The sequence below is a fragment of the Clostridium sp. X genome (genome assembly GCF_055755365.1).
Window position 1 is genome coordinate 1552230 of the sequence record NZ_CM146912.1, and the last position, 57671, is coordinate 1609900.

The following is a 57671-nucleotide window of genomic DNA, read 5'->3' on the forward strand; positions in this document are numbered from 1 at the left end:
GGCGAAAATAAAACCTATATATGAAGATGGAAAGATTACTATGAATATATATATTATAGCAGATGTTTTTATTGCAGAAGTTATGAATTATAAATTGAATTTTATGGATGAAGATATTAGAAAATGTATAAAAGAGAGCTTAGAGGAAAATATAAAAGGTAAATCCAGAGAACTTTTATCAAAAATTCAAGGAGACCTAAACAGTGACTTATTAGGATTTGGACAATTGACAAAAATAAAGTACCCAAGTGTATGGAAAAAAGAGGAGTATAATTGGGATAAGGTATTTCCTAATATAAATGTAAATATAAATGTAGAGGTTAATTTTAAAGGAAGTGCGCTATATACTAATATTATAGAGTAGGAGGATATAATTTGATATTTCCTATTGTAATATTTTATTTTATATTTGGAATAATTGAAATAATAATTTGGTATAAGAAGGGAATAGGAAATAAAGAAATATATATCTATATATTTCTTTATTTCCTACTAATAATAGTTAGTAATTTGATCTATTTTAATATTATACCTAGAAACTTTTTTAAAGTATTAGAAAATTCAATTAAGCTATTAAAGTGAAGATAGGTGAATTATATGAAAAACAAGATTACAAGTAAGCAAGGAACTGTAATAGTATTAATATTTATCTTAGGAACTTCAGTTGTATTTAATCCAGGGCGTAGCGCTAGAGCAGATGTGTGGATAGCTATGATAGTATCGTATATACTATTTATTCCAATAGCGTTAATTTATTCTACAATATTAGAAAAATTTCCAGGAAAGAATATTTTTAAAATATGTGAAATAGTATTAGGGAAATTTATAGGAAAAGTTTTTATCATATTATTTACATTTCATGCCTTTATATCAATGGCGGTAATGATTAGAACTTTGGGAGAATTTATATATCTTGTTGGACCTCAAGAAACTCCTATGGTCGTTAATATGATCTGTTTAGGATTACTTAGTGTATTTTCCGTATATTTTGGAATGAATGTGCTTGGGAGATGGTGTATTATTGTATTGCCGATGATAGTAGTTATATTACTAATTCCTATACCATTTTTTATACCTGAAATGAAAAGAAATTATATATTTCCTATTATGTATGAAGGAATAAGACCTGTTATTAGCGGTGTAAAGGAAACTCTATCTTTTCCTATAACTCAAAGTTTTATTTTTATTATGGTATTTGATGGTTTAGAAGATATATATAAATTTAAATGGGTTCTGTTGAAGGGAGTATTTTGGGGAGTAAGTATCCTATTTATTATTGTACTTACAACAATTCTTGTAATAGGAGAAAAGAATTATTATAATGCATATTTACCTACTTATCTAGCATTAAGAAGACTAAAAGTAGGTGAATTTTTTGAAAGAGTAGAAATGGTTACATTGCTAACTTTTGTATACACTATATTTGTAAAAATTTCTATATTTTTAATAGCTACAGTTAGGGGGATAGGATATATATTTAATATAAAAGACTATAGAATAATGAACTGCACCCTGTCAAGTAGACAGTGGAAATAATAAAAATCAATTTAAGCGGCTAAAGCCCTAAACTCCATTGGGCTAAGGCCGTTTAATTTTTCTTGTAATCTTTTGGTATTGTAGAAACTGATATATTCATCAACTGCATTAGATAGATCCTCATATGTATAATATTTGTGCAAGTAGTATTTTTCACACTTGAGGATACCCCAAAATGCTTCCATAGGACCATTGTCGATACATCTACCTACTCGTGACATGCTTTGTGTCATTCCTGCTGTATTCAATCTTTGTTTGAATCCAATGGAGGTATATTGAAAACCACGATCGCTATGAATCATTGGACTTGCACCTTGTGAAGCCTCCAAAGCTAAATCAAGGGTCTTGAATACAAGATTATTGTTGTTGGAATGTCCAAGTACATAGGCAACAATACTCTTATCATAAAGATCCAATATAGCACTTAAGTATGCCTTTTTAGAATTTCCATACTTAAATTCAGTAACATCAGTAACCCACTTCTCGTTTGGTCTATCTGCTATAAACTCTCGATTAAGTATGTTTTCTGCTACATGTTGAGGTGTAGATTTTATATAACGTTTCCTTTTCCTTCGAATCACAGACTGTAGACCTGAAAGTCTCATAAGTCGATAGATGCGTTTATGATTATACAGCTTCCCCAACCTTCGGTTCAAATTCATAGTTATTCTTCGATAACCATAAATGCCATTGACTTCCTCGTAAAGTTCTATAATCTTTGATATCAACATTTCATTCTCGGATTCTGCAACAGATTCTTGGCGATTTAGCCATTTGTAATATGAGGATCGTGGAATCATTGCTATTTCACACAATAAGGATATCGAAAATTTATCTTTTTTATGAAGTTGTAAAATCGCATTATAGCTATTTTCTTGTCGTAGACGGCTTAAAATCGCCCCCTTTCTAGCTCCTCTAATTTTTTTAAGAATGCATTTTCTGCTCTTAAGCGCTCATTTTCTGCTTTTAGTCTCTTCATTTCAAAATTTACTCTATCTTCAGGTGTTAGTTCCTCTTCAGTTCTTTTACGACCTCGTCGGTCTTTTAATGCATCCTCTCTACCTAGTTCATATTTTTTTACCCACTGGTATATTTGTTGGTAGGAAACATTGTAGGTTTCAGCTGTGTGTTGATAGTCGTTATTGTGAGCAATACAGTATAATACAATTTCAATTCTTTCCTTCCAAGAAGTAGACCTTCCTTTTATCATAGATTGACTCATTCCTTTCGTGGTTGCCGTTATTTCTCTATGACTATTATACTTGTCTACCCATTTTAACAATACACTTTTATTTGATATTTCATACTTCTTTGCCACTTCTCTTTGTGAGTATTTACCTGAAAGGTAATCTTTTACAGCCTGTTCCTTTAGCTCCTTTGAATACCTCTTCCAAGTTATCATTTCTCTCAATCCATCTATACCATATTTTTCGAAGTTATATCTCCAATCTTCTAAAGTACTTCTATTAATTTTATATATAGAAGTAATTTCTAATATCGTTCTAACTCCATCCTCATACTCTTTCAGGATTTCATACTTTTCTTCGGCTGAGTATTTAGTTCTTTTGGACATAAAAATGCTCCCCTTTCTGGTAACAGATTTTTATTTTTTAATCTGTCTACTTTAAGGGGAGCATATCATAATATCTACAATGGTGGTTTTTTTATTTGTGAATTTAGGATATGTATTCTATCTAAATTCTATGGAGGTTAAATATTTCCTTAGTAATATATGGCCAGTATATGCTCCAATTTTTCAAGTGGTATTGCCTTTTGTATTGTTTGTATTAATAAAACTAAAAGTAAGAAAAAAAGTGGGTACTACAGGAAGATGAAGCACTATTGAGAAGCTTAGTTTTTAATAAAGATTAGAAACAAAAGTAGGAATAATATATTCACTAATATTTTATTGAATAATATTCAATATATAAGTATAATTATACTATTATTTTATATACTTAGAGGAGATATGATTATGGACATATTTGAAAATGTATCGGTAGTTAAGAAAGCGAATATTTACTTTGATGGAAAAGTAACTAGTAGAACAGTTATATTTAAAGATGGTGAAAAGAAAACACTAGGAATTATGCTTCAAGGGGAGTATGAGTTTGGTACAGGAAGTAAGGAGCTAATGGAGATTATTGCAGGTGATGTAGATGTAAAGTTAGAAGGTAGTGAAGAATGGAAAACATATAAATCAGGAGATGCCTTTGAAGTACCATCTAATTCTAGCTTCAAATTAATTGTAAAAGAAATTGTGGATTATTGTTGTTCATATATAGAAAATTAAATTGACTTAAATTATTCAATTAGGATAAAATTAAAGCATTTGAAGAAGCCTATTTAGAGGCTTCTTCAAATGCTTTAAAAATAATTTCTTTAGTAGTAGCGCCTTCATAGATTTTATTGTTACCGACAAAGTAAGTAGGGACATAATAGTAGTCATATTGTTTTGCAATGTCAGGTTTTTTCTCCTCGTCTATTATATCTACCTTAACATCCCTGTACTCTGGATGTTCTTTTTTTATCTCATCTATCCAGTTGATTGCTTTTTTACAATGAGGGCACCAGTTGGTTATAAGCATAGTTATATCTTTCATTAATACCACCGCCTAAGTATAGAATTATTAAAGAAACTTACTATATTAATAGTATACATCTTCATTAAGTATTTTAAATATGATATGAAGATATTTTTAGTTATTATATTATATATTAATCACCTACATATATAATACTCTTATATTTATAAGTATATTTTCTTTATTAATGATAAATTATAAAATAATAATAAAGAAAATAAGGAGATATATTATGTTCATTCCCCAAAGAGTTATATTTGAAAAAGTATCATTAAACTATGAGTTAGGAAGAGAACTTTATGATAAGTTTAAAGCTGATAGTAGTATAGAAATCATAGAGTTATCATCAAATAAGATTAATTCATGTATACCAGGAGAAAATATATATGAAAAGTATAGATCTGGCAAAAATACTTTAGTTGTTGGTATTAAAAAAAGCTTGAAATTTCAAAGCTGTAAACCATCAGCTCATTATCAATTACCCTTAGTAAGTGGATGTATGGGACAATGTGAATATTGCTATCTAAACACTCAATTAGGGGATAAACCTTTTGTAAAAGTTCATGTGAATGTAGATGAAATATTAAATCAAGCTGAAAAACATATAACAGAAAGAAGTCCAGATATAACTATATTTGAGGGAGCTGCCACTTCTGATCCAGTTCCAGTAGAACCCTATACTAATGTACTGAAAAAGTGCATAGAATACTTTGGGAATCAGAAGCTTGCTAGATTTAGGTTTGTTACTAAATATAATGATGTTGATAGCTTATTAAATATTAAACATAATGGAAATACAGAAATTAGATTTAGTTTAAATACAGATAGAATAATAAAAGAATATGAGCATTCTACTGCATCAGCAAAGTTGCGTATAGATGCTGCTGCAAAGCTTGCAAAAGATGGATATCCAATAGGATTCATAATTGCACCGGTATTCATGTATGAAAATTGGAGGGAAGAATATAAAGACCTTTTAGATATGTTATATAATACTCTTCCGAAAGAGATAGAAGAGTCAATCGGATTTGAAATAATCTCTCATAGATATACAACTAAAGCTAAAAATACTATAGTACAAATATTCCCTCAAACTACATTACCTATGAAGGATGAAGAGAGGAAATTTAAATATGGCCAGTTTGGATATGGTAAATATGTATACACAAAAGAACAATTACAAGAGATGAAGGATTTCTTTACTGAAGAATTAAATAATAAATTTAAAAATAAAGATATAAAATATATAATATAATTAATTTAAAATACCCATGGATTTTAATCCCATGGGTATTTTTTATAAAGTTACACAATATTTTTCTTCAAGTTTTATAGGTTGATAGGAGCGCTTCGCTTTTCTTAGTCCTTCAATACCTAAGTCCTGTTCTCTATTAATGTATGGTACCTCACTTAGATATCTTTCAACAAAGGTCCTATTTGTGAAGGCATATATTCCATTAATGTCTTTTCTTCCTTTTTCAAAATAAACTATAGCCATCTCATCATTTACACGCTCACCAATTGTAAATGATGAGATTATATCATCTACATAAACTGCCATACCTTTTAAATTTAATTCATCGGAATGATTTATAGTTTCAATAATGCCTTCTAATTCATAGGATAAATAAATATCGTTAGTATAGTTTTCATTATACCATATTTCAGCTAGAGCAATACAATCTTCAACTACTCCAGGTTCAGAAAAATCCTTTACAGTATAGTTATAATTTTTTATGAAATAGTTATAATGATTTTTTTTTCCATGAAGTTTTTTACCAGATAAACTTATTAGTTTATCTTTTGAATAGATATAATCGAAGTTATCTATATCTTTTTCAATATAAGGTGTATCTCCATAAATATCTTTAAGATCTTCTAGAAATAAACTTTCAACATCTTTAAAAAGATATTCCATATTATTTTGTTCTTTATACTCCTCTAATTTTTCAATTAGTTCTCTTAGGTTTTCTTTAGTGTATCCAATAGGTTGCATGAAGTGATAGTTTTTCTTAAAATCTCTCTTTTTAATTATAAGTACACCTTCATATATAGCATATTGGATATCGCAGGCCTTTCTCCAGATAAGTAAATTAGTAAAAGAATATTCGCTAGTATTAAACTTATAATCTTGTAAGTACTTATCCAGGATATGTTTATCTTTAATAGTTAATGGATTAAATGTCAGCATAAACACTCTCCTTGTAGATATAATTCTCATAGTTTAGTACTAGAATTGAAAAAGCTTTTTTATAAATTATTACACCATTCATGGCGTAAAATTCCATAAAGGTACATATCATATCTCTTACCATCCCTATGAATAAATTGTCTATAGACGCCTTCTTTTTTGAAACCTAACTTCTCATAAAGTGCTATAGCAGGTTTATTATATGATAGAACAGTAAGTTGAATTCTGTGAAGATTTAATTCTTGAAAGCCAAATTCCAAAGTAAGAGCTAAAGCTTCTTTACCGATACCTTGACCTTTAAAAGTATTATCTCCTATACCTATGTATACGACTGCTGTACCATTGTTCCATAATATATTTTCAAAACCAGTAACTCCTATAAATTTATTCTCTTCTATAGTTTTCACAGCGAATATATATTTATCGCTTGAGTTTTGTGTATCCAATAACATTTCCTGTAATTGCAGTTGGGATTTAGGGAATGCGGTTATAACATCGTATAATCTAAGAAAGCCTGTATCATTATACCAGGCTTCAAAGGTAGGTAGATATTCTTCCTTAAAAGAAGATAACCGGATTTTTTCTCCAACAAGCAATCTATTTATTAACATAATATTTCTTGTCCTCTGTCATTAATAACTACTATCTTAGTATTACTATCTTTTAGTTTTTCAGCAAAGCTTTGTGTAATTTGAGATAAATCCCAAAAGTGCATCGGAATAAATAGACTAGGCGACAAATTTTTTATAAAGTATTCTCCACCTAAATAATAATGCTCTTTAAGTCTAGGATCTACTGGAAAGAAAGCTATATCTATATTTTTCTCCTTAAGTTTATCTATTTGAGATTTAAAAGCTTTTGCCATAGCGAGATTGTCTTCATCACTTTCATCATACCAATGCCACCAATTTAAGTCACCAGCATGAAATAGAGTTATTCCATCTACATTTACAAGGAAAGAGACTCCTGCATCTGTAGAACCATAAGCATCAATAGATAGACTTTCGAACTTTAAAGTATCTCCTTCAGAAATTATACTGTGCTTAGGATAATTAGGTTTAATTTTTATATCGCTACTTAAAATATATTCAATTTTAGAATTTATGTTTTTCCATTCAAATATAATTGGGTTAAAATGATCTTCGTGAGTGTGAGATACAAATACATATATAGATTTCTCAGTTTTAAATATATCCTCAGAAATTATCCCTGCTTTAACACCACTAACATTAGTATTATCATTAGTATTATTATAGTGGTCAAATATAAGAATGTGCGAAGCTGTTTCTACAATAAATCCATCATGGTATAAATAATGAATTTTTACTTTATCCATATAAAGACTCCTTTCTTAATAAAAAAATATTATTTATGATTTGGGAGAATCTCAATCCAATATCCATCAGGGTCAGCTATAAAATAAATTCCCATTTCTTTATTTTCATAACATATACATCCCATGCTCTTATGGTGTTCATAAGCTGCATCAAAGTCATCAACAGTCAAAGCTAAGTGAATTTCATTATCGCCTAAATTATAAGGTTCATGTCTATCTCTTAACCATGTAAGTTCAAGATTATAATATGTAACACCATCTTTTAAGTATACTAAAATAAAATCTCCATTTGGATGATTATATCTCTTAGCTTCCTGAAAATCTAGGGCCTCTTTATAAAATTCAATACTTTTCTCAAGGTCTAAAACATTAATATTATTGTGATTAAAAGTAAATCTCACTTATTAACACACTCCTTAAATTTAAAGATAATTAAATACGTTCAAAATAATTTTATTAAAATAGTAATAACTACTTAATAACTATTATATAACTTTAAAATAAATAATAGTAGTAGTAATTTTTTTCCTGTATAATATAAGAAGGATATTAAATTTATAATAACTATATGAAAAATACATAAAATAAAATAAATAATATGAATAAAGAGTTAAATTATAGTTTCAAAAGTTAATATTATGCAAATCTTTTAGTCATATTGACATGAGTATTTGTATATGATACTATCATTTATAGTTTATAAAGAGTTTAAAGTTGATTGACAATATAATATATAATTTAAAAATTATGACGAAAACAAAGCTACCATCAAGTTAATTACAGAGAACCGGGCAAGCTGAGAACCGGATTAACTTGGTAGTAATGATCACTTCTGAATTGTATAGTCGAAATAAAGTAGGCTATACCGCGAGGCTGCGTTAAAAAGCCATGGTTTAATAGAAGAACCTAAAAAGGCTATGCCTGCAAGGGAGTAGTGAAGTAGAGTGGTACAGCGTAAATAGCGCCTCTACATGTGTTCTAACACATGTAGAGGCTTTTTTTATTAATCTACAAGGTTTCTAATTAAAAGGGGGAAATTTTATGAAAAAGAAAGTAGCATTATTAATGGCGGCATTATTTACTACAGGTACACTTGCTGGATGTGGTAAAAGTGCACAAACATCAGCTTCAGCTCAAAACATAAAGGTAGGTCTAAACTATGAACTATCTGGTGGAGTGGCTACTTATGGCCAAGGTTTAGTACAAGGTATTGAACTTGCATTTGAAGAGATAAACAAAGAAGGTGGAGTTTTAGGAAAGCAAATTGAAGCTGTAAAAGCAGATAATAAGTCAGAAGCAGCTGAATTAGCTAATGTTACATCTAGATTAGCAACTAGAGATAAAGTTGTTGCAATACTCGGACCTGCAACTTCAGGTAACACAAAGGCAGCAGCACCAATTGCAGTTCAAAATAAAGTGCCTCTAATATCAGCTTCTGCTACAGCAGATGATGTTACTGTAGATAGCAATGGAAAGGTTAGAGAATTTATATTTAAAACTTGTTTTAGTGACTCTTTCCAAGGTGTTATAATGGCTAACTTCGCATATGAAGACTTAGGTAAAAAGAACGCAGTATTACTTGTAGATAACACAAGTGATTATAGTAAAGGTCTTGCAAAAAGCTTTAAAGAAACCTTTGAAAAGTTTGGTGGAAAAGTTGTAAATGAAGAAGCTTACCAAGCAAAAGAAACGAACTTTAAAGCAGTACTTACAAAAATAAAAGGTTTAAATCCAGAAGTAATATACCTTCCAGGTTATTATGAAGAAGTAGGTTTAATTGTAAAACAAGCTAGAGAACTTGGAATTACTGCTCCTATACTTGGAGGAGATGGTTATGAATCACCAAAACTTGCTGAACTTGCAGGAAAAACAGCATTAAATGAAGTTTACTTCACAAACCACTATTCTTCTAAAGACGATGCAGCAGAAGTTGTAAAATTCCAACAAGCATTTAAAGCTAAATACAACAAAGAACCAGATGCATTTAACGCTCTTGGATATGATTTAGCATATTTCCTTGCAGATGCAATAAAGAGAACTGGAGAAGTAGATTCTGTTAAGCTTAAAGATGCTCTTGCAGCTACTAAAGATTTTAAAGGAATAACAGGTAAAATATCTATAGATGAAAACCACAACCCAGTAAAATCAATAACAATTCTTCAAATGAAAGATGGAGAACAAACATTCTTAAAGAAATTAGATCCAAAATAATAATTTAATTATATATTTGTTATTTAGAGAGTACATTATGAATTAAAAACTTTTGTGCTCTCTAATATATTTTGATAAGGAAGTGAGAAGAATGGAACAACTTTTACAACAATTAATTAATGGGCTTTCCCTTGGAAGTATTTATGCACTAATCGCGTTAGGCTATACTATGGTTTATGGTATCATAAATCTTATAAATTTTGCTCATGGTGATATATATATGCTAGGAGCGTACATAGGCTTTGCAGCTACTACATTTCTTGATCTTGGTTTTATCCCAGCACTTCTTGTAGCTATGGTATCCTGTGCACTTATTGGTATTGGAATAGAGAAAATAGCGTATAAACCAATTAGAAACTCAACTAGAATTGCTGCATTAATTACGGCTATAGCAGTTTCATTATTTATAGAATATGGAACTATGTATTTTGTTAAAGCAGAAACTAGAACTTTTCCCCCAGTACTTGCAAATGAAACGATAAAACTTTTTAGTGGTAGTGTAATGCTAAACACTATAGATATATACATAATAGCTATTACAGCTGTATTAATGGTACTACTTCAATACATTATACATAAAACAAAAACAGGTAAAGCTATGAGAGCTGTTGCTATGGATAAAGAAGCAGCACAATATATGGGAGTAAGTATTGATAAGACAATATCATTTACTTTTGCTATCGGTTCAGCTTTAGCAGGAGTTGCTGGAGTGCTTATTGGGGTATATTACAATTCAATAAATCCTTTAATGGGAGTGCTTCCAGGGCTTAAAGCCTTCGTAGCTGCCGTAATAGGAGGAATAGGTATTATACCAGGAGCAGTTTTAGGTGGATACTTCCTTGGAATGACAGAAACTATGGTTAGTGCTTATGGTGGTTCTCTGTATAAGGATGGAGTGGCTTTTGCAGTGTTAATTATAATACTTTTAGTAAAACCTAATGGTCTTTTAGGTAAAAACGTAAAAGAGAAAGTGTAGGAGGGACAGTATGAAGATATTTAATAAGAGCAATATATTAACGACAGTTTTTGTCCTTTCCTTATATGTATTAGGAATGGTATTATCAAGTGTTGGTATAATAGATTCTTATATTATGCTTAATCTTGTTATAGTAGGTATTAACGTTATCCTTGCTGTAAGCTTAAATCTTATAACAGGATTTACAGGGCAACTTTCTTTAGGTCATGCAGCATTTATGTCTGTTGGTGCATATGCATCAGCTGTAGTTACAGCAAAGCTTGGAATGCCTTTCCCAATAGGATTGATTATAGGAGCAGTAACAGCAACAGTTGCAGGAATAATAATAGGAATTCCAACTTTAAGATTAAAAGGGGATTACCTTGCTATAGCAACTTTAGGTTTTGGAGAAATCGTTAGAATAGTGATCCTTAACAATGATTATTTAGGTGGAGCTAGTGGACTAATGGATATACCACAGTATACAAACTGGACATGGATATATTTTATGGTTGCACTTACTATTATTTTAATAAAGAATTTTATAGACTCAAAAAATGGAAGAGCTTGTATAGCTATTAGAGAAGATGAAATAGCAGCTGAGTCTATGGGAGTTAATACTTCTTTTTATAAAGTACTTGCTTTTGGAGTTGGAGCTTTCTTTGCAGGAATTGCAGGAGCATTATATTCAGGATTCTTTTACTTTATTAAACCAGATGCTTTTGGATTTATGAAATCGATAGATATATTGGTAATAGTAGTATTTGGAGGCATGGGTAGTATTACGGGATCAGTTGTAGGTGCTATAGCACTTTCAGTAATATCTCTTTTACTTCAAGGATTTCCTGAACTTAGAATGGTAATATATTCAGTTATACTTTTCTTAATAATGGTTTATAGGCCTCAAGGACTTATGGGTAACTATAAATTTAAGTTCTTTAAAAAGGGAGGTACTCAATAATGCCGGCGATTGAAGTAAATAATATTTCAATGACTTTTGGTGGAGTAAAAGCAGTAAGTAATGTAAATATGAAAATAGAGCATGGAGAAATAATTGGTCTTATAGGTCCAAATGGAGCAGGTAAAACTACATTTTTCAATATGCTTACAGGTATATATACACCAACAGAAGGTGAAATAATTTATAGTTTTGATAAAAAAGTTTATCCAAATAAAATAAAGGCTTATGAAATAGCATCTTCAGGTATAGCTAGAACCTTTCAAAATATTAGACTTTTTAGTGATATGACAGTAGAAGAAAATGTAAGAGTAGGTTTTCATAATAATATCAAATACAACTTAATTCCTTCTCTTTTTAGAGGATCTTCTTATTATAAAGAAGAAGAAAATGCCACTAAAAAAGTTATGGAGCTTTTAGAGATATTTAATCTTCATGAAAAAAGAGAAGAGCTTGCAAAAAATCTACCTTATGGAGATCAAAGAAGATTAGAAATCGCAAGAGCACTTGCATCGAATCCTAAAGTTTTATTACTTGACGAACCAGCAGCAGGTATGAATCCAAATGAAACAAATGAACTTATGGAGCTTATCAGATGGATTAGAGATAGATTTGATATTACTGTAATTCTTATAGAACATGATATGTCTCTTGTAATGTCTGTATGTAATAGAATTTATGTATTAGACTATGGAAAGCTTATTGCAAATGGAACACCAGTAGAAATACAAAATAATCCTGCGGTTATTAAGGCTTATCTTGGAGGTGACGACGAAGCATGTTAGAAATGATAGATGTTAACGTATATTATGGAGCTGTTCATGCATTAAAGGGTATAAGCGTAAAGGTAAACAAAGGAGAAATTGTTACTTTAATAGGGGCAAATGGAGCGGGAAAAACTACAACCCTTAAGACAATTTCAGGAGTATTAAAACCAAAGACAGGAAAAGTTATATTCGAAGGAAATGACTTATCTAAAATTAATGCTAGTGACATGGTTAAGCTTGGAATGTCTCATGTACCTGAAGGAAGAAGAATTTTTTATAACATGTCAATCATGGAAAATCTAGAAATGGGTGCTTATTCTAGAAATGATAAAGCAGAAATAAAAAAGGATTACGAAAAGATATTTGAAACTTTCCCAAGATTATTAGAGCGTAAAGCTCAAATGGCAGGAACCCTTTCAGGAGGAGAGCAACAAATGCTTGCTATAGGGCGTGCATTAATGTCAAGACCTAAGTTACTTCTTCTAGATGAGCCATCTATGGGACTTGCACCTCTAGTTGTTAAGCAAATCTTTTCAATAATAGAGGACATAAATAAAACTGGTACTACAGTTTTACTTGTAGAACAAAATGCTTCTATGGCACTTAAGATTGCCCATAGAGCTTATGTAATACAAAATGGTCATGTTGAGATGGAAGGAAAAGCTTCAGATCTTTTAAATGACGAAAATGTAAAAAATGCATATCTTGGTGCTTAATTTTAAGTAGACCCTTGAGGATAAAGTTTTATCCTCAAGGGTCTACTATATTGTTTAAATAATTATTTTATGATTGAAGATAATAACCATTAGAGGTGATACTAATGGCAAATAAGTTAAAAGTTAAAGGTAAGGACTATGCTAAACTAGGGATAAGAAAAAACTCGGAGGGTAACTTTGAATATATTGACCCATCAGAAAAAAATAAATCTAAATATGAACCTATAAGAGAATACAATAAGTAATATAAAATATTGTATATATGCCTATGATATTATATAATGTATTAAATAAGAAATACATATATAATAGAGGTGAGATTATGGCTAAAAATAAGCCTGTTTTTAAATCAAACAGTAGTAAGTATGAGAATGGACAAGGTCAAGGACAGGGAGCTAAAAGCAATAATAAGGCTGCTGTACCATCACCTAAAAGACCTATGAGAAGTACTAATCGAGGACAATAAGTACTAATAAAATAGTTTATTGATAGGTAAGAATTTATTAAAGATTAAAAGTTATCCCCAATTTTTTATACAACATATTTATGTTGTATAAAAAATTGGGGATTTTTATTTTAAATATGTGAATAAAATTTTGTTAAAACACTGTGGGTATAATATTTTAATATTGATACTAAGAATTACTACAAGGAAGTTCTATAATAAATGTAGTGTTATCATTAAGAACACTTTTAACAGAAATTTCCCCATCATGCTGTTCTATAATGGCCTTGGCTATAGAAAGACCAAGACCATAACCACCGCTATTACTAGACCGAGATTTATCAATGCGATAAAGTCTGTCAAATATCTTATTTATATACTCTTCCGGAATTCCTTCCCCTGTATTAGTTACAGATAAATTAGCATTGTTGTGAATGTTTTTTAATCTTACATCTATTGAACCTTTAGTATTTGTATATTTTAGTGCATTATCTAAAAGTATCATAACTACTTGTTTTATTTGTTCACTATTGCCTTTAACAAATAAATTTGAGTCAATATTATAACTTAAGGAGATATTATTCTCAAAAATAAGGGCTTCCATAGTTAAGATTACATCTTCAACTGCGTTACTTAAATCAAAATTAGAATAGATCATTTTTGTATTTGAATAATCTATTTGAGTTAGATAAAGAAGGTCATTTGTAAGTTTAGTCATTCTTTCTACTTCAGATTTAATGTAATTAAGCCATTTTAATTGATTCTTTATAGTATCTTCTTTGTTAGATAATAATACATCTACATTTGTATTAATTACAGCTAGCGGCGTTTTTAATTCATGAGATGCATCACCAATAAATTGCCTTTGTTTATCAAAAGCTTCTTTAATTGGTTGTATAGATTTATTTGCAAAAAATCTACTTATAAAGAAAATCACAATAAGCATCACAACAGCAACGATTAAAAAGGTGTAAATAAGATTTGTTAGAATTCCTTGTCTTGATGTTATATCTAAGAATACAATTTTATAGCCTTCTACAGAAGGTTTTATTATAAAAGCCCAGTAGTCACCATCTAATTTAAATTTACCCTTATCATTTGTTTTAGATAATGCTATATTTTTAGCAGTTTCATAGAATTCAAGATCCATGTCAAATATAGAAAAAGAGCTAACTATAGAGCCGTTATCATCAGTTATTAAAGTAAAAGAAAGTGAACGATCATGATGGGGATCTAAATTATTAGGATTAGACCTAATCTCTTTAGGAACTTCATTTGATCTACCATCTGGTTTACCATCAAAGTCTGATATTTTATGTAATTCTAAATCAATATTTCTACGAACATCACTGTAGGTTATTATATAGATAGTAGAAAAGGCAATAATCATCATAATTGATATTATTATTAAATTAAGCATGAGAAACCTATTTCTAAGCTGTTTAAACATTTAATTACCCTCCTTAACTGAATTATATCATAAGTACCTTTAATGAACCTTAAATATGAATAGATTATGAACTGTTAAAGTCATGTAAATTATTTAAGGTTTGTTTAAGGTTTAGACTGTAAAATTAAAGTCATAGAGAAAAAGATTGCAATTAGGAAAGGGGAACTATGATGGCTATTGAGGTATTTAAACGTCATGAGAATAAATATTTAATTGATGAATCTGTATGTAAGGATATTGAAGCTAGGTGTTTGGAATACATGGAACTAGATGAATATAATAAAAGTAATGAATTTTATAGCATAACTAATATCTATTATGATACAAAGGATAACTATTTAATTAGAAATTCATTAGCTAAACCTAAATATAAAGAGAAACTTAGAATTAGAGCTTATGGAGTTCCAACAAGTGAAGATGAAAAGGTGTACTTTGAAATTAAGAAAAAAATTTGTGGAGTGGGAAGTAAAAGGAGAACAAAGTTAACGTTAAATGAAGCCTATAAATTTGCTGATACTGCTAAGAAACCTGAGATAAAGAACTACATGAATAAACAGGTCCTAAATGAAATTGAATACGTTTTTAAAATATATAATCTTGAACCTAAGGTTTATTTATCTTATGACAGGAAAGCTATGTTTAGCAGAGATAATAGAGACTTAAGGATAACTTTTGATAGAAATATTATAACAAGAAGGTATGATTTAAGGCTTGAGGCAGGAAGTTATGGAGAAGAATTATTAGAAGATGGAAAGGTACTAATAGAGGTAAAGGCAGAGACGAATATACCATTATGGCTTTCAAGATTGCTTTCAGAATATAAGATATATAAATCAAACTTTTCAAAGTATGGAAATGAATATAAAAAAATGTTATCAAAGAATAAAAAAGCGAAAGGAGAAATCAGCGAATGTATGAAACAATATCCAGCACAATATTTAGCACAACCTCAAATGGTGCATCAATATCTTTAGAAAATTCGATATTAACAATAGTTATTTCATTTATATTAGGAGGAATTATAAGTTTTACTTATATGAAGACATGCAATAAAAAAGGTTATTCACAGAATTTTTCTCTAACACTTATTATTATAACTACAGTTATAGCAATAATTGTACTCTTAATAGGAAGCAATATTGCAAGAGCCTTTAGTTTAGCAGGTGCCTTCTCAATTATTAGATTCAGAAGTGCTCCAGGAGACCCAAAGGATATATCATATGTACTATTTTCTATGGCAGCAGGACTTTCGTGTGGGGTGGGACTTTTTGGATATGCAGCATTTTTTACAATATTTCTTTGCCTACTCATGTTTATCCTTAGTTTATTTAATATTGGTGCAAAAAAAGTTTCACAGAAGCTACTTAAGATAACTATTCCAGAGGATTTAGATTATGAAGGTGCCTTTGATGATTTATTTACACAATATACAAAAGGACATGAACTTATAAAGGTAAAGACTACTGATTTAGGTAGTTTGTTTGAACTTGTTTATACAATAACCATGGATGATAAAATAAGTCAAAAAGAATTTTTGGATTCATTGAGATGCAGAAATGGTAACTTAAATATTATTTTATCAATGCGGGCAGAGTCATCAGAGTATTAGGAAATGTAGAATTATAGTGAAATAAATAAACGTAAAAAAATACCCTGAGGGTAAAATTTTCTCCCAGGGTATTTTTATAATTTAATTATCTAGTCATAGAAACTGTTTGGCTTTTAACACCAGCAGGCAATCCATCAGCACCACCATATACTTGAACAAATTTGATAGAATAAAGATCAGATATTTGTAGGTCATTTGAATTGAAAGGAACTAATGATATATGATCTATTCCAACTTCTACTAAGGTTCCTACACGGTCTGTAAGTATATTTGTTCCTATTAAGAATTCAACTCTAACTGGCTTTCCAATTAATGTTCTTAAATATCCTTGAAGATAATTTCTATCTCGTTGAACTGGTGTTCCAACTTGCATTTGGAAATCAGGTGCAGCAGTACCAGTACCTGTACCAGGCATAGGCATAGGCATAGGAATAGGTGAAGGCGGAGCCTCTAGTGGAGATACTACAGGTGGTTGTTGATAAGGCATCATTGGCATTTGTTGACAAGGCATCATTGGCATTTGTTGATAAGGCATCATTGGACCAAACATAGGGTTTGGAACCTCCGGCATTTGTCTATAGTCGAAATCTAACCAATCTTCCATTAAAATGTCCTCCTTGATAATATTAATATATATTTAAATAAAATTTATAGCTTAAGTTTGAGAATAAAGCTCAGTAGGGTTATAGAAACAATGTTCTTTTACTCTAATCTGGAATGAACCTGAACGATTACGAGGAAAGTAGTATTGGCAAGTAGGTATAAAAGGATTAAAGTACCATAAAGAATAACCAATATTAAAAGTACGATTTCCAGCTAAAGCCCAATCTGCAATATCCCAATGTATCTGGTCAGGTGGACTAGCCCAAATGGTCTGAGGATTAGGTACATTATTAAGAACAGAACGCATACAATCAAATTGACCTGCTTGATACAATACTTTTCTTACACTTCCTTGACCAATTCTTTGATATTCCCCAAAGGGAACTCTTACCCTATTCATTATAACAGTCGCAACGGCTTTCATTCCGGTTTCACCTTCACCACCGGCTTCGCATTTTATCATTCTTGCTAATAACTCTCTATCAGAGTAAGCCATTTTTTCACCTCAATAATTTTGCTCACAATATAATCTATTCATTAGCTCATAAAAGGTACTAACTTTTTATAAAATAAAACTGGTATCTTATAATATTTATGGTAAAATTGTTTTATGTATTACATATTGAAGGAGAGATTGACATATGAAATTTGAAGCATTTTTTAAGGAATGGATAGTTCCCATAGGAGCTGCTATTATACTTGCAGTTTTAATAAATAAATTTTTGTTTTTCCAAGTCTCAGTTCCTACAAAGTCTATGTATCCAACAATAGCCCCTGGAGATAGAATTATTGTAACTAGACTTTATGATAAAAAGAAATTAAAAACTGGAGATACAGTTGTTTTTTATTCAGAGGAATTACAGGAGACATTAATTAAAAGACTTATAGGACTTCCAGGAGACGAAATAAAAATAGATGAAAATAGAGACGTATATGTTAATGGAGAAAAAACAGAGCAACCTTATGTTGTTTATAATGGAGGAAAAGGTGGCGAGTTTAAGGTTCCAGAAGGACATTACTTTTTTATGGGGGATAATAGAGCAAACTCATGGGATAGCAGATATTGGCAACAGAGCTATATACCAGAGAAAAATATAAAAGGCAAAGCTAGAGTTGTGGTATTTCCTTTTGATAGATTTGGAAACTTTAAAATTGGAGAAGAGGCATTACAGTCAGTAAATAACTAAGATACCATGAAATTGGTATCTTTTCATTTGAATAAAAAAAACACTATACATAGATGTGGGAGGGAAATGCAAGATTTCTCATTCTATGTATAGCTTATTGTTTATAAAAGTAAATTTCTACAATTATATTGTATTATCAGTTTATTTTAATGTCAATAAAAGTATTTGTGTATTTTAAATTATTATAAAGGCTTAATTTAGATGTATAATTAATAAAAATTTAAATGTAATATAATTTATTATAATGTATAATTATTTTCTGTATAAAGTGTGACTTGAAGTTAATAAATTAATAATTTCTATAAAAATCACTGAAATTTTATGAAAATAATGTCAATAATAATATAGATATATATGTATTCATTAAAATAGACATTATTGATATTATATTAAAAATTTTGATTTTCTGCTGGGAGGATGTGAAATGTTTAAAAATAAAAAACTTAACTATTTAATATATTATGTTACGGGAGTAATGTCACTACTTCTGATATTAAATTATGTTATAAGAAGTGCAAGAATGGAACATATAAAATATAGCGTTTTTGAAAAAATGATAGAAGAGAAAACAATTAAAGAAGTTCAGATAACTGATAATCAAATAGTTATTGTGCCTAAAGAAGGAACAGGGTTCAATAAAAAAATAAAGTATACAACGAATATTGAAAAGGAAAATATAAGACCTCTTATTGAGAGATTAAAAGAAGGTAATGTTGAGTATGATGGGGAAGATAATAGTAATGACCCTATGAAAAAGCTTCTTATAGAATGGATACTTCCTATTATATTATTTATATTTATTGGAAGAATTATATTTGGAACCATGGAAAAAAGAATGGGCGGAAGCGTAATGTCTTTTGGAAAAAACAATGCTAAGATTTATGCTGAAGATGAAACTGGATTAAGCTTTGATGATGTTGCGGGACAAGATGAGGCAAAGGAATCTTTAGTAGAGATTGTAGATTTTCTACATAATCCTGATAAATATACAGAAATAGGAGCTAAATTACCAAAGGGAGCGTTACTTGTTGGTCCACCAGGTACGGGGAAGACCTTACTTGCAAAGGCAGTAGCAGGAGAAGCCAAGGTAGCATTTTTCTCTCTTTCAGGTTCAAGCTTTGTAGAAATGTTTGTTGGAATGGGTGCATCAAGGGTGAGAGACTTATTTAAGCAGGCAGAAGAAAAAGCACCTTGCATAGTATTTATTGATGAAATAGATGCTATAGGAAAAAGTAGAGATAATGGTATAGGTGGAGCAAATGATGAGAGGGAACAAACGTTAAATCAGCTTTTGGCTGAAATGGATGGGTTTGATTCTTCAAAGGGAGTTGTGATTCTTGCAGCAACCAATAGACCAGAAGTTTTAGATAAGGCTTTATTAAGACCAGGAAGATTTGATAGAAGAGTTATTGTGGACACGCCGGACTTAAAAGGAAGAGATGCTATATTAAGAGTACATTCAAAGGGTGTTAAAATGGCAGAGGATGTGAATCTTGAGGAAATTGCAAAAGCTACTCCAGGAGCAGTAGGAGCAGATCTTGCTAATATAATAAATGAAGCTGCACTTTTTGCGGTTAAAAGGAAAAGAAAATTAGTTATTCAAGAGGATCTACAAGAGGCTGTTGAGATTATAATAGCTGGTAAAGAGAAAAAGGATAGAATAATGTCACATAAAGAAAAAAGAATTGTGGCATTTCACGAGGTGGGGCATGCTCTAGTAGCAGCACTACTTAAAAATACTGATCCTGTCCATAAAATTACTATTATTCCAAGAACCATGGGAGCGCTTGGATACACTATGCAGCTTCCAGAGGAGGAAAAATATCTAGTTAGCAAAGAAGAAATGCTAGATAAGATAACAGTAATGTTAGGAGGAAGAGCTGCAGAAGAAGTAGAGTTTAACTCAATTTCTACAGGAGCATCAAATGATATTGAAAAGGCAACTCAGACAGCGAGAAATATGGTGACTATTTATGGTATGACAGAGCGGTTTGATATGATGGCATTAGAGTCTGTATCTAATAGATACCTCGATGGTAAACTCATTAGAAATTGTAGTGATGAAACAGCATCAGTTATAGATGAAGAAACTTTAAAAATTATAAAAGCAGCTCACAGTAAAGCTATAAGAATGTTAGAAGAAAATAAAGAGCTTTTAACTAATATATCAGAAAGACTTATTGAAAAAGAAACCCTTATGGGAGAAGAATTTATGGATATGGTAAGAAATGAGAAGAGGGATGATTTAAATGTCTAATATGGAATTAGAAAAAGAAATTAAAAAAGAATTAGAATTAGAGGCTGAGAAGCAAAAACTTGAAGATACTGTTGAAACAATAAAGAGTGAAATCAGAAATTATATTGATAAAAGAACTACCTTAACAGAGAATTTAATTGATTTCAGAAAGAAAAATTTAGAAGATTACAGGGATGATGAAGATAAGCTGATAGAATACTTTGATCATGAGAGGTATGTAAGTGAAGAGAGCTATAGGGCTATAGATAGAAAGCTAAAAGAGCTTACTATTCTTCAACCTTCACCTTATTTTGGTAAAGTCCATTTTAAGGAAGTTGCCTATAATGATGAAGAAAAAGTTTATATTGGTAGATTTGGAATTACACCAGATGATGCATATGAACCTATAGTTGTAGACTGGAGAGCGCCGGTAGCATCTTTATTTTATGCAGGTAAGCTAGGAGATGCACACTATGAGGCTCCTATGGGTAAAGTACCTACAGAGATATTAGGCAAAAGACAATTTATAATAAAAAAAGAGCAACTTAAAGGTATGTTTGATTCAGAAGTAGATGTAAAAGATGAAATACTGCAAATGGTTTTAAGTGAAAGTGCTGGAGAGAAACTTAAAGATATAATTATGACTATTCAGGCAGAACAGGACAGTATTATTAGACAACCAAGAGAAAAGACAATTGTAGTCAATGGAATAGCGGGTAGTGGAAAGACTACAATTGCTCTTCATAGAGTTGCATATCTTTTATATAATTATAGGAAAATTCTTCAAGATAAAGTTTTGATATTAGGACCTAATAAAATATTTATGGAATATATATCAACAGTTCTTCCGAGCTTAGGTGAAATAGGTGTGAGACAGCAGACCTTTACAGAATTTGCTTTAGATATTTTAGAGTTAAGAAATATCATGGAATTCAAAGATTATATGGAAAAAGTGATAAGCAAAGATAAAGAATTTATTGATGAAATTTTGTTTAAAACTTCTACAGAATATATTAAGGAATTAGATAAATTTATAGCTACTTTAAATGCTAAATATTTCAACGCAAAAGATCTTTTTGTTGGAGATTTAAAAATAGTTCCAAAAGAAGCAATAATGGAATTATTTGACTACTATAAAGATATGCCTTTGTTTAGAAGAAGCGCAAAGGTAAAGAGAATTTTATTTGCAAAGATTAAAGATAAAAGAGATGAAGAAGTTCGAGAAATAGAAAAATGGTACAAAGATACTATAGCTAGTCTAAATGAGGAACAAAAAAACATTCAAGAAAGTGACTTAAACTTTAGAAGAAGAATTAAGATTAGAGAAGTTATTGAGAAGGTTATAGAAGCAAAGAACTCTTTAGAATGGATGAATAATGAAAGCTGTGTTGAAATTTACAATAGTTTAAATCAAAATAAAAAACTTACCATAGATGATTTAGCTCCTATTTTATATTTAAAAATAAAGCTAGAAGGACTAAAGGTAGATGAAGATATTAAACATGTAGTTATTGATGAAGCACAGGATTATAGCTTACTTCAATTTATGGTAATTAAAGAGCTTACTAAGTGTAGAGGATATACTATTGTTGGAGATAAAAATCAAAGAATGATACCAATAGAAGGTAACTCTCCAATAATGGAACTTGAAAAAGTATTTGCTGATGTAGAACATTTTGATTTGAATAAAAGTTATAGATCTACTAAAGAAATTATGGAATATGCTAATAAATTTTTAAAAGAAGACAAAATAGTTCCTATTGTTAGAAATGGAAAAGATGTTATAGAAAAAAAATTCTCAAGTCATGAAGCATTATTAGAGGAGATTTATAATAATCTTCAAACCTTAACTAAAGAAGGGTTTGAAAGTATAGCAATAGTATGTAAAAATCTTCAGGAAACAGAAAAGATAGCAGCATCAATTAAATCGAGAACAAAATTAAAGGTCATAGATAGAGAAGATATTATCTATAATAAAGGGGAAGTAGCCCTACCTTCTTATTTTGCAAAAGGATTAGAATTTGATGCTGTAATAGTGGTAAAATCACAGGAAGATGCTGAAGAAGACAAGATGGCCTATGTAATGGCTACGAGGGCATTACATGAGCTATATGTGTATAATGTATAGAAGATGGTAAAAAAAAGATATTGACAAACTAAACATCTTAGTATAAATTATTAGTAATAGAATTTTATATATTAAAATCACTGATTGGAAAGAGTAGTTTTTTGATTTTGTTTAAGCGAGTCGGGGTTTGGTGCGATGCCCGATAACAAGACTTAAAATGAATGGGTCCATGAGATGCTAGGCGAAAATTATGTTAATTATGATTAGTAGCTGATGCCGTGTTCTCACGTTACAGAGGTAGGATATACAGTAAAGTAATTTACTCGTATCTGAAAAGAGAGCATGTGTTTTATTTTTAGTAGACTACAGGCATTTTATCTTATTCAGATAGAATGCCTTTTATTTTTAGGATAAAAGCACATCTAAAATTGGGTGGCACCACGACTATACCACTTCGTCCCATATTGGGATTGAAGTGGTATTTTTTTATTCAAAAAAGGGGGCAGCAATATGAAAGTTAAAAGTTTAGTGCCATATACAAAGGTAATATCTGGGGATACCGAAACACCAATAACTCTGTTTAAGAAGTATGTAGAAAAGGATAAAGGATTTTTATTAGAAAGTTACGATGCTGAAAATAATAAATTTTCTTTTATTTCTAAAAATCCTAGTGCAATTTTGCAAGGAAAAAACAATGAGATGACAATAATAGAAAAAGATACTATACAAGTTAAAAATGGAAGATTACTTGATATAGTTAAGGATTACTTAGATAAATATAAAATTAATAATGACACTGAGTACCCTTTTGTAGGTGGTGCTGTAGGTAGTATCAGTTATGATATCATTCGTCAATATGAAAAGCTACCTAATGAAAACAAGGACGTGTTAGATTTACCTGATGTAAATTTGATGATAGCAACAGAACTTGTTATATACAATCACCACCATAGTAAGATTATACTTTTAGTCTTAGAGGAAGAGGGAGATCTTGGTAGAGAAAAGGCTGAACAAAAGCTTAGTTTTATTGAAAATGAGATAAAAAATTCAATGTTAAATATAAAAGATTTTATTTTAGAGGATTATTGCAAGAAAAGTATAGTGAAAAGTAATGTCTCTAAAGAAGAGTATATAAAATCTGTGGAAAGAGCTAAAAGATACATCTACGAGGGGGATATATTTCAAGTAGTTTTATCTCAAAGATGGGAAATAGAAAGTGAAGAAAATCCTTTTGAAATATATAGAAGACTAAGAGAACTTAATCCTTCACAGTACTTGTTCTATATAAATTATGGAGAATATCAGGTTTTAGGAAGCTCACCAGAAATGCTTGTGAAAATGCAAAAAGATAGAGTCTATACTTGTCCTATTGCGGGCACTAGAAAGCGGGGTAAAGATTTTAAGGAAGATAAATTATTAGCAGAAGATTTACTTAGTGATGAGAAGGAGAAGGCAGAGCACGTAATGTTAGTGGATCTTGCGAGAAATGATATGGGCAAGGTTTGCAAGATTGGTTCTATAAAGTTAAGTGAGTTTATGGAGGTAAAAAATTATTCTCATGTAATGCATCTAGTCTCTACAGTAGAAGGAGAAAGAGATGAAAAAAAGAATGCCTTTGACATTTTATCCTCTATTTTACCAGCTGGTACCTTATCAGGAGCACCTAAGATTAGAGCAATGGAAATTATTGAAGAGTTAGAAAGAGAAAAAAGAGGACTATATGGGGGAGCAGTTGGGTATTTTGGCTTTGATGGAAATATGGATATGTGTATAGCAATACGCATGATGGTTGTGAAAAATAGAAAAGCTTATATACAATCAGGAGCTGGAATCGTAGCTGACTCTGTACCAGAAAATGAATATGAAGAAACTCAAAATAAAGCAAAGGCACTAATTAAAATATTAGGAGGAGATATAGGATGATTTTACTAGTAGATAATTATGATTCATTTACCTACAATCTTTATCAATATCTTGGAGAATATGATCAGGTTATGGTTTTTAGAAATGATGAGATTACTATAAATGAAATTGAAAGGTTAAAACCAAATAGAATAGTAATATCACCAGGACCTAAGACTCCTAAAGAAGCTGGTAACTCTATGGAAATTATAAAGGCTTTCTATAAAAGGATTCCAATACTAGGAATATGTCTTGGACATCAATGTATTGGAGAAGCCTTTGGGGGAGAAGTAAGCTATGCAAAAAAACTATGTCATGGCAAACAGTCACAAATAGAACATAAAGGGAAAGGCGTTTTCAAGGGTTTGCCAAAAGAGATAGAGGTTGCAAGATATCATTCACTAGCTATAAAAGAAAATACACTTTCTGATGAATTTGAAGTTACAGCTATTGCAGAAGATGGAGAAATAATGGGTATACAGCATAAGTATCACCCACTTATAGGACTTCAATTTCATCCAGAATCAATATATACCCCTTGTGGAAGAGAGCTAATTAAAAATTTTGTTGGAGAGGAGATGGAGATATGTTAAAGGATGCTATAAATAAGCTTATAAAAAGTGAAAATTTAAGAGAAGAGGAAATGATAATTGCTTTAGAGGAAATCATGAATGGAGAAGCCTCAGAGACTCTAATTGGAAGCTTTTTAACTGCATTATCTATTAAAGGTGAAACTATTGAAGAGATAACAGGTGGAGCAAAAGTAATGAGACAAAAGTCTGAAAAAGTAAACTTAGAATCTTTATATACCTTAGATACTTGTGGAACAGGGGGAGATATGGCAGGAACTTTTAATATATCAACGGCATCTGCTTTCATCTGTGCAGCAGCAGGAATACCTGTGGTTAAGCATGGCAATAGGTCAGTTTCTAGTAGAAGTGGAAGTGCAGATGTTCTCGAAGCTTTAGGTGCAAATATTATGTTAGTAGCAGAACAGGTGGAGAGATGCGTAAAGGAACAAGGAATTGGATTTATGTTTGCACCTAGTTTCCACAAGGCTATGAAGAATGTAGTTAATTCAAGAAGAGAGCTGGGATTTAGAACCATATTTAATCTTTTAGGTCCTCTAACAAATCCAGCAAAGGCAAAAACTCAGATAGTTGGAGTATATGATAAAGCTCTAACAGAGCCTATAGCAAGAGTACTTCAGAATTTAGAAGTGGAGCATGCATTAGTAGTTCATGGGATGGATGGTCTAGATGAGATAACTATAACAAGAGAAACAAAAATAACTGAATTAAAGGATAATAGAGTAAATACCTACACTATAAGTCCAGAAGATTTTAATCTTTATAGAGGAAGTAAAGAGGATATTATAGGGGGAAATGCTATAGAAAATGCAAATACAATTAAGAATCTATTTAAAGGAGAAATAGGACCAAGAAGAGATATTCTTCTTTTAAATAGTGGGGCAGCCCTTTATCTTGGCAAGAAAGCAGAGTCAATTAAGGAAGGCATAAATCTTGCAAAGGACATAATTGATAAGGGACTAGCCAGAAAAAAAATGGAGGAGTATATCGATTATACTAGGAGGTTAGCATGATACTAAAAGAAATTGTTCATAGAAAAGAAAAGGTAGTTGAGGAACAAAAGCTATATTCTAGCATAAGTGAATTTCAAAAAGAGATAAAGAGTATGTTAAAGCCATCAAGTTTTTATGAGGCTATATCCAAAGAAGGGTTATCTATAATAGGAGAAATTAAAAAGGCTTCTCCATCAAAAGGGTTAATTAAAGAAGATTTAGACCCTGAAAAGGTGGCTTTAGAATATGAAAAGGCTGTAGATGCAATATCTATTTTGACAGAGGAAGATTTTTTTAAGGGTAGTCCAGAATATTTAAGAAGAGTTAGTAAAGTGGTAAGTAATCCTCTACTAAGGAAAGACTTTATAATTAGTAAATTTCAGATATATGAGGCTAGAGTACTTGGAGCAAGTTGTGTACTTTTAATAACTTCAATATTAAAAGATGAACAGTTAAAGGAATATATAAAGCTAGCTAAAGAGCTTCAGATGGATTCTCTAGTTGAGGTTCATACAGAGGAAGAAGTAGAAAGAGCTCTTCAGGCTGGTGCTCAGATAATTGGAATTAATAATAGAAATCTGAATGATTTCTCTATAGATTTAAATAATACCTTAAAGCTTAGAAAACTTATACCTAAGAAAGTTTTAGTGGTCAGTGAGAGTGGAATTCACAGTGAAGAGGATATAAGATTCTTAAAAGAAGCAGCTATAGATGGAATTTTAGTAGGAGAAAGCTTTATGAAATCTGAGAGTATAGCTAAAAAGGCAGAGGAGTTTAAAAAGGCTTATGAATACTAAGGTTAAGATATGTGGACTTAAAACCTTAGAAGATATCCACAGTGTGAATAAATATGAAGTAGATTATGTGGGTTTTGTATTCGCTCCTAGTAAAAGAAGGGTATCTATAGAAGAAGTAAAAGAAATGATGAGTGCTTTAAGAAAAGATATAAAAGGGGTAGGGGTTTTCGTAAACACAAAGCCTGAGGAAGTAAATAAAATAATGAAATACTGTGGACTTCATATAGCACAGCTTCACGGAAATGAAAGTCTAGAGGAGTGTAATAAGATAAATTATCCAGTATGGAAGGGTATAGCTGTAGTTAGTGATGTGGATATAGAAAAAGTGAAGGTATATAAAAATCTTTCAGGAATACTTCTAGATGGAGCAAAGGCGGGAAGTGGGAAAAAATTCAACTGGGATTTTATTAAGGGAATTTCAAATGACTTATTTACTATTCTAGCAGGGGGATTGAAAGCTGAAAATGTTGAGGAAGGAATTTTAACAGTACGTCCTCATGTAGTAGATATAAGCTCAGGAGTTGAGAGCGACGGGAAGAAAGATGAAGAAAAAATAAAAGAATTCATTAGGAGGGTAAAGAGATATGAGTATTAGCAGAAAGTTTGGTAAGTTTGGTGGACAATATGTTCCAGAAACATTAATGAATGCATTAAAGGAATTAGAAGAAGCCTTTATAAAATATAGTGAAGATGAAGAATTTAAAAAAGAATATGAGTATTATCTAAAACAATATGTGGGGAGACCGTCACCATTATACTTAGCAGAAAGGATTACTGAAGATTTAGGTGGAGCTAAGATTTATCTCAAAAGAGAAGATTTAAACCATACAGGAGCACACAAGATAAACAATGTTTTAGGACAGATACTTCTTGCAAAGAGAATGGGTAAAAAGAAAGTTATTGCTGAAACAGGAGCAGGACAACATGGTGTTGCAACTGCAACAGGAGCAGCACTATTCGGAATGGAATGTACGGTATTCATGGGAGAAGAAGATATAGAGAGACAAAGATTAAATGTATTTAAAATGGAGCTTCTAGGGGCAAAGGTAGAGTCTGTAACCTCAGGTACTGGAACCTTAAAGGATGCAACTAATGAGGCAATAAGAGAATGGGTAAAAAAAGTAGAAGATACTTTTTATGTTATAGGTTCTGTTGTAGGGCCTCATCCATATCCAACTATGGTAAGAGAATTTCAAAAGATAATTGGAGAAGAAGCGAGGAAACAAATATTAGAGTCAGAAGGTAGACTTCCAGATGTGCTTATTGCAGCAATAGGTGGAGGAAGTAACGCTATGGGACTATTCCATCCTTTTATTGATGATAAAGAAGTTAAGATGTATGGAATAGAAGCAGGAGGACTTGGTATAGAAACAGGACAGCATGGAGCAGCCTTTGCTGAAGGAAAAGTCGGAGTTCTTCATGGAATGAAGACTTTACTTATGCAGGATGAAGAGGGTCAAATTAAGCCAGCCTACTCTATTTCCGCAGGACTTGATTATCCAGGTGTAGGACCAGAACATGCATATTTAGGAGAGATTGGAAGAGTTAAATATGAGCCTATAACAGACAAAGAAGCTGTAGAAGCCTTCCAATATTTATGTACTAAGGAAGGAATAATACCAGCACTAGAAAGCTCTCATGCCATAGCTTATGCTATGAAGCTAGCTCCAACCATGGATAAGGATAAGATTATAATAGTGAATCTTTCTGGAAGAGGAGATAAGGACGTTCACACCATAGGAAAATATTTAGGTAAAGAAATTGTGGAGGGATAATTATGAATAGAATAAATATAAAATTTAATGAACTAAAAAAAGAAAATAAGAAGGCTTTAATAACCTATATTACAGCAGGGTTCCCGTCTATTGATAAAACGGAAGAATTGATATATGCGAAGGAGCGAGGAGGAGCAAGTCTTATTGAAATTGGTATACCTTACTCTGATCCAGTGGCAGATGGACCAGTTATACAAAGAGCTGGAGAAATAGCTCTAAAAGGAGGTACTAATTTAGAAAAGATATTTAACGTAGTAGAGAGAGTAAGAAAAAATACAGATATACCTTTAGTATTTTTAGTATATTACAACACTGTATTTGCTTACGGTATGGAAAGATTTATAAAGAGGTGTGAAGAGGTAGGTATTGATGGTCTTATAATTCCTGATTTACCAATAGAAGAGCAGGATGAGATTCAGCCACATTTAGAGGGAAGTAGTGTTGCGTTAATTCCTTTAGTTGCACCTACATCTAAGCAAAGAATAAAAAAGGTTCTAGATAATAAAAGTGGATTTGTATATTGTGTATCCTCATTAGGGGTAACGGGAAGAGGTGGAGAATTTCACAGTGAGATAGAAGAATTTTTAAAAGAGGTAAGAGCTTGTACTGATTTACCTATAGCTGTGGGCTTTGGAATATCAAATAAAGAACATATAGATAAACTAAAGGATTATGTAGATGGAGTCATTGTAGGTTCTGCTATTGTAAGTGTAGTTGAAGAAAGTAATGGATGTACAAAAGTTTTAGAGAATTTTGTGAAGGAATTATGTTTTGAATAAATATAAAGAAGAATCCCCAGTGGGGATTCTTTTTAAAGTATTACGTTATCTTTACTTTCTTTTTCGTATTTTAATAGTTTGAGTATGATTTTATTAAATACGTCTTCTACTTTATCAAAGTCCATATTAGGAATATAAGATTTTTCTAATTCGTCATGAAGTTTTTTTGCGCTTGCAATTATAGATAAACCTTTGTCTAGTAATGAATAGAAGGTTTCTTTAGCAACTGCTATCTCTTCAGCATTTTTATTAATAAGTCTCTTATTTAAGAAGTCTTCCATGTTGATTTGATTTCCAACAAAATTTCTCTTGTTTATTTCATTAGAAGAGATTATAGCTATGCTTAATGATGGTATTAGCACATGCTCTATTCTTTCAGGTATCAATGGATCATGATAAATCTCAACAAATAAACCTCTTCTTAGAGCTTCTTCAGATATATAGCTTAGTAAGTTAGTCTTACCAGTACCAGGTCCAGCATTTAATACATAAACTCTCTTGTAGTTAGCACAAATAGAATCTATATAGGTAACGATTCCATTTGGAGTGAAAGCTGTAGCAAATAAATGTCTATCGGTTCCCATTGAAGATACATTTATATTAGATAATATATCATTTTTAAATTCCTCTTTAAAAAGATTTAATTTGGAAAGATTGAGAGCTTCAGAATTGTAGGAACTCCAATCATCATGTATAGTTTTAGCAGCACCTATATATCTATAAGCTCTTTTGAAGGTTTTTCCTACTTGTTTATTTATAGAAATAATAGTGCTTCTATAGTCTTTAAAACCTTGCTCATTCCAACAATCACCCATATTTAATATCTCATCTACAGCTCCAGGATTTACAGGATCAACTATGTGAGGCGAAGTCCCGTCAAGAAGAGCTACATTCAATCCCTTTATAACTATACCATCAAGAGAATTATTATCGGAAGAGCAATGATGATATTCTATATCATAGCCTTTTTCATTAAAATATTGACCAACTCTTTTCATAAGAGAAGACTTGCCTGTACCTGGACCACCCTTAATGCAAATTATTCTTCTTGCTGTTTCTTGTGATAGAATATATCTATAGAAAGAATAAAATCCTTTAGATGTATTTCCACCAGGAAAGAAATGTCTAAATTCACCTTTCATTAAATCACACTCCTATTTTTATATATCTAGTATAGTATATTATTGAGTTTGATTTTAATTGCCATAAATTTAACATAAGTTTTAAAATTAGTATTTCAAAATAAAAAAGGAGCTATCAAATTAGATAACTCCGCTTTAGTCTAAGTATTTAATTATAACTAGCTTTAAGAAAAATCTCTATCAATTGTAATCATAGCATTGTAGTTTGGATGAAGTTTTTTTAATTCCTTATCAATTTCGTTTATTAGGTATAAGCCATCTTTATTTATATCAAAATTCTTATTTATATTTACAACGATATCAAAGAGTATATTTTTACATTCTCCCTCTCCAACTATTCTAAAATCGTGAAAGGATTTTATTTCAGGAAACTTTTTCAAAATAGTATTCATTTCATTCATAGCCTCTTGGAGTTCCTCATCATCTGTATTAAGAGGGTCCATGTGTATTACTAAGAATATATTATGTTTAGTTGAAATTTCTCTTTCTGCCCTATCAATTACCTCATGAATTTTCACAAAAGGCAAATCACAAGGAACTTCCGCATGTAGTGAAGCCATGCGTCTTCCAGGACCATAGTTATGAATTATTAAGTCATGAATATCAATTATACAATCATAAGATAATATCTCACGTTTAATCTCCTCCACAAACTCAGGTTCAGGAGCCTCTCCTAAAAGAGGATTCATGGTCTCTTTTATTAAAGAGTATCCAGAGTACAAAATAAATAAAGACACAAGAACTCCTATATATCCGTCTATAGGAAAGGAAATCCATTTAGATAGTAGTAAGGAAAGTGCAACAGTACTAGATGTTATCACATCTCCTAAAGCATCTAAAGAAGATGCTTGAAGAGCTGAAGAATTAATAGTCTTTCCTATAAAACTATTAAATCGACTAAGCCAAATCTTTGTAAAAATTGATAAAACGATTAAAACAAAGGGTATAAGCTCAAAAGTTATGGCTGACGGATCCCTTATTCTATCAAAGGATGATTTAATAAATTCAAAACCTACTAATATAACCATAAAGGCTACTATAAGTCCTGAGATGTATTCAAGTCTTCCATGACCAAAGGGATGCTCTGCATCTGCAGGTTTTGAGGCTAATTTAAATCCTGCTATAGTAATTATAGAAGATAGTGCATCTGATAGATTATTAAAAGCATCAGCTGTAACAGCAATGCTCTTCACTATTAGCCCTACAGATATTTTAACTACAAATAATATTATATTTACAATTATACCTACTATTCCACCTAGATAACCATAAGAATCTCTAACTTTACTATCGCTTATGTTTTCAGGGTTTTTAATAAAACGTGAGACTAAAAATTTAGATAACATGCCTTTTCCTCCAAATTATAGTTAGAAAACTTTACAAGTAATTTTAACACAATATTTATTTATATCAAATATAAGTTCTTTTATTAATGCTTTTAAGTAAATATAAAACCTTGATATTAATATAGTATAATCATCTCATAGAAGTTTTAAGCAAATATATAAAATTTATAAAATATTAATACTTTATAAATTTTGGGCAACAAGATTGATAAAAAATTTTCAATATAGTAAACTGTATAATATGGGTTATTTTCCATATAGAAGATAAATTGTAAAAATATCAGGAGAGGGGAATAAGAATGAGAAATAAAAAAATCATTTCTATGGCACTAGCAGCTGGGATGTTAATTGGGGGAATAGGATTTACACCAGTTAAAGCTATGGCAGCAACAGAAGATAAGGGACAAGTAGTGCAAAATGTAGAAAAAAATCTAAAGAAACAAGCCTACGATGTACTACAAGAGATAAAAGCCAACCCAACAGAAGAGAAAATTAAAGAGGCAAGAACATTACTATTTGACATATCAGATCCAACTTATAAATCAGCTTATACTTATCTTTTAGATTTATATGTAAGTAGAAGTGAGGTAAAACCATCTATTGCAGTAGATGAACTACTCCTTGCAGCTAAATTGAATCAAAGTATAGTTTCAAGTGAACAAAAATTTGGACTTACTGCAAATTTAGCTGGAGAAAATTTATCAGATGAAGAAAAAGCAGCTTTAGCTGGAATACTTCCAATAGTAAATGCATTTAAATTAGATGTAACTGCCAAAACTAAAGCAAGTGATAATAATATGAAGGCTTCACTAGATGGAAATATGAAGTTTGACATGATGGGTATGTCTATGGACATGGACATTTGGGCAGATATGGATTTCACTGGAACTACGCCAAAGATGAAGATGATAATTGAAATTCCAGAGTTTGCAAAGATGTCTGATCCAAGTTTAAAAGATAAGCAATATCTTATTTATGATTTAGAGAAGTTAATGGCTATGTCAACACCTGCTGGTGCAGTTACTCCGGACTTTAGCAGTATAATGAATATGGCACAAAGCTTTAATACAAAATTTACAACTAGCTTTGAAAATGTTTTAAAAATAGCTGATGCGAAGCTTGATATTATATCAAAGGGAGATTTAACTAAATTAGATACTGAAACAGCTAAAAATTTATCAAAAGTTTATAATGTTAATTTAGACAATGATAAACTAATGCAGTTAATTAAACTTTCTATACAAGATAAAGAAATGAAAAAGGCATTAAAGGATTACATAAATATCATAAATGCTACTAATCCAGCTATAGGTGGACAAAAAATTAGTGATGAAGATTTTGATCAAATGATGAATGAAATGTTACCGGCATTAGATATGATCAACAAAGTTGCTAAGTTTGATTTATCTGTAGTATGCGGTGTAGATAAGGAAGGTTTTGTTTCTTATCAAAAGGGAAGCTTTAAAATCACAATAAATTCAGCAGAAGCTGCAGCTTTAATGGGAGTAGTACAACCAGGACAAACAAATGATACTAAATCAATATATACACTAACTATAAACTTTGGTTCAAATATAACAAATATAAATAAAGATATTAAAATATCTCCAATGCCAGAAGTTAATGAAAAGAATTCAATAGATTTAGCTGATATGATGGTTCAAACTACAGAAGTATCAAATATAGAAACTACAGAAACAGTAGAAACACCAGCTAAGTAATAAGTTAATAAGAATAATAGAAGTCTTGGTATAAATCTTAGGATTATAGCAAGACTTTTTATTATTGGTATAGTAAAAATATATTATTAATGTACCTTATACTTAGAAATACATAAGCATGTTATGTAACTTTAATAATGATATTGTATATTCTAATATAGAAATTAAATTTTGGAGGGATTTTATGACAAAGGAATTAAAATTCGCTAATGAATTGATAGATTTTTTATATGATAGCCCTACAGCTTTTCATGCAGTAAAAAATGTAAAAGATATATTGAGGGAAAATGGTTTTAAGGAATTAAGGGAAGAAGATTCGTGGGCACTACACAAAGGATTTAAGTATTTTGTGACAAAAAATGATTCAGCATTAATAGCTTTTACAGTAGGACCGGAGAAAGTTCAAGAGAGTGGATTTAAGATAATAGGAGCACATACAGATTCTCCAAGCTTTAGAGTTAAGCCAAATTCAGGAATGATATCAGAAAATACATACATTAAATTAAATACAGAAGTATATGGTGGACCAATATTAAATACTTGGTTAGATAGACCTCTATCACTTGCAGGAAGAGTAATCATAAGAGGAGAGAATTTATTATACCCAGATGTAAGACTTGTAAACATTAAAAGGCCTATAATGATAATACCAAATCTTGCAATTCACATGAATAAAAAAGTAAATGAGGGTATTGAGCTAAATAAGCAAGTGGATATGCTTCCACTACTGGCTTTAATTAATGAAGGATTTGAAAAGGAAAACTATCTAATAAAACTAATATCTAAGGAGCTAAATATTAACTATAAAGATATATTAGACTTTGATTTATTTTTATACGAATATGATAAGGGAAATGTTATAGGCGTAGAGGATGAGTTTATATCCGCATCTAGACTAGATGATTTAGAAGCTATTCATGCTGGACTTCATGCTTTAATAAACTCAAGAATATCAAAGGCTACAAATATACTAGTATGTTTTGATAATGAGGAAGTAGGAAGTGCAACAAAGCAAGGAGCAGATTCTGAAATGCTTTCAAATGTATTAGAAAGAATAGTATTATCACTAGGTGGCAATAGAGAAGACTTTTTTAGAGCTCTTTCAAAAAGCTTTATAATATCAGCTGATGCAGCACATGCTACACATCCAAATAGAGGAGAAAAAGGTGATCCTACAAATAGACCAGTTATAAATAAAGGCCCTGCTATAAAAATCGCAGCTAGCCAAAGTTATACTTCAGATGCTGACTCATCATCTGTATTTGTAGCACTATGCGAAAAAGCAGGGGTACCAGTTCAAAAGTTTGTAAATAAATCCGATGAAAAAGGAGGATCTACTATAGGACCTATTTCATCAACTCATTTAAATATACGCTCAGTTGATATAGGAGTACCAATGCTTGCAATGCATTCAATAAGGGAACTTTCAGGTGTTAAAGACCATTATTATGTTACTAGAGTATTTGAGGAGTTTTACAACTTATAGTCTATCCATTTAATAGATTTGAAAAGTTTGTTATGGGAGAAGAAGCTGTTAAGAATTAAAATGGTATAATATGATAAAATGAATATACGGTTTTATAATTATACAAAGCATATACGGAGGAATAAAGAATGAAAAAGAAACTTATAGGGATGATTTTATTTGGAACTGTTATTTTAACTGGATGTGGAAATAAGACAGTACTAGATACTAAATATACATTCAATAAGGCTAAGATATATATAGGCAATGAAGTGATAGAATTAGAAGTAGCACAATGGAAGGATTACGATGATAGTGATCAAATACAGATTATAGATAAGAATGGAAAGGTATATCTTACTCATGCATCTAATGTGTTATTAACAGATAAGTAAAATATAATTTATTAGAAATGCTTAAGATTTAAAAACACAAGAGAATAGGAATGAATTATATGAGTTAAGGAATATTATATTCTATATAGATACAGCTATATAACTATAAAAGGAGTGCAATTATATGGACAATAAAGAGTACCTGTTAGATGCAAATATAGTTATAAAGATTTGGAATAAATACCCTGGATTATTTAAGGCTATGGAACATGCGGAAGGAATTGATTTTAAAATATCTAGACCTATAGCAGAAGAGTTATCAGTAAAAGAATTTAAAGTGGTAGGTGGAATATCAGTTCTATCAAGTAAGTTTCTAGAGTTATTAAATCATATAATAGATGAAAAAGATAGCAATGGGGAAAAGGAAGTTCAGGATATTCTAGATGAAGATATAGGTATAAATACTAATATTAAATATGATGCTAGGAAAGATATTTACCATATGGACGGAAATAAGATATCAGGAAATGATTATAGGCTTATGGAGGTTTGTAGAAAAGATAAAAAATATATTCTAGTCACAGAGGACAGAAATTTATATAATAGTGCAAAATCCATAATAGAAAACTCAAGAATATTAACGTTTAAAGAGTTTATAAAAGATTTAGAGGAATTAAATGTTATGTAAAGAAACGAACTTCTCTATAATAGTTTTCGTATATAAAGTAATAAGTTATTAAACTTGCGAATAAAGAGGGTTAATTATGAGAGCTAAAACTGATTTAAATAAAAGCATAGTTGTATTAATAATTTCACTTATAATGAATTACCTTTTTATCCCAATAGCATATAAAGCTACAGAGTCAGATCTTGGGCAAATAGCTTATATGATGTTTGTATTTTTCCCAATATCAGCTTTTATTACAGGAGTTCTTTCAGAAGGTGTAATAGGAAAGGTAGGTTACGCTACTCTAATAGCAATAATATCTTTTTCTATGTCTAGTGTGATAAAGTATAATATTAAAGGACTTATGTATGTACCAATTTATGTTATTGTCTGTGTTATAGGATTTTACGTAACACTTGGAGTAAAAAAACTAGCTATAAGACTAAGATCAAAAAGCTGAGAAGTCTATAAATTAAACTTCTCAGCTTTTAAATATTATTATTTCTATTTAGCTAGTATAGAGTCCTTAACTTTCTTATATGCATAGTCTATAGCTGATTCTAAATTATTGTTATTTTTCCCACCGCCTTGTGCAGAAAAATCACTTCCACCACCTTTTCCGTCAATTAAGGTTATGGCATCTTTTAAAAGTAGATTCATACTAATTACCTTTAAATCCTTTGAACGCATAAATACTAGGTGTGACTTGTCATCAGACTTTAATCCAAATAATACTATAACATTTTCAAATGCGGATAGCTTTGATGCTAAGCTATTAATGTCTTTTAAATCTCCACTTTCATATATAGTTTTAAGAACTTTTACATCATTTATACTTTCACAGGAGTCTAGCATATCTTTAACTTGGTATTGAGTAATCTCAGCCTTTAAAAAGGATTTTTCAGTAAGAGCTTTATTAAGCTCTCCCTTAAGACGTTCTACTTCGGTTAGTACATTCTCAGTACTGCAGGAGAAAATACTAGACATCCTATTTATTGCTGAATGTTTTTCACAGTAATCAGAAATTGCTCTTGATCCACATAAGAAATAAATCCTTGTTCCATTTTTATATTTTTCCCACTTCACAATTTTAATAATTTGTACTTCAATTGTTGATTTAGGATGAGTTCCGCAACAAGCATTTATATCAAATTCTCCAATTCTAACTATTCTAATTTGATCTTCAGTTTTTGGAATAGCTTTTCTAAGAGGAAGTTTTTTAAGTTCTGAATTAGTTGGATACAATATCTCAACAGGAATATTATCAAATACTACTTTATTTGCGGTTTCTTCTACTTTTTTAATTTCGTCCTCTCCTATAATTTTATCAATATCAATAGTCGTATAGTTTTCACTAAGGTGAAAGCCAATAGTATTTATTTTTAGTAAATCAAAAAAAGAGGCAGATAGAATATGCTGTCCAAGATGTTGTTGCATATAATCATATCTTCTGCTCCAATCTATACTACATTTAACTCTGTGAATTTTTATAGGTTTTACATCGACTACATGATATACTGTTTTATTATCTTCGTATACATAGGTTACTGGAATAGAGTTTATGTATCCAGTATCACTTGGCTGACCACCACCTTCAGGATAAAAGCAGGTTTTGTCAAGTTCAATATGATATTTGTTATCTTTTTCAATTACATTTATAACTTCAGCAGTAAATTCTATTTGGTAGGGATTTTCATAATAAAGTCTTTCCATTATTCTGCAACTCCTTTTTATATGTAGTGTTTATTACACTTACTTATAGATTAATATGGATTAAATTTGTATACCTTATTGTAACATAAAATACATTTATGTTATTGATAAAATAAAATTCTTGGAGTATTATAAATATTGGAGTATACTTATACTATGAGACCATAAAATAGAAAATTTGGAGGTGCAATATTATTAATAAAGATTTAATAATGAATGAAGACATTAAAGAAAAGGAAATTAGGTTAATAGGAGAGGAAGAAGAAGGAATTGTTAATACTAAAGATGCTCTTAAAATGGCATTTGATAGAGATTTAGATTTAGTTATGATTTCTCCTACAGCTAATCCTCCCGTATGTAGAATAATGGACTATAGTAAGTTTCTTTATCAACAATCTATAAAGCAAAAAGAAAATAGAAAAAATCAAAAGATTGTTCAACTTAAAGAAGTAAGATTAAGTCCTACTATTGAAGAGCATGATATAGAGATTAAAGCTAATAACGCTAGAAAGTTCCTATTAGGTGAAAATAAAGTTAAAGTCTCTATGAGATTCAGAGGAAGACAAAATAATTACACTGACATAGGATCTAAAGTGTTTGATATATTTCTTTCTAAGATTGGAGATTCAGGAATCGTTGAAAAGCCAGCTAGATTAGAAGGAAATAACATGACTATGATTCTTGCTCCTAAAAAAACAGTATAACTAATAAAAGAGGTAGATAGGAAATATCTATCTCTTATCTATATAAAAAACTAGTTCTATTGTAAAGTAATAAATTATGTATACTAAAATAAAATTAAGACTTATTATTTTATATATACAATGATATCGAGGTATTAGCCAATGAAGAGATTTAAAAAGTTCTATATAGAGATAATTAATATGTGCAATCTCTCATGTAGTTTTTGCCCGCAAACAAAAAGGACTTCACAAATTATGAAGTCTGAAGAATTTGATAAAATATTAGACCAGGTAAAACCATATACAGATTATATATATTTTCATGTAAAAGGGGAGCCACTGCTTCACCCTGAAATAGATAAATTTCTAGACTTAAGTTACGAAAAAGGACTTAAGGTTAATATAACAACAAATGGAACCCTTATAAATAAAGTTAAAGAAAAGATAATTACAAAGCCTGCCCTTAGGCAAATTAATTTTTCATTACATAGCTTTGATGGAAATGAAGGGAATGGAAATAAGGAAGACTATGTAAAGGATATCATATCTTTTACGAAGGAAGCCTTAAGAGAAACTAATATTATAATATCTTTTAGATTATGGAACCTAGATGAAGATAATGTGACAAATCTTCAGAGGAAGAAGAATCTAGACATACTTAGAATGATTCAGAGAGAATTTAACTTGCCTTATAATATTGAAGAGAAAATTAGCCCCGGTAGAGGCATTAAAATAGAGGAGAGACTATATTTAAATCAAGATCATGAATTTGAATGGCCAGCACTTGATAAGGAAGAGGATCATGATAAAGGTTTTTGTTATGGACTTAGAAATCAAATTGCTATATTGGTAGATGGGACGGTAGTTCCATGTTGTCTTGATGGAGAAGGGGTAATTAATCTAGGCAATGTTCATGATATAAATTTTTCAGAAATAATTAATAGTGATAGAGCTAACAATATTTACAATGGTTTCTCAAAAAAAGAAGTGGTAGAAGAATTGTGTAGGAAGTGTGGATTCAGAAGAAAATTTAATATATAAATATCTAAATATAGGGAGGTAGCCATGAAAAATACAGTATTTTTAAACTCAGCTAAAGTAGACTTTGATAACAAGTTAGACTTTTCATCACTAATTAACGTAACGAATTTTACTAAATATGATTTAAGTAATGATGAAGAAATTTTGGAAAGAGTTAAAGGACAAAATATTATTATAACTAAAGAATTGCCTATTGGTAGAAATTTAATAGAAAAGTTTCCAGATTCAGTTGAGCTGATTTGTGAAGCAGGTACAGGTTATAATAATATAGATATGGATGCTGCAAGAGAAAAAAATATTATAGTTTGTAATATTCCAGGATATAGCACTGAAGCAGTGGCTCAACTAACTATTACATTCATACTAAATTTATGCTCTTCAATGACAATACAGCAAAATATGATTAAAGCTAAAAATTTCGATAATTTTACGGAACATCTTCAAGTACCTCATGTTGAGGTGCAAAATAAGACTCTTGGAATAATTGGATCTGGTACTATCGGCCAGCAAGTAATGCAAGTTGCTTTAGCTCTTGGAATGAATATACTTGTATATAATAGAACTCCAAAGGTTTGGGATAATCCAAATATAAAATCTGTTTCTCTTGAAGAGTTACTTAAGAACAGTGATTTTGTTAGTATTCATTGCCCTCTTACTGAAAGCACAAGACATCTTATAAATAAAGAAACATTAAGCTTAATGAAGCCAACTGCCTTTATTATTAATACATCAAGAGGACCTATTATAAAAGAAGCTGATTTAATCGAAGCTTTAAAGAATGGTCAGATTGCTGGTGCAGGTCTTGATGTTCAAGAGCAAGAACCACCAGAACTTGATAATCCTTTGTTTTATATGGATAATGTAATTATGGCTCCACATATAGGATGGAGATGTTTTGAATCAAGACAAAGACTTTTACAGCTTTTAGCTGATAATATTAAAGCATTTACTGAAGGAAATCCAATTAATGTTGTAAGTAAATAGGTGCATTATAAAAGGAGGAAGTATATTCCTCCTTTTATAATGCACATTTTTATTAATTTATAAAATTATATTGACATATCTTCTCAAAATTATATAATAATATATGAATGGTTATTCATATGTTCATATATTATTGTAAGGGGGATATTAAATGTCGAATAATAAAATTACAGCAGAAAGCTGTAATTGCTCTATAATACATGAAGATATAGTTAATAAAGTAAAAGAAGGTATTCCAGAAGAGGAGACTTTATATGATTTAGCTGAGGTCTTTAAGGTTTTTGGAGATACCACAAGAATTAAAATTCTGTACGCCTTGTTTGAAGCTGAAATGTGTGTATGCGATGTTGCTGCATTATTTGGAATGACTCAATCAGCAATTTCTCATCAACTTAGAGTTCTTAAACAAGCTAGACTAGTTAAAAACAGAAAAGAAGGAAAGGTTGTTTATTATTCTCTAGACGATGAGCATGTAAAACAAATTTTTGATCAAGGACTTATACATGTAACTGAAAAGTAGCATTAAATTTTAGCTTTTAGGAGGTTGGGTATGGATAGTAAGGGGAAGGGAACACATAAAAAAGAGTTTATATTAGAGGGACTTGGGTGTGCAAGTTGTGCAGCAAAAATGGAAAGAGGCTTAAATAAACTAAATGGAGTTAGTAATGCATCTATTAACTTTGTAACAACTACCTTATCTGTAGAAATAGATGAAGATAAAATAAATGAATATACTACGGCTATAAGTGAAGTAGTAACAAGTATAGAATCTGACGTAATAGTGAAGGAAAAAATAAATACTAAACTGAATAAAAAAAGATTACATGAGCATAGCCATGAACATGATCATGACCAACAGCATAATCATGGACACAGCCATGATCATAGTCATGAGCATGGGAATTTATTAGAAAGTAAAGGGGATTTAATTAAGTTCATTTTGGGAGTAGGTATATTTGCTTTTGCATCAATTTTTAAACTCTCCTTTAAATATGAATTAACGTTACATCTTATTAGTTATATATTAATTGGAGGAGAAGTCTTATTACAGGCTCTTAAGAATATTGGTAAGGGACAAGTATTTGATGAGAATTTTCTGATGAGTATAGCAACTGTGGGTGCCTTTGCAATTGGAGAATTTCCAGAAGGGGTAGCAGTTATGCTGTTCTATCAAGTAGGAGAATTCTTTCAAGATGTGGCAGTTAATAAATCAAGAAAGTCTATTGAAGACTTAATGGACATTAGACCAGACGCTGCTAATTTAAAAGTAGGAGACAAAGTAATTGTTGTTTCTCCTGAGGAAGTAAATATAGGGGATATTATTATAGTAAAACCTGGGGAAAAGATTCCACTAGATGGAAATATATTAGAAGGTACATCTATGCTTGATACCTCTGCTCTAACAGGAGAATCTCTTCCAAGAGAAGTGGAAAAAGGAGATGCTGTCCTAGGAGGATTTATTAATAAAAATGGCTTATTAAATATAGAGGTTACAAAAGAGTTTGGAGAGTCTACAGTAGCAAAAATCTTAGATTTAGTGCAAAATGCAAGTGGAAAGAAGGCACCTACTGAAAACTTCATAACGAAATTTGCAATGTATTATACTCCAGCTGTAGTTATAATAGCAGCGGCACTTGCGCTTATTCCACCATTAGTTATAAGTGGGGCAACTTTCTCACAATGGGTATATAGAGCTCTAGTATTTTTAGTTGTATCTTGCCCTTGTGCTTTAGTAGTGTCTATACCACTTGGATTCTTTGGAGGTATTGGAGGAGCATCTAAAAACGGTATTCTTGTTAAGGGTGGAAACTATTTAGAAGCTTTAAATAATGTTGAAGCAGTTGTGTTTGATAAGACTGGTACTCTAACAAAAGGTGTCTTTAAGGTTACTGAAATTGTTCCAGAAGAGAATATAAGCAGAGAGCTTTTATTAGAATATGCTGCCTTTGTGGAGAGTTATTCTAATCATCCAATAGCTACATCTATTTTAAAAGCCTATGGAAAAGAAATTAATAAAGAGAAAATAGAAAGCTATGATGAACTTTCAGGATATGGAATCAAGATAAAGTTTGAAGGAAAAGAGATTATTGCAGGTAACTATAAGCTTATGGATAAAGAAGGAATTAGTTATAGTAATACAAGTTCTCTTGGAACAATAGTACATTTAGCCATTGATGGAAAATATGCAGGGTATATAAACATATCAGATGAAGTTAAAGAAGATTCAAAAGAAGCTATTAAAGGCTTAAAAGAGATTGGAATAAAAAAGATTGTTATGCTTACAGGAGATAATAAAACGGTAGCAGATAAAATAGGAAAAGACTTAGAATTAGATATGATTTATTCAGAACTTCTGCCACATGAAAAAGTAGAAAAGCTAGAAATGATAGATAGTCAAAAATCTTCAAAGGGAAAAATTATATTTGTTGGAGATGGAATAAATGATGCTCCTGTACTTGCTAGAGCAGATATTGGAATAGCCATGGGTGGAGTGGGTTCAGATGCAGCAATTGAAGCTGCTGATGTAGTTATTATGACAGATGAACCATCTAAAATTGTAACTGCAATTAAAATAGCAAAGAGAACAAAAACAATAGTAATGCAAAATATAGTTTTTGCATTAGGAGTAAAAGGAGTAATTTTACTTCTAGGAGCGTTTGGTATAGCTACAATGTGGGAAGCAGTTTTTGGAGATGTAGGTGTTGCATTAATTGCAGTACTTAATTCTATGAGAGTTATGAAAGTAAAAGAATATTAAAAGTGTATAATACAGATGAATAAATAAGGGGACTTTATACTTAAATATAGTATTATAGATATAGGATAGTTAGTATAAATTACTACTAATTCCTATATCTTTTTTATATAGGAATATTACTAAATATAGTTAATATAAATAGTATAATAAGTGTAGTATAATGTTGAGTAGATAGAATAAACTAAGTAAGAGGAAGGTGAACCAAAGATGAGGGTACAAGAAGTAAAGTTGGATAATAACCAAAGAAGATATTTGTTAGTTGGTGATGATGGATTACCAATAATGCCAGTAGCAAGATATTTAAAATATATAGATAATAGTGAAAAGAGTTTTAATACTCAAAAGACTTACTGCTACTCATTAAAACTATATTTTAAATATCTAAAAAAGATAAATGTAGATTATAAGAATGTTAATATAAACATACTTTCAGACTTTGTAGGGTGGCTTAGAAATCCATATGAAAGTGATAAGGTAGTTAATATAAAGCCAACTAAAGCAAAGAGAACAGAAAAAACAGTTAACTTAACTATTACAGTTATAACAAACTTCTATGATTATTTGTATAGAACAGAAGAAATAGACAACGATATGGTTGATAAACTTGTGAAACAAGTATTTACTGGTGGTAACAGACATTATAAGGATTTTCTCTATCATGTAAACAAAGATAAGCCTTCAAGTAAGAATATATTAAAAATAAAAGAACCAAGACGTAAAGTTAAAATTCTAACAAAAGAAGAAATGCAAAAGGTATATTATGCAACAACTAACATTAGAGATGAATTTTTAATAAAGTTGTTATTTGAAACGGGACTCCGAATAGGCGAAGCCTTATCTTTATTTATAGAAGATATTATATTTGACCATAACAAAGGACATAGAATTAAGTTAGTGGATAGAGGGGAACTTCCTAATGGAGCAATGTTAAAAACAGGAGAAAGAGAGATACATATATCACAAGAATTGGTAGATTTATTTGATGATTATGCCTATGATATTTTAGATGAATTAGAGATAGATACTAATTTTATTTTTGTAAAATTAAGAGGTGCAAATAAAGGCAAACCTTTAGAATATCAAGATGTTAGTGATTTATTCAAAAGACTTAAAAAGAAAACTGGAATAGACGTTCACGCACATCTTTTAAGGCATACTCACGCTACTATATATTATCAAACTACCAAAGATATAAAACAAGTACAGGAGCGTTTAGGACACTCTCAAATACAAACTACTATGAATATGTATTTACATCCTTCTGATGAAGATATAAGGGCTAATTGGGAAATAGCACAACCATCATTTAAGATAACTAAGGGAGGTACTAATGACAAGTAATGTAACAAGTATTTTTAGACAAGATACAGTAAATAATTCTAATGATAAAATAACAGAAACGCTATCAAAGTATATTGAAAAGAAAGTAAACAAAGATAAATCAGTAACATATACAGAAATCCCTACAACTTACTTTTTAGAAAACAATAAATGGCATATAGAGTTTTTTGCTGGTATAGAACAATTTAAAGAGAATGTTGAAAACTACAAATATCCTAATAAGAATATCTCATTTCCATTTAACAATGAAAATATAAATAAAGAAATGAAATTTATAGTATATAATAAATTGTTTTCTGATGAATGGAGTTTACAATCAGTTTTAATGAGTCAAATGCAGTTTATTAGACGATTAGCAGAGTTTATTAATGAAAAATATCCTAACATAAACTCATTTAAAGAATTGGAATTAGAGAAAACAAGTATTCAATGGATAGATTGGTTAAGTAGTAAAAATATAAAAACTATTTCAACGTCAAAGGCGCTTTATAAGGAGTATGAAAACAAAACTTCTGTTGCTAATTATTTAGAATTTATAATGAATTCATTTAACACTTTAACTGATGAAAGAGAAGAATGGGAAAAAGATATATGGGACGTTAGAAACTTAGAGCAATACGGGATAACCTATAATAAATCAACCACTCATTATTTTATTGATTTTAGTAAAATAAATAACCTTAAAATCAGAGAAGAAGCAAAGAAATATATAAAACAAAGATTGATTGCCAATAATAAGTTTTCTTTTGGAACTGCACGAAATTACTTTATATATCAATTGCCAGATTTTTTGAATTTTATTTGTAAATTAGAGCCTACTTGGAATGATTTAAAAGGTTTAGAAAGACATCATATATTAAAATATATAGAATGGTTAAATATATATTCTAAAAATAATTTAACTAATAAAAATGCTAATTCAAAACATTATATATTAAAATCATTAACTATTATTCAAAAGTTTTTATCTGATATTCAAATAAGAGAATATGATATTGCTCCTATAAAAAATGTTAGAATCTTAATACTTCCTGAAGATAAACCTAAGATACACAAGAAGCCCGTAGACCAAATAGACTATGTCCCCGACTTTGTATTAGAGCAGTTATTTGATAACATAAATAATCTTCATAAAGAAGTTATTCCAGTAGTTTATATAATGTTTAAGACAGGACTTAGAATATCAGATGTTTTAGAGTTAAGACAAGATTGCTTAGTTAAACTGAATAATAAATTTTGGGTGGAAACAGATATCGAAAAAACTTATGTAGAAGGTCATAAAATTCCCATTGATGATGAACTTGCTAATATATTGGCAGTTTTAGTTGATAATGCTAAAAGTTATAGTAATGAAGATAATAACCCTGAAAATTATATATTTGTTAGATACAAAGGTTATCGAAAAGGTAAACCATATGGTAAAGGATGGGTTCAAGATAGACTAAATGAATTGGCTAAAAATCTCAATATAAGTGATGAACTTGGAAAGAGATATCACTTTAAAAATCACTCATTTAGACATACTTATGCTATTAAGATGTTAAATGGTGGTGCTGATATACTTACTGTTCAAGAATTATTGGCTCACGCCTCACCTGAAATGACTATGAGATATGCTAAATTACTTGATGACACCAAAAGAAAAGTATTTGATAATGCAGTAAAGCAAGGAGTATTTAGTTTTGATGAAAGTGATAAATTAAAAGAAGAAAATGATGGAGAAATACCTTCTGATATTATAGATATGCTTTATACCAGCCACAAGCTAAATGCTATTGATACACCTTATGGTACTTGTATGCAAAGAAAAAATGGAAAGTGTAGTTACGCTAAACAACCACCTTGCTTAACTTGCAATAATGGAAGTCCTTGTAAAGACTTATGTATTGGAGCATTTGAAGGTGATACGATTAAGTATGAAATACTAATAAATTCAACTAAAAATATGATTGAAAATGCTAAAATATATAACAGAACTGAAATGGCAAACGAAAATGAAGAGTTACTAAAATTATATGAAGATATTTATTCTAAAATATCACAAGGAAGTATGATTTATAGTAGATTAGATAAGTTAAAAAAGAAGGTGGATTAAATGAGTAATTATAACCGTACAGAGCATTTAAAAGAGTTACATAGTAAACGTAAGGCTATAACTCAAGAAAAAGTAGATATAGCAATACAAAGACTTATAAAGGCTCAAAAATCTGTTAACTTTAATAGTGTTGCAAGTGAAAGTGGAATTACTAAAAAAACACTTTATGATAATAAGGAGATTAGAGAGAGTATAGAGGTGCTTAGACATCAACAATCACAAGTACCTACTCCATCACAGGTTAAAAGAGAAATGAATGAGAATAATAAGGACGCTATTATAGCAAGTTTAAAGAGAAAAATAAAAAGACTTGAGGAAGAAAATAAAAAACTTAAAGAACAGCTTAAAGTTAATTATGCTGATATTTACAATCAATTATAGTTTTATGAAATTTATGGTATAATTAATCATAGAAACTAAGTCGTAATTGTATAATATTGCGTATTAACAAGCAAATATAGGGGGAGATTTAATGAGTTTTAAACTAATGAAAACTAAAAAAGGAAAAGTTATAATGTGGGTTGTATTTTCTATTTACTTAGCATTATTAATCAAGGTTATATTATTTAAATATCCAATGGACATGATACTGACAATCCTTAAGTCAGATGAAATATCGCCATTAAGTGTTAGAATTGCAAAGAGTAATTTTATACCTATGAAAACTATTTTTAGATTTTTATTCGAAAGTCATAGTGTTAGAATCTCAATGAAAAACATATTGGGAAATATCGTTGCATTTGTACCGTTAGGTTTCTTATTGCCAATAGTTTTTAATAGACTAAGTAAATTTAAATCAATAATTTTTAGTTCATTTATTTTGAGTCTAATACTCGAAATTATTCAATTATTAACTGCAATTGGTGATTTTGATGTAGATGATGTTTTACTAAATGTATTTGGTGCGTTATGTGGATACATATTTTATCGAATATCTGCTCGTTTTATTTCAATACAGCAATTAGATATTAATAATTCATAATATTCTAATATGACGAACCAAATGTTATAAATAACTTTATCAATAGGTTATCCACAATTATTATATTACTAAATAAAAAACTCCAACGACTTTGTTGGAGTTCTTATTTTTGTAACATATTATACATATATAGTATATTAGAAGTTATATATATTGATACTTTTTATAAATTTACTCTTGATAAATATAAAGTGCCCTTATTTTTTGTAATATTAGGATTTAATAATGGGCAATATATGTATAACAATAAAATGAGGTGATGTTGTGAAATCTAAATTGTTATACATTTTGCTCGTTTTTACACTTATGATAGGATGTAGTAATAAAATTGATATAGTTTCTAATACAGAAAAATTAGCAGCTATTCAAACTCAAGGGGAAGCAACTTCAGCCAATTTAAAGGTAGTTAATTCACAGACCACACTCAAGCATGGAAGTGTTGGGTATATTACTATACAAGGTAAGGCTAAAACAAAATACACGCTAAAATCTTCTTTTAAAGTGGGTAATAGAGTTGTTGATGTAACTCAATGGCGTATTACCGGAGATAGTGGTCAAACAACTTTTAATTGGATTGTAAGTCCTGAGACTGTTCCAGGAAGCTATAATGTTTTAATCTATGGTGGTGGAGAAAAACTTAACTTATCTCACACTGTGATTCCTTAGAGTAAAAAAACAGAGTAGTTAGTGTTAGCACTAACTACTCTAAAATATCTTCAAATTGCATATTGTAAAGATAAGCATATAGTCCATCCTTACTTAGTAGCTCTTTGTGAGTACCTTTTTCTTGAACCCCTTCATCAGTAAGTACAATTATTTCATCTGCATTTCTAATAGTGCTTAATCTATGAGCAATAACTAAGGTAGTTCTATTTTTAGATAATTCTTCAAGAGAATTTTGTATAAACTTTTCACTTTCGTTATCTAAAGCTGAGGTTGCCTCATCTAATATTAGTATTGGAGGATTCTTAAGGAATACTCTTGCAATAGACATTCTCTGCTTTTGTCCACCAGAAAGCTTTACTCCTCTTTCACCTACATAGGTGTTATAGCCATCCTTAAGATTTATAATAAAGTCATGAATATTAGCCTTTTTAGCTGCTTCAAATATGTCCTCATCAGAGGCCATTGGGTTTCCATAGGCTATATTTTCTTTTACAGTCCCTGCAAACATATATATGTCCTGTTGAACTATTCCAATAGAATTTCTTAAAGAGTTTAATTTTATATCTCTTATATCTTGATTATCTATTGTTACACTTCCTTCATTAATTTCGTAAAACCTAGGTATAAGACTACAGAAGGTAGTTTTTCCACCACCAGAAGGACCTACTAAGGCAATAGTCTTTCCAGCTAGAATTTTTATATTTACATTTTTTAATACATCGTACTTATCATTATAACTAAAAGAAACATCCTTAAATACTATGTTACCCTTAGGGTTTATAAGTTCTACAGCATTTATGCGATCTTCAATGTCAGGGTTTGTATTCATTACCTCTAAAAATCTCTCAAATCCTGTTATACCTTTTTGAAATTGCTCAGTAAAGTTTATAAGTTTATCTATAGGATTTAAAAATATGTTTATGTAAAGAATATAAACTACAAGATCAGAAGTTTTTAAGGAACCTAAGCTTATAAAAATTCCCCCTAAAAGTATAACGGAAAGATATAAAATTCCTTGGAAAAAGCTATTTCCACTAAAGAATCTGCCCATTATAAAGTAACTTTCTTCCTTAGTCTTTAAAAACTCTTCATTACCCTTACCAAATTTAAAGGATTCTATAGATTCATTTGCAAAGGACTTAACTACTCTTATTCCAGATAGACTATCTTGTATTTGAGCATTAACATTTGCTATTTTTTCTTTATTTCTTTTAAAGACATTTCTCATTACTTTATTGTAGGAATATGAGAAAAGAAGCATTGCAATTGTAAAGAAGAATAATAATAAGGTGAGCTTTACATTTATGCTAAAAAGTATTATAAATGATCCAGTAATTTTAACAATTGATATAAATACATCCTCAGGCCCATGATGAGCGAGCTCAGATATATCAAATAGATCAGTAACTATTCTTGACATAAGCTTTCCTGTATTATGCTCATCATAATAAGAAAAAGATAATTTTTGAAGATGGTTAAATATATCTCTTCTCATATCTGCTTCCATTCTTGCTCCCATTATATGTCCCCAAGAAGTTATAAAGTATTGGCATAAATATCTAATTATATATAACATAAACAAAACACTTCCTATTATTAATACGTAATGAAGTATTCTACCTCTATCTTCCATAATATAAACATCATTAAGAAGATACCTTACAACAAGAGGGAATAGAAGGTCAATTCCAGATAAGGTTAAAGCACAAAACATATCAGAAAAGAATAAATGTTTATATGGATTATAATAGCTGATAAATTTTTTAATACTGTTCATAATTATTCAATTTAAATTAATTAAGTTATAACTCAATTTAATTCAAATAGAGTTCACCTACTTTCTGTTAATTAGTTTTCATATACAAACTAAAATAACACCTTTTTATAAATTAATCAACTTTATAGGTGAACTAATTAAAGATGTATACTATTTAATGAACTCTACAGTAACCTTGAAAAGATCACCATCGATTTCAATATTCATCCTTCCATTTTGCAACTCAACAATACTTTTGGCAATTGATAGTCCAAGGCCTGAGCCTTCCGTATTTCTAGCTTTATCTCCACGTTTAAATCTTTCGAAAATCTCATCAACATTGAAGTCCATTTCATAGGAAGAAATATTTTTTAGAATAACTACAACCTTATCATCTTGTTCTATAAGGTCAACGTAGACTCTAGAACCAGTCATAGAATATTTTATTGCATTATTTATAAGGTTTTCAAATACTCTCCAAGTTCTTTTGCCATCTAGATTTAAATATAGAGGATTAACAGGTATATTAACTTTAAAGGTAAGGGAAGAAGTACTAATTTTCTCATCAAGTTCTCCTAAAGTTTGCCTTAATAAAGCTGCAATATCCACTTTTTCAATATTCAATTCTACAGCTCCGCTTGAAACTTTAGATGCTTCAAAGAGATCATCTATAAGCACTTTAAGTCTTTGGGACTTAGTATCTAATATGTGTATATATTTTTTGCTTTCCTCTGGTGATACGTCTTCCTTTTTTAATAAGCTAATATAATTTATTATAGAAGTTAGCGGAGTTTTAAGATCATGTGACACGTTAGTTATAAGCTCGGTTTTAAGTCTTTCGCTTTTTACCTGACTCTCTACAGATTTTTTAAAGCTACCTTGCATGCTATTTATATTTTTTGCTATCTGTACAAAGTTTTTATCTCCACTTTCCTCTATAAGATGATCTAAATCTCCTAAAGCTATAGCGTCAGTTCCTTCAATTATTTTCTTTAAAGAAACAATTCTTCTTAAAATATAAGTAGGAACAAATGCTAAGAAAATAAATATATATATGAAAAAGAATAAGAAAAGTTCTTTAGTATGTACAGTAAACAATGCCAAAATCAAGGACATTCCAAAAAAAATAGTAAGTATAAATACAAAGAATTCCTTTAATAAAGTATTTTTAATTTTAAAACTCTCTTTAGTCAGATACCCTAGCTGATACAATGAGCTACTACGTAAGTGTTTCAAAAACTCTTCCTTATCTCTCATAAATCTTAATATCATATCCAAGTTAAGTACAAGATAAAAAGTGTAAGCAGAGACTACAGTAAGCATTCCAAAATGGGTAATAGATAAAGGAAGATAAAAAAATGTTGTTTTATATAAGTACACTAGCATTAAAAATGAATATATCATAAATATAAATGCTCTTAAATCTAGTGGTATTTTCCAGTACAAGGTTTTTATTTTATCGAAGGTTACAAATTTAGATTTTAATTTAATTTTTGAAAATACTAGTAGGGATATCCCCACTAATAAGGAGATAATACCAATAATACTTTCCTTAACAATTCGAGATCGCTTTGAATTGTAGTAATTATAATTTTCCATCATTTGATTAAATCCATTTGCATTTTTTATAAATATAAATTTACCTTCAAAATTATTTTGTTGGAACCAACTGTTAATGTCTTGAAGGGAATTATTTTTAGATGAATTCCTAGGGAATTCATCTACGTGAATAGCTTCTTTGTTTATATAGTCATCTAGGCCCTGCAGGTTTTCTAAGTTGCTATATATTTTTCCAGTAGTCTTATTCTTAAGATAATATTTCATTGATGTATTTAACTCTATCATTTTAATTTCTGAATTCAGAGGATAATTCCTAATATCATAAGTTAAAATCTGAACACTTTCAAAATATCTTCTTAAATCATTTTCATAGGAGTAACTATTAAAATAGGGTTCATCTACGAGATAAGCTCTATTTCTCGCTAAATCAAAAAAAGATAATATAGAAATTGACAGTATATAGATACTTAATATAAAAGATAGTACATATAGATTTTTATTTTTCAATTTTGTATCCAATTCCCCACACCACCTTAAGATATTCAGGTTCCTTTGGGTTTATTTCAATCTTTTCACGTATTCTTCTTATATGAACTGAAACTGTGTTTTCGCCATTTAAAAATGGTTCATTCCACACTCTGCTATATATTTCAGAAATAGAAAAGACTCTTCCCGTATTCTCCATTAAAAGTTCTAATAATTTATATTCAATAGGGGTAAGGCTTACCTCCTCATCATTTACAGTAACAGTTTTAGCATTTTTATTTAAAGTAAGTCCTCTTACGCTAATCTCATCTTCATCTTTATAATTTCCAAAATTCACATATCTTCTTAGCTGAGATTTAACTCTAGCTACTAGCTCTAAAGGGTTAAAGGGTTTTGTGATATAGTCATCTGCCCCTATATTTAGTCCAAGTATTTTATCAGTATCCTCAGATTTAGCTGAAAGCATTATTATTGGAATGTTTTTGTTCTCTCTAATTTTAAAGGTGGCCTTTATGCCGTCCATTCTAGGCATCATTATATCCATTACAATAAGATGTACTTCATTTTTTTCAAGTAGGGTCAAAGCTTCTGCTCCGTCACTAGCTCTTATTACTCTTATTCCTTCATTTTTTAAGTATATTTCAATAGACTCAGCTATTGCATCATCATCATCAACCACTAGTACATTGTATTCAAGCATTCTATCGCCCCTTTCTAGAGTATATTATATCATTAATCTGTAATATATATTAAGATTCTGTCATAAAGAAGCTGAAGGCATCCTTAGTTATCCCATTTACAATATCCTCATTTTTAATGTTTCTTATATGGTAGATTTGGTCTTCATAATCCTTTGCTTGATTATCAACTATATAGGCATAATCATATCTACCTTCCTTTACCCACCCCATAAACACATAAGTATGAGTAGGAGTACCAAATTTATTTCCTTTAGCATCTGTTGTAAAGGCAATATCTCCAGGCTTTAAATTTTTATAATCTCTATCTTTCCTCCAACCCTTCTTATTTAATAGTGAAATGATTTGAGCATTGTTGCATGTGCTATTAGGGATATCTACATCATTTCTTCTTAGTACTTCAGAGACAAAGTAAACACATGCATTTGAAGACTTACCATCATTTAAATCTTTTGCAGCACTAAATACCTCTTCTTGATTCTTGTCCTGTTTCATGTAAAGATATACTTGCTCATGTAACTGAGATTGTTGACTACCCTTAGTGATAGTAACATTATCAAGAATTAAAATTGTTAGTAATAGTAAGCTTAAAGTTATTAGTATAAATCTAATCTTTTTCATAAGTAACCTCTCCTAATCTTATAATTTGTCTTACAAGAACAATTATATAAGATGTTTTTTAAGAACTTATGGCTATAAATCTTACAAAAGAGCTTTCAATTCTTACAAATTTCTTAAGGAGTATATTTTTTTATTATAGTGACAATCTTTACGAAAAGATCCTTATTGTAATACAACTGTATACATATTCATACTTAAAACGTCATAATAACAGAAGTGCTTGAAAACTGAAGATAGTAATTTACTTTATGAAAGGAGGATATGATGAGCAATGAATTAATAAATGATATGTTTCGGCAAAAAATGATTATTATACATAAATATCTGATTAGGCTTGGTTGTGGTAAGGATGATGCTGAAGATATAATTCAGGATACTTTTTATAAAGCATTAAAATACATTGATGGTATACAAGCAGAGAAGTTATCCTCATGGCTTTTTAAGGTATCAATTAATAAATACTATGATTTATGTAGAAAAAATAATAGACATGTTCATTTAAATATTGATGAAGAAATTTTCAAAGAAAGTTTATCAGATAGCAAGCTAGTTGAAGATTTTATATTAGACATAGAAAAAAAGAAAGAAATCCTTAAAATACTAAATTTGATTAGCAATACGCATAAGAATTTGTTGTTATTTAAATACGATATGAATTTGTCTTATAAAGAGATAGCAGAACTATTAGATATAAATGAAAATACAGTTAAAACATATCTGTTTAGAGCAAGAGAACAATTCAAAAAAGTTTGGAGGGATAAATATGAAAAATGATGATGAAAAGTTAAGAGAACTATTCGAAGGTGAAGAAAAAGATACTTTTGACAATACTTTTAATAGTACTATTAAAAGAGCTAAGACTTTATCATTGATAAGAACTACAATAATAAGCTTAATGATATTCGTTATTGTAAGCTTTATAGTACTAGTATCGAATGCTAGTATTTTAAATAAAATGAGTAATAAAAATGTGAACAATTTAAGGGAGTGGTTCAATATAGCTATGCCTAATGCTTATGTAGGGAATATACAAAATGATGACAGAATTATGGTTGGGCAAATAGAGTATGTTCGATATAGATTTTTAGGGAATAAACCTATAACTGATGGAAGCTATAAAGAGGAATTTACATATATGCCTTTAATTAATGGTATTTATGGTGACCTGGGATACCATTTATTTAGTAGCAGTGCTGAATCATCAAAAGACTTAGAAAAAGTTACAAAGTATAATAAAGCAGGAAAACGTATCATGAAGTTTTATCATCCATCAATAAAATATGAAAGTTATATAAATGATTTAGAAAATATTAATGAAATAGGTAGCAATAAATTAATGGAAATATCATTATCTTTTGATAAGGAATATAACTTAGATGAGGTTAAGGCTATAATACCAAAAGACGTTACTTTAAATTGGTATTGGATAAATTCGTTGGATAAAAACAGTAAATATGATTCAGGTCAATTAATACTTGAGGAGTACGATGTATATGGAATAAAAGCGTTAGATGAACAAGGCAATCCAATTGAGAATCCTGAGAAGAATTTTATAAATGCATTAATAAATGGAAGAGTAAATCAGGATTATGGTAGTAGATTTCAAAGTCTTTATAATACTTTAAGTAGTGGAAAAGATAAGATTGAAAAAGAAGATTTAAAGATAGTAGGAGTAGTTGTAAGTGGAGATAGAGAGACTTTAGAAGTCTTGAAGAATAAAAAGTTTATTAGGGCAGCTACCATAGGAGCTGTAGCTGATAAGTATTAATAACGGAGGAATCATTTATGAATTCATACTTTAAATTAGAATTTAAAAAAGCAATATTTTCTCGAAGAACTATAATTTGTGTTTTAATAATTTTATCATTATTAACTATACCTTATTTAGAAGAAATGAGATTTCCATATCCAGGATTAGATGGAGTAGACTACTTTATAAGAATTTCTCATTTTTCCGCCATAGGTTTTATAGGACCAATGATAGCAGGGTTAATCTATTCTTCATCAATAGTTAAGGATAAGGAGTCTGGATTTATAAATAAGTTATTAGAAGTTATAGATTTAAAAACTTATTTTAAAGTTAAATTGGCAGTAAATGTTTTAATAACTTTTATTGTTTTCGCAGTTAGCCATAGTATCTTAATTTTATATTTTATTATTAAATTTGGAGTAAATAATATAGTTGTAAAAGATATTAGTAGTGGTGCCTTCGCAGCTATATATGAGATTTCAAAAATACAATATATCATAGTAGTATTATTAGTTATAGCTCTATCTTCGGTAGCTTTTTCAATCTTTGTTTTGGGAATTACAACAGCTATTGAAAAAAAATCTATATCATATATATTCCCATTGTTTTATGTAATAGTTACAGGAATATGTTTTGAGATATGGTCTTTTAATAATGTAATTAATTTTAATGTTACAGAATTATTTAATTCAATAGCAAACTATACCACAAAAGGACTTAATATCATCGTATATGACTTAATATTAGTAGTACTTGGGGTATTGTTATTATATAAATTTGGATATAAGAGAAATATAGTATTACTTAAGGAGTTTAATTTTAATTCTTAAATATATTATAAAAGAATACTGGAGTGGTTAGAGTGAAGATATTGAAAAAGATTGTGTTTTGGCTGTTTTTTATAATTGCCATATTTATATTAACAATAAGTTTTTTTGCATTAATATCTGCTATTCAGAGAAAAATGTTTCTTCATGAGGAGTATATACTGTGGATTTTTAAGTCACCATTTTCTAGTTTAATATTTATTTATGAGTTATATTTTGTACTTGGGTTTTCGTATATTTTTAGTAAGGATCTAAGATGGATTATAAAAGAAGTTGTTAATTTAAAAAAAGGCTTTATTAAAAGGTATAAAACAATACTTATTTCTGTTTTTACAGTACTTAATATATTTCTAATATACACTATACTTTTTAACGTTACAGTTATAGGGAGCAATAAGATAATAAACTATACATTTTCATCACCAAAAGGTAAGGAATACACTTACAGAGATATAGTGAAAATTGAAGCAGGAATTCATGGTGAAAAGAAGTCTTTCCCTTCTCTACAATCAAAGGGAGATTTCTATTATATTATTCAATTAAATGATGGAATTGAAATTGATTTAAATAATGAAGTAGGTGGGACTAGAAATAATGATGACCCTCGTTTTGTCCTTGAAGAACTTGATAAAGAATATGTAGATATGGGGATATCTAAAGTAGCTAGTATGAAGAATTTTGAATATACAACTAAAAATTTAGATAAAATTTATTATGATAAGATAAAGAATATATTAGAAAATATAAATTGATATAATTTACAGGGGGGATATCTATGGAAAAATTACAAGAACATAAACCAATACGGCATGCTGTGACTTGGATTCTTATGTATATTTTAATTGTTAATATTGGTGATAACATTTCAGGATTTCTAGGAGGAGAAAATTTTGTAACAGTAATTTTACTAGTTGCTTTTTCTATTGCCTTACTACTTTACTTAAAGAAGAATAACTGGTTTTCCATATATGGATTTAAACAAATGAAGAAAGCTGATTTCTATAAAACATTATTTTATATGCCTCTTATATTGACTCTATTTATTCATTACTTTAGAGGTATAAACAAAGAACTTGGATATATTGGTTTTTTTCTTGGGATTGTGCTTATGATATGCGTTGGTTTTATTGAGGAGCTATTATTTAGAGGATTTTTATACAAAGGGATTTTGAAGGAAAGTGGCATGACAAGAGCTATAATTATCTCAGGAGTTACCTTTGGTATAGGACACATTGTAAATTTATTACGGGGTTACTCCATTGCTGATCAAATAAATCAAATTGTAATTGGGATTTTTATTGGAATTGTTTTAGCACTATTAGTTGCAGTTACAGATAATATAATTC

General features: G+C 29.9%; 59 protein-coding genes and 1 other annotated feature (2 of these 60 cut by a window edge). Of the genes, 43 read left to right on the forward strand and 16 right to left on the reverse strand.

Features of this window, described 5'->3' with window-relative positions; genetic code table 11:
- A protein-coding gene (locus ACX0KU_RS07900) for a Ger(x)C family spore germination protein (RefSeq protein WP_472992371.1) crosses the window boundary here: on the forward strand, positions 1–364 show its end. The gene continues 779 nt to the left of window position 1, outside the view; 364 of the gene's 1143 nt are visible here — the last part of the coding sequence; its start codon lies off the left edge, out of view; the stop codon is at positions 362–364.
- Between the two features lie 233 nt (positions 365–597).
- Positions 598–1536: a GerAB/ArcD/ProY family transporter gene (locus ACX0KU_RS07905; protein ID WP_472992372.1), complete on the forward strand. Its 939-nt coding sequence runs from the start codon at positions 598–600 to the stop codon at positions 1534–1536.
- Positions 1537–1547: 11 nt separating this feature from the next.
- Here ACX0KU_RS07905 and ACX0KU_RS07910 read toward each other — a convergent pair.
- A protein-coding gene (locus tag ACX0KU_RS07910; RefSeq protein ID WP_472989708.1) for an IS3 family transposase occupies positions 1548–3109 on the reverse strand; the annotation gives its coding sequence in 2 pieces (ribosomal slippage) (positions 1548–2473 and positions 2473–3109; 1563 coding nt in all).
- A 402-nt stretch (positions 3110–3511) separates the two neighbouring features.
- On the opposite strand from ACX0KU_RS07910, the gene ppnP reads away from it, so the two are divergent.
- Positions 3512–3829 (forward strand): pyrimidine/purine nucleoside phosphorylase, encoded by a 318-nt coding sequence (ppnP, locus tag ACX0KU_RS07915; protein ID WP_472989245.1) that lies wholly within the window; start codon positions 3512–3514, stop codon positions 3827–3829.
- 49 nt (positions 3830–3878) lie between these two features.
- Here the strand turns inward: ppnP and ACX0KU_RS07920 are convergent, their stop codons facing one another.
- The gene (locus ACX0KU_RS07920) at positions 3879–4139 is read right to left on the reverse strand and encodes a thioredoxin family protein (RefSeq protein WP_472989246.1); all 261 of its coding nucleotides are present in this window, start codon (positions 4137–4139) and stop codon (positions 3879–3881) included.
- Between the two features lie 214 nt (positions 4140–4353).
- Between ACX0KU_RS07920 and splB the strand changes: the two genes are divergently transcribed.
- Positions 4354–5376, forward strand: coding sequence for a spore photoproduct lyase (gene splB / locus ACX0KU_RS07925; RefSeq protein ID WP_472989248.1), 1023 nt, complete (start codon positions 4354–4356; stop codon positions 5374–5376).
- 42 nt (positions 5377–5418) lie between these two features.
- Here the strand turns inward: splB and ACX0KU_RS07930 are convergent, their stop codons facing one another.
- From ACX0KU_RS07930 to ACX0KU_RS07945, 4 genes are read right to left on the reverse strand one after another with little or no spacing between them, the layout of a single operon-like run.
- Complete coding sequence (locus ACX0KU_RS07930) at positions 5419–6312, reverse strand: DUF2156 domain-containing protein (RefSeq protein WP_472989249.1); 894 nt, start codon at positions 6310–6312, stop codon at positions 5419–5421.
- 59 nt (positions 6313–6371) lie between these two features.
- Positions 6372–6923, reverse strand: a complete 552-nt coding sequence (locus ACX0KU_RS07935) for a GNAT family N-acetyltransferase (protein WP_472989251.1) — start codon at positions 6921–6923, stop codon at positions 6372–6374.
- Positions 6917–7648 carry an MBL fold metallo-hydrolase gene (locus tag ACX0KU_RS07940; RefSeq protein WP_472989253.1) on the reverse strand — a complete coding sequence of 244 codons (732 nt, stop codon included), beginning with the start codon at positions 7646–7648 and terminating at the stop codon, positions 6917–6919. Before ACX0KU_RS07940 ends, ACX0KU_RS07935 begins: the two co-directional genes overlap by 7 nt.
- Before the next feature lie 29 nt (positions 7649–7677).
- Complete coding sequence (locus ACX0KU_RS07945; protein ID WP_472989255.1) at positions 7678–8049, reverse strand: VOC family protein; 372 nt, start codon at positions 8047–8049, stop codon at positions 7678–7680.
- Between the two features lie 640 nt (positions 8050–8689).
- On the opposite strand from ACX0KU_RS07945, the gene ACX0KU_RS07950 reads away from it, so the two are divergent.
- The 7 genes from ACX0KU_RS07950 to ACX0KU_RS07980 all read left to right on the forward strand — a co-directional run bounded on the left by ACX0KU_RS07950 (position 8690) and on the right by ACX0KU_RS07980 (position 13721).
- A complete protein-coding gene (locus ACX0KU_RS07950; protein WP_472989257.1) occupies positions 8690–9859 on the forward strand; it encodes an ABC transporter substrate-binding protein in 1170 nt (389 codons plus the stop codon).
- Between the two features lie 91 nt (positions 9860–9950).
- Positions 9951–10835, forward strand: a complete 885-nt coding sequence (locus ACX0KU_RS07955; protein ID WP_472989259.1) for a branched-chain amino acid ABC transporter permease — start codon at positions 9951–9953, stop codon at positions 10833–10835.
- A gap of 10 nt (positions 10836–10845) precedes the next feature.
- Positions 10846–11775, forward strand: a complete 930-nt coding sequence (locus ACX0KU_RS07960; protein WP_472989261.1) for a branched-chain amino acid ABC transporter permease — start codon at positions 10846–10848, stop codon at positions 11773–11775.
- Positions 11775–12557 carry an ABC transporter ATP-binding protein gene (locus ACX0KU_RS07965; RefSeq protein WP_472989262.1) on the forward strand — a complete coding sequence of 261 codons (783 nt, stop codon included), beginning with the start codon at positions 11775–11777 and terminating at the stop codon, positions 12555–12557. The genes ACX0KU_RS07960 and ACX0KU_RS07965 overlap by 1 nt, the downstream gene beginning before the upstream one ends.
- Positions 12551–13255 carry an ABC transporter ATP-binding protein gene (locus ACX0KU_RS07970; protein WP_472989263.1) on the forward strand — a complete coding sequence of 235 codons (705 nt, stop codon included), beginning with the start codon at positions 12551–12553 and terminating at the stop codon, positions 13253–13255. The genes ACX0KU_RS07965 and ACX0KU_RS07970 overlap by 7 nt, the downstream gene beginning before the upstream one ends.
- Before the next feature lie 104 nt (positions 13256–13359).
- Positions 13360–13500: a hypothetical protein gene (locus ACX0KU_RS07975; protein ID WP_472989265.1), complete on the forward strand. Its 141-nt coding sequence runs from the start codon at positions 13360–13362 to the stop codon at positions 13498–13500.
- 77 nt (positions 13501–13577) lie between these two features.
- Complete coding sequence (locus ACX0KU_RS07980; protein ID WP_472989266.1) at positions 13578–13721, forward strand: hypothetical protein; 144 nt, start codon at positions 13578–13580, stop codon at positions 13719–13721.
- A gap of 169 nt (positions 13722–13890) precedes the next feature.
- On the opposite strand, the gene ACX0KU_RS07985 is transcribed toward ACX0KU_RS07980, so the two are convergent.
- Complete coding sequence (locus tag ACX0KU_RS07985) at positions 13891–15150, reverse strand: sensor histidine kinase (RefSeq protein WP_472989267.1); 1260 nt, start codon at positions 15148–15150, stop codon at positions 13891–13893.
- 167 nt (positions 15151–15317) lie between these two features.
- Between ACX0KU_RS07985 and ACX0KU_RS07990 the strand changes: the two genes are divergently transcribed.
- Together ACX0KU_RS07990 and ACX0KU_RS07995 are read left to right on the forward strand one after the other, a co-directional pair.
- Positions 15318–16124, forward strand: a complete 807-nt coding sequence (locus ACX0KU_RS07990) for a VTC domain-containing protein (RefSeq protein ID WP_472989269.1) — start codon at positions 15318–15320, stop codon at positions 16122–16124.
- Complete coding sequence (locus ACX0KU_RS07995; protein ID WP_472989271.1) at positions 16061–16759, forward strand: DUF4956 domain-containing protein; 699 nt, start codon at positions 16061–16063, stop codon at positions 16757–16759. Before ACX0KU_RS07990 ends, ACX0KU_RS07995 begins: the two co-directional genes overlap by 64 nt.
- Positions 16760–16844: 85 nt before the next feature.
- Here the strand turns inward: ACX0KU_RS07995 and ACX0KU_RS08000 are convergent, their stop codons facing one another.
- Together ACX0KU_RS08000 and ACX0KU_RS08005 are read right to left on the reverse strand one after the other, a co-directional pair.
- Positions 16845–17363 (reverse strand): hypothetical protein, encoded by a 519-nt coding sequence (locus ACX0KU_RS08000; protein ID WP_472989272.1) that lies wholly within the window; start codon positions 17361–17363, stop codon positions 16845–16847.
- A 51-nt stretch (positions 17364–17414) separates the two neighbouring features.
- Positions 17415–17858: a cell wall hydrolase gene (locus ACX0KU_RS08005; RefSeq protein WP_472989273.1), complete on the reverse strand. Its 444-nt coding sequence runs from the start codon at positions 17856–17858 to the stop codon at positions 17415–17417.
- A 145-nt stretch (positions 17859–18003) separates the two neighbouring features.
- On the opposite strand from ACX0KU_RS08005, the gene lepB reads away from it, so the two are divergent.
- The 10 genes from lepB to trpA all read left to right on the forward strand — a co-directional run bounded on the left by lepB (position 18004) and on the right by trpA (position 29688).
- Positions 18004–18549 carry a signal peptidase I gene (gene lepB, locus ACX0KU_RS08010; protein WP_472989275.1) on the forward strand — a complete coding sequence of 182 codons (546 nt, stop codon included), beginning with the start codon at positions 18004–18006 and terminating at the stop codon, positions 18547–18549.
- A 424-nt stretch (positions 18550–18973) separates the two neighbouring features.
- Positions 18974–20806, forward strand: a complete 1833-nt coding sequence (gene ftsH, locus ACX0KU_RS08015; RefSeq protein ID WP_472989276.1) for an ATP-dependent zinc metalloprotease FtsH — start codon at positions 18974–18976, stop codon at positions 20804–20806.
- The gene (locus ACX0KU_RS08020) at positions 20799–22913 is read left to right on the forward strand and encodes a HelD family protein (RefSeq protein ID WP_472989278.1); all 2115 of its coding nucleotides are present in this window, start codon (positions 20799–20801) and stop codon (positions 22911–22913) included. Before ftsH ends, ACX0KU_RS08020 begins: the two co-directional genes overlap by 8 nt.
- Positions 22914–22984: 71 nt before the next feature.
- Positions 22985–23318: a binding site (T-box leader), on the forward strand.
- A gap of 45 nt (positions 23319–23363) precedes the next feature.
- Positions 23364–24776: an anthranilate synthase component I gene (gene trpE / locus ACX0KU_RS08025; protein WP_472989279.1), complete on the forward strand. Its 1413-nt coding sequence runs from the start codon at positions 23364–23366 to the stop codon at positions 24774–24776.
- Positions 24773–25348 (forward strand): anthranilate synthase component II, encoded by a 576-nt coding sequence (locus tag ACX0KU_RS08030; protein WP_472989280.1) that lies wholly within the window; start codon positions 24773–24775, stop codon positions 25346–25348. Before trpE ends, ACX0KU_RS08030 begins: the two co-directional genes overlap by 4 nt.
- Complete coding sequence (gene trpD, locus ACX0KU_RS08035; RefSeq protein ID WP_472989281.1) at positions 25342–26358, forward strand: anthranilate phosphoribosyltransferase; 1017 nt, start codon at positions 25342–25344, stop codon at positions 26356–26358. Before ACX0KU_RS08030 ends, trpD begins: the two co-directional genes overlap by 7 nt.
- Entirely contained in the window at positions 26355–27134 is a 780-nt protein-coding gene (trpC, locus tag ACX0KU_RS08040; protein WP_472989282.1) for an indole-3-glycerol phosphate synthase TrpC, read from the forward strand. The genes trpD and trpC overlap by 4 nt, the downstream gene beginning before the upstream one ends.
- The gene (locus tag ACX0KU_RS08045) at positions 27124–27729 is read left to right on the forward strand and encodes a phosphoribosylanthranilate isomerase (RefSeq protein ID WP_472989283.1); all 606 of its coding nucleotides are present in this window, start codon (positions 27124–27126) and stop codon (positions 27727–27729) included. The genes trpC and ACX0KU_RS08045 overlap by 11 nt, the downstream gene beginning before the upstream one ends.
- Positions 27725–28909 carry a tryptophan synthase subunit beta gene (gene trpB / locus ACX0KU_RS08050; protein WP_472992424.1) on the forward strand — a complete coding sequence of 395 codons (1185 nt, stop codon included), beginning with the start codon at positions 27725–27727 and terminating at the stop codon, positions 28907–28909. Before ACX0KU_RS08045 ends, trpB begins: the two co-directional genes overlap by 5 nt.
- Positions 28910–28911: 2 nt before the next feature.
- Positions 28912–29688: a tryptophan synthase subunit alpha gene (gene trpA / locus ACX0KU_RS08055; RefSeq protein WP_472989285.1), complete on the forward strand. Its 777-nt coding sequence runs from the start codon at positions 28912–28914 to the stop codon at positions 29686–29688.
- Positions 29689–29720: 32 nt separating this feature from the next.
- On the opposite strand, the gene ACX0KU_RS08060 is transcribed toward trpA, so the two are convergent.
- Together ACX0KU_RS08060 and ACX0KU_RS08065 are read right to left on the reverse strand one after the other, a co-directional pair.
- Positions 29721–30830, reverse strand: coding sequence for a PRK06851 family protein (locus ACX0KU_RS08060; protein ID WP_472989286.1), 1110 nt, complete (start codon positions 30828–30830; stop codon positions 29721–29723).
- A 164-nt stretch (positions 30831–30994) separates the two neighbouring features.
- Complete coding sequence (locus ACX0KU_RS08065) at positions 30995–32176, reverse strand: cation diffusion facilitator family transporter (protein ID WP_472989287.1); 1182 nt, start codon at positions 32174–32176, stop codon at positions 30995–30997.
- 299 nt (positions 32177–32475) lie between these two features.
- Here ACX0KU_RS08065 and ACX0KU_RS08070 point away from each other — a divergent pair, with 299 nt between their 5' ends.
- From ACX0KU_RS08070 to ACX0KU_RS08090, 5 genes are all read left to right on the forward strand, one after another.
- Positions 32476–33897, forward strand: a complete 1422-nt coding sequence (locus ACX0KU_RS08070; RefSeq protein WP_472989288.1) for a hypothetical protein — start codon at positions 32476–32478, stop codon at positions 33895–33897.
- 184 nt (positions 33898–34081) lie between these two features.
- On the forward strand, positions 34082–35383 hold the full coding sequence (locus tag ACX0KU_RS08075) for a M18 family aminopeptidase (RefSeq protein ID WP_472989290.1): 1302 nt from the start codon (positions 34082–34084) through the stop codon (positions 35381–35383).
- Between the two features lie 128 nt (positions 35384–35511).
- Positions 35512–35757 carry a hypothetical protein gene (locus tag ACX0KU_RS08080; RefSeq protein WP_472989292.1) on the forward strand — a complete coding sequence of 82 codons (246 nt, stop codon included), beginning with the start codon at positions 35512–35514 and terminating at the stop codon, positions 35755–35757.
- 124 nt (positions 35758–35881) lie between these two features.
- Positions 35882–36385, forward strand: a complete 504-nt coding sequence (locus tag ACX0KU_RS08085; RefSeq protein ID WP_472989293.1) for a PIN domain-containing protein — start codon at positions 35882–35884, stop codon at positions 36383–36385.
- Between the two features lie 76 nt (positions 36386–36461).
- Positions 36462–36824 carry a hypothetical protein gene (locus ACX0KU_RS08090; RefSeq protein ID WP_472989294.1) on the forward strand — a complete coding sequence of 121 codons (363 nt, stop codon included), beginning with the start codon at positions 36462–36464 and terminating at the stop codon, positions 36822–36824.
- A gap of 44 nt (positions 36825–36868) precedes the next feature.
- Here the strand turns inward: ACX0KU_RS08090 and ACX0KU_RS08095 are convergent, their stop codons facing one another.
- A complete protein-coding gene (locus ACX0KU_RS08095; protein WP_472989295.1) occupies positions 36869–38077 on the reverse strand; it encodes an alanyl-tRNA editing protein in 1209 nt (402 codons plus the stop codon).
- A gap of 212 nt (positions 38078–38289) precedes the next feature.
- Here ACX0KU_RS08095 and infC point away from each other — a divergent pair, with 212 nt between their 5' ends.
- The 10 genes from infC to ACX0KU_RS08145 all read left to right on the forward strand — a co-directional run bounded on the left by infC (position 38290) and on the right by ACX0KU_RS08145 (position 48627).
- Positions 38290–38781, forward strand: coding sequence for a translation initiation factor IF-3 (gene infC / locus ACX0KU_RS08100; protein ID WP_472989296.1), 492 nt, complete (start codon positions 38290–38292; stop codon positions 38779–38781).
- A 141-nt stretch (positions 38782–38922) separates the two neighbouring features.
- Positions 38923–39801 carry a radical SAM/SPASM domain-containing protein gene (locus ACX0KU_RS08105; RefSeq protein WP_472989297.1) on the forward strand — a complete coding sequence of 293 codons (879 nt, stop codon included), beginning with the start codon at positions 38923–38925 and terminating at the stop codon, positions 39799–39801.
- 24 nt (positions 39802–39825) lie between these two features.
- A complete protein-coding gene (locus ACX0KU_RS08110; protein ID WP_472989298.1) occupies positions 39826–40785 on the forward strand; it encodes an NAD(P)-dependent oxidoreductase in 960 nt (319 codons plus the stop codon).
- Positions 40786–40936: 151 nt separating this feature from the next.
- Entirely contained in the window at positions 40937–41305 is a 369-nt protein-coding gene (locus tag ACX0KU_RS08115; protein ID WP_472989299.1) for an ArsR/SmtB family transcription factor, read from the forward strand.
- A 30-nt stretch (positions 41306–41335) separates the two neighbouring features.
- Positions 41336–43543 (forward strand): heavy metal translocating P-type ATPase, encoded by a 2208-nt coding sequence (locus ACX0KU_RS08120; protein ID WP_472989300.1) that lies wholly within the window; start codon positions 41336–41338, stop codon positions 43541–43543.
- A 207-nt stretch (positions 43544–43750) separates the two neighbouring features.
- A complete protein-coding gene (locus ACX0KU_RS08125) occupies positions 43751–44884 on the forward strand; it encodes a tyrosine-type recombinase/integrase (RefSeq protein ID WP_472989301.1) in 1134 nt (377 codons plus the stop codon).
- Entirely contained in the window at positions 44874–46979 is a 2106-nt protein-coding gene (locus ACX0KU_RS08130) for a tyrosine-type recombinase/integrase (protein ID WP_472989302.1), read from the forward strand. Before ACX0KU_RS08125 ends, ACX0KU_RS08130 begins: the two co-directional genes overlap by 11 nt.
- The gene (locus ACX0KU_RS08135) at positions 46980–47360 is read left to right on the forward strand and encodes a DUF6262 family protein (protein WP_472989303.1); all 381 of its coding nucleotides are present in this window, start codon (positions 46980–46982) and stop codon (positions 47358–47360) included.
- Positions 47361–47451: 91 nt separating this feature from the next.
- Positions 47452–47961, forward strand: a complete 510-nt coding sequence (locus ACX0KU_RS08140) for a VanZ family protein (RefSeq protein WP_472989304.1) — start codon at positions 47452–47454, stop codon at positions 47959–47961.
- Positions 47962–48249: 288 nt separating this feature from the next.
- On the forward strand, positions 48250–48627 hold the full coding sequence (locus ACX0KU_RS08145) for a hypothetical protein (protein ID WP_472989305.1): 378 nt from the start codon (positions 48250–48252) through the stop codon (positions 48625–48627).
- 34 nt (positions 48628–48661) lie between these two features.
- On the opposite strand, the gene ACX0KU_RS08150 is transcribed toward ACX0KU_RS08145, so the two are convergent.
- The 4 genes from ACX0KU_RS08150 to ACX0KU_RS08165 form a co-directional block, all read right to left on the reverse strand.
- Entirely contained in the window at positions 48662–50404 is a 1743-nt protein-coding gene (locus tag ACX0KU_RS08150; RefSeq protein WP_472989306.1) for an ABC transporter ATP-binding protein, read from the reverse strand.
- 150 nt (positions 50405–50554) lie between these two features.
- Positions 50555–52462: a HAMP domain-containing sensor histidine kinase gene (locus ACX0KU_RS08155; RefSeq protein ID WP_472989308.1), complete on the reverse strand. Its 1908-nt coding sequence runs from the start codon at positions 52460–52462 to the stop codon at positions 50555–50557.
- On the reverse strand, positions 52440–53129 hold the full coding sequence (locus ACX0KU_RS08160) for a response regulator transcription factor (RefSeq protein ID WP_472989309.1): 690 nt from the start codon (positions 53127–53129) through the stop codon (positions 52440–52442). The genes ACX0KU_RS08155 and ACX0KU_RS08160 overlap by 23 nt, the downstream gene beginning before the upstream one ends.
- Before the next feature lie 49 nt (positions 53130–53178).
- The gene (locus ACX0KU_RS08165) at positions 53179–53748 is read right to left on the reverse strand and encodes a hypothetical protein (protein ID WP_472989310.1); all 570 of its coding nucleotides are present in this window, start codon (positions 53746–53748) and stop codon (positions 53179–53181) included.
- Positions 53749–54012: 264 nt separating this feature from the next.
- Here ACX0KU_RS08165 and ACX0KU_RS08170 point away from each other — a divergent pair, with 264 nt between their 5' ends.
- The 5 genes in view from ACX0KU_RS08170 to ACX0KU_RS08190 are tightly spaced (at most 32 nt apart) and all read left to right on the forward strand, a layout consistent with a single transcriptional unit that may run on beyond the window.
- Entirely contained in the window at positions 54013–54522 is a 510-nt protein-coding gene (locus tag ACX0KU_RS08170) for an RNA polymerase sigma factor (RefSeq protein ID WP_472989311.1), read from the forward strand.
- Positions 54512–55516 (forward strand): anti sigma factor C-terminal domain-containing protein, encoded by a 1005-nt coding sequence (locus tag ACX0KU_RS08175; protein WP_472989312.1) that lies wholly within the window; start codon positions 54512–54514, stop codon positions 55514–55516. The genes ACX0KU_RS08170 and ACX0KU_RS08175 overlap by 11 nt, the downstream gene beginning before the upstream one ends.
- Before the next feature lie 17 nt (positions 55517–55533).
- Positions 55534–56328, forward strand: a complete 795-nt coding sequence (locus ACX0KU_RS08180; RefSeq protein WP_472989313.1) for a hypothetical protein — start codon at positions 55534–55536, stop codon at positions 56326–56328.
- A gap of 32 nt (positions 56329–56360) precedes the next feature.
- Entirely contained in the window at positions 56361–57077 is a 717-nt protein-coding gene (locus ACX0KU_RS08185) for a hypothetical protein (RefSeq protein WP_472989314.1), read from the forward strand.
- Positions 57078–57100: 23 nt separating this feature from the next.
- Positions 57101–57671: the 5' portion of a lysostaphin resistance A-like protein gene (locus ACX0KU_RS08190; RefSeq protein WP_472989315.1), read on the forward strand. Its footprint extends 173 nt past the window's final position; the window shows 571 of its 744 coding nt (coding positions 1–571); the start codon lies at positions 57101–57103; its stop codon lies beyond the right edge, outside the window.

Excerpts from the sequence above, each read along its gene's own strand:
- ACX0KU_RS08140 (WP_472989304.1), top strand. The coding sequence starts at position 47,452 with ATGAGTTTTAAACTAATGAAAACTAAAAAAGGAAAAGTTATAATGTGG.
- ACX0KU_RS08020 (WP_472989278.1), top strand. The coding sequence starts at position 20,799 with ATGTCTAATATGGAATTAGAAAAAGAAATTAAAAAAGAATTAGAATTA.
- ACX0KU_RS08090 (WP_472989294.1), top strand. The coding sequence starts at position 36,462 with ATGAGAGCTAAAACTGATTTAAATAAAAGCATAGTTGTATTAATAATT.
- ACX0KU_RS07965 (WP_472989262.1), top strand. The coding sequence starts at position 11,775 with ATGCCGGCGATTGAAGTAAATAATATTTCAATGACTTTTGGTGGAGTA.
- ACX0KU_RS08175 (WP_472989312.1), top strand. The coding sequence starts at position 54,512 with ATGAAAAATGATGATGAAAAGTTAAGAGAACTATTCGAAGGTGAAGAA.
- ACX0KU_RS08095 (WP_472989295.1), bottom strand. The coding sequence starts at position 38,077 with ATGGAAAGACTTTATTATGAAAATCCCTACCAAATAGAATTTACTGCT.
- ACX0KU_RS08150 (WP_472989306.1), bottom strand. The coding sequence starts at position 50,404 with ATGAACAGTATTAAAAAATTTATCAGCTATTATAATCCATATAAACAT.
- ACX0KU_RS07995 (WP_472989271.1), top strand. The coding sequence starts at position 16,061 with ATGTATGAAACAATATCCAGCACAATATTTAGCACAACCTCAAATGGT.
- trpD (WP_472989281.1), top strand. The coding sequence starts at position 25,342 with ATGTTAAAGGATGCTATAAATAAGCTTATAAAAAGTGAAAATTTAAGA.
- ACX0KU_RS08120 (WP_472989300.1), top strand. The coding sequence starts at position 41,336 with ATGGATAGTAAGGGGAAGGGAACACATAAAAAAGAGTTTATATTAGAG.
- ACX0KU_RS08130 (WP_472989302.1), top strand. The coding sequence starts at position 44,874 with ATGACAAGTAATGTAACAAGTATTTTTAGACAAGATACAGTAAATAAT.
- ACX0KU_RS07940 (WP_472989253.1), bottom strand. The coding sequence starts at position 7,648 with ATGGATAAAGTAAAAATTCATTATTTATACCATGATGGATTTATTGTA.
- ACX0KU_RS08065 (WP_472989287.1), bottom strand. The coding sequence starts at position 32,176 with ATGTTATCTAAATTTTTAGTCTCACGTTTTATTAAAAACCCTGAAAAC.
- ACX0KU_RS07975 (WP_472989265.1), top strand. The coding sequence starts at position 13,360 with ATGGCAAATAAGTTAAAAGTTAAAGGTAAGGACTATGCTAAACTAGGG.
- ACX0KU_RS08180 (WP_472989313.1), top strand. The coding sequence starts at position 55,534 with ATGAATTCATACTTTAAATTAGAATTTAAAAAAGCAATATTTTCTCGA.
- ACX0KU_RS07970 (WP_472989263.1), top strand. The coding sequence starts at position 12,551 with ATGTTAGAAATGATAGATGTTAACGTATATTATGGAGCTGTTCATGCA.
- ACX0KU_RS08000 (WP_472989272.1), bottom strand. The coding sequence starts at position 17,363 with ATGGAAGATTGGTTAGATTTCGACTATAGACAAATGCCGGAGGTTCCA.
- ACX0KU_RS07905 (WP_472992372.1), top strand. The coding sequence starts at position 598 with ATGAAAAACAAGATTACAAGTAAGCAAGGAACTGTAATAGTATTAATA.
- ACX0KU_RS08005 (WP_472989273.1), bottom strand. The coding sequence starts at position 17,858 with ATGGCTTACTCTGATAGAGAGTTATTAGCAAGAATGATAAAATGCGAA.
- ACX0KU_RS07930 (WP_472989249.1), bottom strand. The coding sequence starts at position 6,312 with ATGCTGACATTTAATCCATTAACTATTAAAGATAAACATATCCTGGAT.
- ACX0KU_RS08030 (WP_472989280.1), top strand. The coding sequence starts at position 24,773 with ATGATTTTACTAGTAGATAATTATGATTCATTTACCTACAATCTTTAT.
- ACX0KU_RS07935 (WP_472989251.1), bottom strand. The coding sequence starts at position 6,923 with ATGTTAATAAATAGATTGCTTGTTGGAGAAAAAATCCGGTTATCTTCT.
- ACX0KU_RS07960 (WP_472989261.1), top strand. The coding sequence starts at position 10,846 with ATGAAGATATTTAATAAGAGCAATATATTAACGACAGTTTTTGTCCTT.
- ACX0KU_RS08160 (WP_472989309.1), bottom strand. The coding sequence starts at position 53,129 with ATGCTTGAATACAATGTACTAGTGGTTGATGATGATGATGCAATAGCT.
- ACX0KU_RS08085 (WP_472989293.1), top strand. The coding sequence starts at position 35,882 with ATGGACAATAAAGAGTACCTGTTAGATGCAAATATAGTTATAAAGATT.
- infC (WP_472989296.1), top strand. The coding sequence starts at position 38,290 with ATGAATGAAGACATTAAAGAAAAGGAAATTAGGTTAATAGGAGAGGAA.
- ACX0KU_RS08105 (WP_472989297.1), top strand. The coding sequence starts at position 38,923 with ATGAAGAGATTTAAAAAGTTCTATATAGAGATAATTAATATGTGCAAT.
- ftsH (WP_472989276.1), top strand. The coding sequence starts at position 18,974 with ATGTTTAAAAATAAAAAACTTAACTATTTAATATATTATGTTACGGGA.
- ACX0KU_RS08125 (WP_472989301.1), top strand. The coding sequence starts at position 43,751 with ATGAGGGTACAAGAAGTAAAGTTGGATAATAACCAAAGAAGATATTTG.
- splB (WP_472989248.1), top strand. The coding sequence starts at position 4,354 with ATGTTCATTCCCCAAAGAGTTATATTTGAAAAAGTATCATTAAACTAT.
- ACX0KU_RS08080 (WP_472989292.1), top strand. The coding sequence starts at position 35,512 with ATGAAAAAGAAACTTATAGGGATGATTTTATTTGGAACTGTTATTTTA.
- ppnP (WP_472989245.1), top strand. The coding sequence starts at position 3,512 with ATGGACATATTTGAAAATGTATCGGTAGTTAAGAAAGCGAATATTTAC.
- ACX0KU_RS07920 (WP_472989246.1), bottom strand. The coding sequence starts at position 4,139 with ATGAAAGATATAACTATGCTTATAACCAACTGGTGCCCTCATTGTAAA.
- ACX0KU_RS08115 (WP_472989299.1), top strand. The coding sequence starts at position 40,937 with ATGTCGAATAATAAAATTACAGCAGAAAGCTGTAATTGCTCTATAATA.
- ACX0KU_RS07955 (WP_472989259.1), top strand. The coding sequence starts at position 9,951 with ATGGAACAACTTTTACAACAATTAATTAATGGGCTTTCCCTTGGAAGT.
- ACX0KU_RS07980 (WP_472989266.1), top strand. The coding sequence starts at position 13,578 with ATGGCTAAAAATAAGCCTGTTTTTAAATCAAACAGTAGTAAGTATGAG.
- ACX0KU_RS08075 (WP_472989290.1), top strand. The coding sequence starts at position 34,082 with ATGACAAAGGAATTAAAATTCGCTAATGAATTGATAGATTTTTTATAT.
- ACX0KU_RS08110 (WP_472989298.1), top strand. The coding sequence starts at position 39,826 with ATGAAAAATACAGTATTTTTAAACTCAGCTAAAGTAGACTTTGATAAC.
- ACX0KU_RS08070 (WP_472989288.1), top strand. The coding sequence starts at position 32,476 with ATGAGAAATAAAAAAATCATTTCTATGGCACTAGCAGCTGGGATGTTA.
- trpA (WP_472989285.1), top strand. The coding sequence starts at position 28,912 with ATGAATAGAATAAATATAAAATTTAATGAACTAAAAAAAGAAAATAAG.
- ACX0KU_RS08060 (WP_472989286.1), bottom strand. The coding sequence starts at position 30,830 with ATGAAAGGTGAATTTAGACATTTCTTTCCTGGTGGAAATACATCTAAA.
- ACX0KU_RS08165 (WP_472989310.1), bottom strand. The coding sequence starts at position 53,748 with ATGAAAAAGATTAGATTTATACTAATAACTTTAAGCTTACTATTACTA.
- ACX0KU_RS07985 (WP_472989267.1), bottom strand. The coding sequence starts at position 15,150 with ATGTTTAAACAGCTTAGAAATAGGTTTCTCATGCTTAATTTAATAATA.
- trpC (WP_472989282.1), top strand. The coding sequence starts at position 26,355 with ATGATACTAAAAGAAATTGTTCATAGAAAAGAAAAGGTAGTTGAGGAA.
- ACX0KU_RS08135 (WP_472989303.1), top strand. The coding sequence starts at position 46,980 with ATGAGTAATTATAACCGTACAGAGCATTTAAAAGAGTTACATAGTAAA.
- lepB (WP_472989275.1), top strand. The coding sequence starts at position 18,004 with ATGAAATTTGAAGCATTTTTTAAGGAATGGATAGTTCCCATAGGAGCT.
- ACX0KU_RS07990 (WP_472989269.1), top strand. The coding sequence starts at position 15,318 with ATGATGGCTATTGAGGTATTTAAACGTCATGAGAATAAATATTTAATT.
- ACX0KU_RS08170 (WP_472989311.1), top strand. The coding sequence starts at position 54,013 with ATGAGCAATGAATTAATAAATGATATGTTTCGGCAAAAAATGATTATT.
- ACX0KU_RS08045 (WP_472989283.1), top strand. The coding sequence starts at position 27,124 with ATGAATACTAAGGTTAAGATATGTGGACTTAAAACCTTAGAAGATATC.
- trpE (WP_472989279.1), top strand. The coding sequence starts at position 23,364 with ATGAAAGTTAAAAGTTTAGTGCCATATACAAAGGTAATATCTGGGGAT.
- ACX0KU_RS07950 (WP_472989257.1), top strand. The coding sequence starts at position 8,690 with ATGAAAAAGAAAGTAGCATTATTAATGGCGGCATTATTTACTACAGGT.